Below are 47,063 nucleotides of genomic sequence, written 5' to 3' on the forward strand. Positions count from 1 at the left end.
CTCTGGGGTGTGGGGCCGAGATTCGGGCCATAACCCGGCCCTGTCCCAATATGGGTTTTCGGCGCTCTGGGGGGGGGGGGGGGGGGCGGGGGGCCCCCCCACCCCCCCCCCGCGCTGCCCATCACGTCCAGCGGCGACATCATCGTGGACGGCGTTCACCAGCGGGTCTTCATCAGTGACCCGTCGGGAGGCAAGGTCGTCGCCACCGACTACAACGGCACCGTCATCGGGACGATCACCTCGCTGCCGCAGGCTGACGGCCTGGAGCTTTCCGCCGACTCGGCAACGGTCTACGTCGCCGTGCCGGGAGCCGATGAGATCGTGGCCATCGACACGGCGACGCTCACCGAGGCCGGGCGGTACGCGACGGGTGACGGCACAGGTCCGCAGCACCTGGCGCTCGCGGGCGGCAAACTCTGGTTCGGCTATGGCAGCGTCGGCCACGGCAACATCGGTTCTCTGGACCTGTCCGGCGGGCAGCCGCAGGTTTCCCTCGCCCAGGAGGCCGACGGGACGTGGAAGGACGCTCCCCTGCTGGACTCGGCACCCGGCGCTCCCGACACCCTGGCGGCCGGCTCGCGCCAGTACTACTTCACCCTCGGCGTCTACGACGTGTCGTCCGGCACGGCCGGCCGGACCGCGTTCCTCGGCGGGCAGGACGCCGCCATCGGAAACACCGCGGAGGACCTGGCGCTCACCCCGGACGGCACGGAACTCGTGGTGGCCACCTCGGCAGGCGACTTCCAGCAGGTCTTCCGGACCTCGGACCTGTCGCAGACCATCAGGTATCCGAGCGGCTACTCGGCACAACGGTCGGTGGATGTCGCGCCGGACGGCCTCGTCGCGGTGGGCACGGACACCTACGCCAACTTCACCCCCCAGGTGTCCGTCTACGAGCCGGGCGGCACGGCCCCGAGGCGGACCGCCGATTTCACCGACGAACAGGGTGGAGTCTCCCAGGAGACCCTGCTCGATCACGGCGACCTCGCCTTCGCACCCGACAGCAGCCGGCTCTTCGCGGTCACACACGGTCTCTCCAACAGGTACAGCCTGCGCGTCGTCACCGACCCCGGCAAGGCCGTCACCACCGTCACGGTAAACGCCCCGGCGACCGCCGCCCGTGCCAAGTCACTGACCGTCTCCGGCAAGGTCACGAACACGCTCGGGCTGCCCGCGGGGAGCACCGTCGCGGTGACTCGGACGGACCTGGAGTCCCCGAACGGCAAGGCGCTCTTCGCCACGACGGTGAAGGCGGACGGGACCTTCTCCTTCACCGACATCCCGCCCGCGGGCGGCAAGGTCACGTACAAGGTCTCCTATGCCGGCGGCGCCGATCGCACCGCTGCCTCCGCCTCGGACACGGTCGAGGTCTCCCGGTCCTCCGCGACCCTGACCGTGAACAGGAACGGCACGGTCTACGACTACGCCAGCAACGTGACGTTCACCGCCCATCTCGGCACGACGTACAAGAACCGGACGCTCTCGCTCTACGCGGACACAGCGGGCGACGGCAAGGGCAAGTACCTGGTCAAGACCGGCACGGTCAACAGCGCGGGCAATCTGTCGGTCACCTTGCCCCTGAAGCGCGACACCACGGTGAGCGCGTCCTTCTCCGGTGACGCGCGGACCGCCCCGAAGACGGCCACGAGCCGGGTGGGCGCGAAGGTCAAGGTGTCGCTGAGCCTGAGCCGCTACTACAAGACGGCCAAGGTCAGCGGGCAGACCAAGTACTACTTCCGGAAGAAGACCAATCCGCTTCTCACGACCACGATGACGGCCTACCCCGGCCGCTCGCAGAAGCTGGAGTTCCAGATCTACTCCGCCGGCGCCTGGCGGTCGGCGGGGTACGACTACTTCAAGCTCGGCTCCACGGGCAAGTCGGTGGTGGAACTGCGTGGCACGCACCAGACCGGCTACTCGATGCGCGTGCGGTCGTCCTACATCAACAACTCCTCGAACGACACCGTGAACTCGACCACGCACGGCTCCTGGAGATACTTCACCTTCACCAGCTGAGGCCGCCCCCCAGGCCCGGCGCATCCGATGACGCGCCGGGCCTGGGAATACGTCTTCCTCAGGAGGCGCGATCGAGCCGAGTGTCACGCTCAAGGACACGATGGCGCGCGCCGGCTACTCCTCGGAGCGGGCCGCGCTGAATCCTCGGTTCAAGGTCGGCTCGTCTCCTCAGCCCCGATGGGCAGCGGTGCCAACACGCTTTCCAACTGTGGTGGTGTTCCTGGAGGCCTCGGACGGGGCCCTTCACCTGCGTTCATGAGGGGTCAGCTGGTGGGGCAAGCCCGGTGAGCGGTCCCCACTGAACGGCCGTGAACGCGGCTGAATGAGACGGAAACTGAGACGGCACAGCCGACCGCCGATACGGCTCCGTACCTCGTTCTGGTGCTGCCGCCACATGGGAGTATGTGAGCGTGGAGACCGCGGCGGACCTGCGAGTGAGTTCTCGGGGACCGACTCGCCCCTCTGACATCGCCGATGCCCTGACGGCCATCGACAAGGAAGAGGCGGGAACCGTCATGACCTACCTGTCTGCGGATGACCTGGTCTTCCCCTGCCGGCTGCGTCGGCGCGGGAGATCGTCGGCATGCCCGAGGGCTTCCGGTTCTACGATCTCCGACACACGGGACACACGCTGTCCACGCGCTCCGGCGCCACGCTCAAGGACACCATGGTCCGGGCCGGACAGTCCTCCGAGAAGGCGGCGCTGATCTATCAGCACTCCGACGACGAGCGGCAAGAGGAGGTCGCCGCCGGGCCGGACGCCACGGTCCGTAAGGCACGGGCCGCTGCCGCAAAGAGAGCGCCCGACAAGCCATCTGGCACGAATCCGGCACGCGACAACTGATCATCATGAACAGCAAAAAGGCCCGGGTCTTCGACCTGGGCCTTCTCCATGGAGCGGGTGACGAGAATCGAACTCGCGCTCTCAGCTTGGGAAGCTGATGTTCTACCATTAAACTACACCCGCGTAAGACGCCGACCGGAGTTGGTGGCCGAACGCTCGCTCACTGTACCTCATCGTGAACCCCCGGCGCTCAGGCCTTGGGGTTCGCGTGCGTTTCAGGGGTGGGTCGGCGGTGGGATCCGGGTGCGGGCGGCCGGAGTTGGGGCGTACGGTGGGGGCTTGGGAGAGGGGCCGGGTGTGCCGGAGTGCCGCCTGGAGAGCCGTCCCTTAGATCCCGTAATGTGGCTTTCCGTCGTCACGGCAGTAAGCCCGACGCGGCTCCTGGGGAAGGGATTCAAGGGACTTGATGGAACACACCGTCGTCCGCTGTGCCGAAGGGCACGTGTTCAGCACCACTTCGTTCCCGATGCAGCAGGCCGAGCGGCTCGGCCCCGGTCGGCTCGTCCGGTGTCCCAAGTGCGCCCGGCTGCGCAGCGTCGTGCCGGTCGCCCTTGAGAAGCAGCAGCAGTAGTAGTCGGCAGTAGCACGGGCGCGCGGACTGTCACGATTGTCGTGGGTCCGCGCGCCTTGCGTATCCTCGGGGCGTGCTTCTCTCAGACAAGGACATCCGGGCCGAGATCGACGCCGGGCGGGTACGGATCGATCCCTACGACGAATCCATGGTGCAGCCGTCGAGCATCGACGTGCGGCTGGACCGCCTGTTCCGGGTGTTCGAGAACCACCGGTACCCGCACATCGACCCCTCCGTCGAGCAGCCGGACCTGACCCGGCTGGTGGAGCCGGAGGGCGACGAGCCCTTCATCCTCCACCCCGGGGAGTTCGTCCTCGCGTCGACGTACGAGGTCATCTCGCTCCCCGATGATCTTGCGTCGCGGCTGGAGGGGAAGTCCTCGCTGGGGCGGCTCGGGCTGGTCACGCACTCCACCGCCGGGTTCATCGACCCGGGGTTCAGCGGGCACGTGACCCTTGAGCTGTCCAATCTCGCGACCCTCCCCATCAAGCTGTGGCCGGGCATGAAGATCGGGCAGCTGTGCATGTTCCGGCTCTCCTCCCCCACCGAGCACCCCTACGGCAGTGAGCGCTACGGCTCCCGTTACCAGGGGCAGCGCGGGCCCACCGCCTCCCGCTCCTACCTCAATTTCCACCGGACGCAGGTGTGAGGGGCCGGCCATGAGCAGTGACGTACGGGAGAACCTCTCCTACGAACGGTTCGGCGTCGCCGTGCGCGAGCTCGCGCAGACCATCGCCGACGACGGGTTCGAGCCCGACATAGTGCTGAGCATCGCCCGCGGTGGCGTGTTCGTCGCCGGCGGCCTCGCCTACGCCCTCGACTGCAAGAACCTGCATCTGGTCAACGTGGAGTTCTACACGGGGGTGGGGACGACTCTCGAGATGCCGGTCATGCTCGCGCCCGTCCCCAACGTCATCGACTTCAGCGAGAAGAAGGTGCTGATCACCGACGACGTCGCCGACACCGGCAAGACGCTGAAGCTGGTCCGCGACTTCTGCCTGGACACCGTCGCCGAGGTCCGGTCCGCGGTGATCTACGAGAAGTCCCACTCCCTCGTGAAGTGCGAGTACGTGTGGAAGCGCACCGACGACTGGATCAACTTCCCGTGGAGTGTTTTGCCTCCGGTACACAGGTCGGGTGAGGCAGCCAAGCCGAACAGGGAATCGCTCTAGGGAGTCCTGTGCGCGCGGCCATGGTCGCGTGTTAGCGGATATCGGTCGTCTGGGTAGCACACCTCAGTGGACTGGATATCTCCGGTGAGCACCCTGGCCGGCGCCGTGGTCGGTGTGGGTTCCGCACTGATCGCCGAGCGCATCCGTTGGCGCCGCGACCAGGAGCGGGAAGGGGCGCAGACACGCAGGGCTGTCTACTCCGCCTTCCTCATGGCGCTCAGCCAAGGTCACTCGGACATGAGGTCGGTCATCCTCAGCCAGGATCGCCCGATCGGCGACCGTCTCTACGGTGACCTTCATCAGGCTCTGGACGGTTCGGGTGTCTGGAGGCTGCGGCAGAGCCTGTCGCTCACTGCCTCCGCCGAGATCATCCGGCTGGCGGTTGATGCGTGTGACGCGCTCACGCGGATGCGGGACGGGCTGATCGAGAATCCCGATGTCAGGAGTGACGCGTACTTTCGGGTGAGGGCCGATCTCTGGCGGGACAACGCTCATCTGCGGGAGGCCATGCGTCGAGACCTGGGCATGGACGGTGCGCCGGATCCTGAGGTCGGCCAGTACCGCTATCCGGCTCCGCCGTGAACAACTGGAGGGGCACCTCCTGAAGTGTCGAGCCGCCCGTGGTGAGGCCGGACGGGCAGGTTCTCGACACCCGACAGGGGCCGACAGAGGCATCGGAGACACCCGAAGCACCATCACAAGGGCCCCCGGCCGAGTCGCCGGGGGCCCTTGTCGTACGCGGGTGGAAGGCTAGAACGTGCCCAGCTTCACGATCGACAGCAGGGCGATCAGCTGGATCGCCGACGCGCCCAGGGCCTTCGGCCAGGGCAGGTCGTGGGACTTGCCGACCATGAGGGTGAGAAGCGCGCCCGCCGCGATCCAGGTGGCCCAGCCGAGGATCTGCACGAAGCCCGCGTCGCCGCCGAAGAACATGGCGAAGAGCAGACGGGGGGCGTCGGTGATCGACATGATCAGCATCGACAGGCCGACCGTCGGCTGCCAGGCCCCGTCGCCGCCCAGCTGGCGGGCCAGGGTGTGGGTCACCACGCCCAGGACGAAGGAGGAGAGCACCATCGCGATCGCCGTCGTCAGCACGATCGGTACCGCGTTGGTGAGGGTGGCGCTTATCGCGTCCGCGCGGGCGCCGTCGAAGCCGAAGACCGCGAGCAGGCCGTAGAGGAAGGTCACGATGAGGGCGGGCCCCCACATCGCGTAGTCCCGCATCTGGAGGAACGTCTGGTTCGGGGCGAGCACGATCCCCTTCAGCAGGTCCTTCCAGTGCAGGCGCGGGCCGATCGGGCCGGACGGCGCCGCCGAACCGGCGTGGTAGGTCTCGCCCCGCGTGTAGCCGTCGGCCTCGTCGACCGAGAACGCCTGGGTGTGGCCCGGCTGGTTCGCCGCGTACGGGTCCGGAGTGCCGGCGCCCTGGCCGCCGTAGCCGTGGTCGTCGCCGAAGTACTCCGGGCCGTCGCCGCCGGGCTGCCCCTGCCCCGGGTAGCCACCGCGCCCCTGCGGCCAGCCGCCGCCCCCGCCGTTCTGCGGGTACGGCTGCGAGGCCGGCGGGTACCCGTACGACGGTCCCGCCGGCTGCCCGCCGAAGCTCTGGGGCGGCGCCTGCTGCCCGTACGCGGGTTGTTGCGGTCGCGTGTGCGGGGCACGGTCGTCCCGGCCGCCGCGTCCGATCCTGAATCCAGCCACGTCATCGAACGTACCTGGTCCGGGAGATCCGTGTGGCGGGCTCGGGCGCCCGAGCCCGCCTTTGCCGCAGAGCTGTGACATCCCCTAAGGGATCCCCATGGGATGTCCAAGGCATGTCCAAGGGACTCCCCTTGGGGGCCCGGGCGTCACTGGCCGATGGTGAACCCCAGCTGGGGCGCCCCCGCCGTCGAGACACCCACCGACGTCGGTCCGAAGCTCACCGCGCCCGTCGCCGTCAGGCCCGAGGCGGAGCCGCGCAGGGTCCACACCGCGCCGTCCGAGCCGTTCTCGCCGCGCGCGCCGACCGCCAGGTCGGCCTTGCGGTCACCGTTGAGGTCGGCCAGGTGGACGGCGGAGCCGAAGAAGTCGTTGTCCTCGTCGGCGCCGGGGACACCGGGTGTGTTCTCGGTGTACCGGGTGGCGCCCGCGCCGGTCAGACCGGCCGCGGAGCCGCGCAGCAGCGTGACCGTGCCGGTCTGCCAGGCCGCGCCGACCCCCTCGAACTCGGCGCCCACCGCCACGTCGGCGTATCCGTCGCCGTTGACGTCGCCGACGGAGAGCGAGTCGCCGAACGAGCTGGTGCCCGGGGCGCGGGTGGCGCCGGGGACGCCCGGGCTGTCCTGGGTGAGCGCCGCCTGGGGTGTGGGGCTGATGCCGTGCGCGCCGCCCAGGTAGGCGGCGACCGTGCCGGGCCCGACCTTGTCGCCGTAGACGGTGTTGTAGGACGTGACGACGTCGTCGTAGCCGTCCCCGTTGAGGTCGCCGACGACCGCACGCTGCCAGCCGCCGCTCTCCAGCGTCCGCTGGGCCTTCGGCCGGGACTCCGCGCCCAGGTACACCAGGTTGCCGTCTATGTACTCGCCGCTCCCTGAGCGGATCGAGCCGCTGATCACCAGGTCGTCGACGCCGTCGCCGTTGATGTCGCCGGCGGCCAGCGACTGGGAACCGTAGAGGTTGCCGGTGGCCAGGGACGGCACCACCCAGGTACGGGACGCGGCCCCGGTGGTCTTGGTGAAGGTGCCCCGGAAGATCTGCACGTCGGCGCCCGTGCTGCCGACGGCCAGGTCCGCCCGGCCGTCCGCGGTGAAGTCGCCGACCGCCAGGGACATGCCGAAGCGGGTGTGGGAGGTGCGGGCCGGGTCGGCGACGATACGACCGCCGGTGAGGCCCTTCTTGCTCCCCCAGACGATCGTCACCGACCCGGCCTCGCCGTCCTCGCCCTCGGCACCCACGACCAGGTCGGCGTACCCGTCCCGGTTGAGGTCCCCGAAGGCGAGCGACGAGCCGAACGCGTCGTCCTTCTCGGCCGTGCCCGGGACACCCGCCGAGTTCTGGGTGACGACGGTACGGCTGGACGCCTTGACGCCGGACTTGGAGCCGTAGGTGACGACCACCGCGCCCGCCCGCGCCCTGCCGCCGACCGTGGCGCCCGGGGCGGCGGTGGCGAGGTCGCGGTAGCCGTCACCGTTGAAGTCGTCGGCGTACTTGGTCGGCGCGGCGGAGGCCGGGCCGGCCAGCGGGACGAGGCCCGCGGTCAGGAGTGCGGCGAGGGTCGCCGCCGTACGCATACGCATGATCAGCCCTCCAGTACGTCGCCGAAGTAGGCGGTCCCCGACGGGCCGCCCAGGGTGGTGCCGGTGAAGGTCCTGGAGCCGCCCGCAGTGATGCCGGCGGTAGTGGACTTGAAGAGCCAGACGGCGCCGGCGCTCTTGTCCTCGTTCGCGGCGGAGGCGACCAGTTCGGCCCGGCCGTCGCCGTTCGCGTCGGTGAGACGGACGGCCGCGCCGAAGTTGTCGAGGGTCTCGGCGGTGCCGGGGACACCCGCCGTGTTCTGGGAGAAGAGCTTGGCTCCGCCGCCGGTCAGTCCGGCGGCGGAGCCGCGCAGGACGGTGACCGTGCCCGCCTTGCGCGCCGAGCCGAGGGTCTCGTCCTCGGCGCCGACGGCGATGTCCGGGTACCCGTCGCCGTTCACGTCCCCGGCGGACAGGCTCCAGCCGAAGCCGTCGCCCTTCTCGCCCTTCTCCGGGACGCCCCCCGTGTCCTGGGTGATCCTGACGGGAGTACGGCTGCTGAGGCCGCCGGCCGCGCCGTAGGTCACCGTGACCGCCCCGCCGAGGCCGCCGTTCGGCTCGGTGGCCGACTTCTCCAGGAAGTTGCCGGTGACGATGTCGCCGTAGCCGTCCTTGTTCACGTCGGCGATGACCGCTTCGTAGCCGCCCGCGAGCTTCTTGCCGACCTTGAGCGTGCCGGTCGCGGAACCGGTGTAGAGGACGCTGCGAGTGCGGTAGTCGCCGGAGGCGGTCTCCTCCTGGCCCATGACCAGCAGGTCGGTCTTCCCGTCGCCGTTGACGTCGCCCGCGATCAGCTTGTCGGAGTAGATCGTGGTCTGGGCGACCGTGTCGATGCCGACCAGGGCAGCCGCCTTGCCCTTACGGGTGAAGGGGCCGCGGAAGACGTCCAGGGACGGCGTGGAGTTGTTGCCGACGGCCAGGTCGGTGTGGCCGTCGCCGTCGAAGTCGCCGGCCGCCAGCGCCCAGCCGAGTTCGTTGCGGTACCTCGGCATCGGTGAGGAGAGGTTGCTGGCGCCCTTGAGGCCGCTCGCGCCGCCCCAGAGCACGGTCACGTTGCCGTAGGAGTCGGTGGTGCCGATCCGCTCGCTGTGGACGCCCACGACCAGGTCGGTGTAGCCGTCGCCGTCGAGGTCGCCGGTGGTGAGCCGGTCGCCGAAGTAGTCGCCGGAGGCCGGGTTGCCGGGGACGCCGGTGGTGGCCTGGCTGATGATCTGGCGCTTGGTGGTGTCGAGGCCGTTCCTGGTGCCGTAGACGACCGCGACGTAACCGGCGCCGGACTTGCCGGAGATCTTGGCGACGGGTGCGGCGATCGCGAGGTCGCGGTAGCCGTCGCCGTTGAAGTCGCCGGCCAGGCCGGAGGGGGCGGCGGAGGCGGTGGCGGCGGGCAGGGCGGTGAGCAGGCCCGTGGTGAGGGCGGTGGCGAGCAGCAGGGTGGTGCGCTTGGGCATGGACTTCCCCGTGAGGTGGTGAGGTGACGAGGTGACGAGGTGACGAGGTGACGAGGCATGGTCGGGTGGCGGCGCGTCACCTCGTGGTGGTCACGCCGAAGTTGCCGTCGCCGTTGCCGTCGCCGTTGCTTGCGGCAGAGCTGTGGGATCCCCCCGGAACCGGCCCCCTGAGGGCCGGTTCCGGGGCCGCCCGGGGGCGTCAGCCGGTGAGGCCCATGCCGAACGCGCCGTACGTACGGGAGAGCTCGAAGGTACCCGGGCCGAAGGACTTGGCACCCGTGGCAGTGATGCCGGAGGCGCTGCCGCGCAGGGCGGTGACCGCGCCGACACCGTCGTCCTCGAAGGAGGCCCCGACGGTCAGGTCCGCCTTGCCGTCCTTGGTGACGTCCGAGAGCACGAGGTCCGAGCCGAAGTAGTCCATGGACTCGGCGGTGCCGGGGACACCGACGGTGTTCTGGGAGATGGTCCGGGCACCGGTACGTGAGACGCCGCCTGCCGAGCCGTTCATCAGCACGACCAGGCCGGTGTCCTCGGCCGCGCCGATGTCCTTGAAGACGACGCCGATGGCCAGGTCGCCGTAGCCGTCGCCGTTGGTGTCACCGATGGAGACGGCGCCGCCGAAGCCGTCGTCCGCCTTGTCGGTGCCGGGGACGCCCGTGGCGGACTGGGTGAGCTCGGCCATGGGGGCGTCGCCGTTGACCGGGCCGCCCTTACTGCCGCGGATGACGACGACCTGGCCGCCGAGAGTGCCGGTGTGGTCGTCGTCCTTCGAGAAGACGTTGCCGATGGCGATCTCGTCGTAGCCGTCGCCGTTGATGTCGCCCAGGGCGAGGGAGGTGCCGCCGTTCAGCGGGCGCGGCTGGGTCGCGACCACGCCGTTGGACGCACCGAGGTAGGCGGCGCCCTTGGACCAGCTGCCCGACGGGTCCGAGGTGAGCGCGGTGCGGTAGGTGAGGACGAGGTCGGCCTTCTTGTCGCCGTTGGTGTCGCCCGCGGCGAGCGCGTCGATACCGTACTTCGCCTTGTCCGGCGTGGGGACCTTCTGGGTGCCGCCGGTGGTGCCGGACTTGGTGAAGCCGCCCTTGACGATGTAGGCGTACGACGCTGCCGTGCCGGACGCCAGGTCGGCCTTGCCGTCGCCGTTGAAGTCACCGGCGGCCAGCACCGAGCCCCAGGCCTCGTGCTTGGCCGCTGACGGGTCCTTGACCGTCGTACCGTTCTTCAGGCCGCTCGCCGAACCCCACAGGATCGTGACCGAACCGCCTTCGGTGTCCGAGCCGTTGGCCTCGCCGGGCGCGCCGACGGCGAGGTCGGTGTAGCCGTCCTTGTTGAAGTCGGCCACTGCGAGCGCTCGGCCGAAGAAGTCCTCGGTCTCGGCGGTGCCGGGGACACCGGCGGTGTTCTGGCTGACGATCGAGCGCTTGGCGGGGTTGAGTCCGGAGGCGCTGCCGTAGACCACGGCGACGTACCCGGCCATGTTCTTGCCGCCGACCTTGGCGTAGGGGGCGGCGAAGGCGACGTCGCCGTAGCCGTCGTGGTTGAAGTCGGCCTTGTAGGCGTGAGCCGTGGCGGCGGACGCGACGGGGGCCGAGAGGGTCAGCAGACCGCCGGTCAGCGCGGCGGCGGTGGCCGTCGCGAGGGCGAGGCGCGGGAACGTGTGCATGCGGGTCGTCTCCTGCGGCATGCGGGGGCCGCCCGCCTCCCGGCGGACGGCCGAAGTCAATGGTGTCCAGCGATCAGGAGACCCGCACCGAGGAGTAAGGGTTGTACATGGGTTCGGTGAATCTTTGAAACTGCTGTGACTTACGGGGACGTTGGTCCCGACTGATGCACGACGGGCCCAAGAGCGTAGTCAAGATCAATGAAGATGTCCAGCTAAGCACATAGCCTTGACCTGCGGCGATGAGTGCCACGCGACCCGCTTTGATCCAGACCCCCGGGTGTCTATTTCGCGGAAATGCGCGTAACCATGGGGGCCGGGTCCCTGAGGGCCCTTCGTTCAGGGATTGACCCACCCCCCCTGTGGGCCCAGACATGAGAAAGACCGTCCATCACGGTGGGCAGACGGTCTCTCAAGTTGGGTCGGGTCACTCCGCGTCGGCAAGCGCCCGATACAGCGTCGCGCGGGACACCTTGAGCGCCTTGGCAATGGCCGTCACACTCTCGCCCTTCACCTTCCGGGCACGAGCGGCAACCAGCTTGTCAGCGTCCATGACGGACGGCCGTCCACCCGTCCGACCCTGAGCCTTGGCAGCGTCCAGACCCGCCCGCGTGCGCTCAACGATCATGTCTCGCTCAAGCTCAGCAAAGGCAACCATCATCGTGAAGAAGAACTTGCCCTCACCCTTCGGCGAGTAGCTACCAGCCAGCGTGCCCGTCAGAATCCGCAGCGCGATCCCCCGGGCGTGCAGATCCTCGGCGATCGTGAGCACGTCTTTGGTGGAACGGCCCAAACGGTCCAGCTTCCACACAGTGAGGGTGTCGCCCTCCCGCATGTAGTCGAGAGCGGCGAGCAGTCCGGCACGGTCGACGTTCTTGCCGGACGCCTTGTCCTCGAAGATGCGGGCGCACCCTGCCTCAGCGAGAGCGTTCGCCTGAAGCTGTGCGTCCTGCGCGTTGGTGCTGACTCGCTGGTAGCCGATCAAGGTTCCGGTGTTCTTCGTCGTCGCCATACCGAGATCGTCTCATAACCCGTCTCAAAACATTAATCCTCTCGGGCATGTTCTGAGACGGGTTTTGAACACCGAAAGCACCCCTCGGGCCACCTCGCGGCGACCGTCTCAATAACCATCGATTGTGAGACTGTGTCCGGCGGTCGCTCTCCGCAGAGTGCCCTCAGGCCAATCCGCGATCACTCGGGCGCCACTGTCCCGTCCCGAATGATCTGGCCCCCATCTCAAGTGGCCTGGTCTGATTCGTCGTTGATCTCACTTGATCTGGTTCGCGATCCTGATCACTGCACTACTCTGTCGAGCCATGGACGCGGACCGCTGGTTGGCAGACACCCGGACCTCCTATGACACGGTCGCGGTCAGCTATGCCGACCAACTACGCGAGGCTCTGACTGGGGCGCCGTACCTTCGGGCGGCTCTGGCGCTGTTCGCCGACTTGGTGCACGCCGCTGGCGGTGGGCCGGTGGCGGACGTGGGCTGCGGACCTGGACACGTCACCGCTCACCTGCACAAGCTGGGCGTGGACGCCTTCGGCATCGACCTTTCATCCGGGATGATCGACGTGGCTCGACGTGACCACCCCCGTCTGCGGTTCGAGGTGGGCTCGATGACCGACCTCGACCTCGCCGACGCTTCAGCCGTCGGCCTGCTCGCATTTTGGTCGTTGATTCACGTCCCCGACGAAGTAGTGCCCACGGTCTTCGGCCACTTTCGGCGCGTGTTGCGTCCCGGCGGACCACTGCTGCTCGGCTTTCACGTCGGCGACGGGTCGAGGCTGAAGACGCAGGGCTACGGCGGCCACCCGATGAACGTCCACGTTCACCGCCGCCAGCCCGACCAAGTGGCGGCCTGGCTACGCGATGCAGGGTTCACCGTCGAGGCCCACATGCTGATCGACCCCGACGAGAGCCTTCCAGGTGCGGTCCTCTTCGCACGCCGTCAGTCCTAGCCATGCCAGCGGTCCGCTTGCGGCCGACGACACCCGGGGTCGGTCGAGCTGTGACCAGCGGTTTTCCCACCAGTTCGGGCGAATCTGCGCGCATTCGCATTTCGGGGAAGGCGGGGGTGCCAAGGAGGGAGCCGGAAAAGTTCCAGACCCCCCATCCCGCCTGCCAGCGACCGTCAGTCGTTCAGCGCCACGCCCCGCCAACCCTCGTATCCGGCCAGCTTCCGGCGCGCGCCAAAGCGACCGTCCATCGCAGCGAACAGCGCCCGCTTACCCCCGGTGGTCCCCAGCGATCGGGCAAGCACCGGCTCGGCGGCACAGAACGCTTCCCAAACGGCAGACGTACGCACGTGGACGCTGTGTGGCGCCGAGCCGAGACGCTTGACCCACTCAGCCGGATCGCGCAGCGGAGCCCGGAAGGCGTCGAACTGTGAAGCCAGCGACAGGAGGTGGGTCGCGCGGCCGTCGGGTGCCGACAGCATCTCGGACGCCACGGTGTCGAGCGATTGCAGGGTTTCCAGCGCGAACGGAGCCGGGGGAGTGGTGATGGCGGCAGCAGCTTGGCGCAGAGACGCGGCTTTCTGGTGCAGGAGCGCCCGTGCTCCTGCTTCGGTGAGCAGCGCACTGGTGTCGACACTCTCTGCCTGACGCTCCAAATCTGCGCGCCGCTCTCCGGCCTCAATGGCAGGGGCGTAGTGCCAGCGCAGCCCGGCGACCACGTCCGCCAGCCAGTCCCCCACGCCCTTGCGGATCAGCGGAAGATCCCGCCACTCCCCGCCGGGCGTCGCCCAACTTGCCCCCGTCCACACGAACGGCAGTGGGTCACGAGCCTTGTCAGCATGCTGGGCGGCAGTCTCCAGCGCGCGACGGGCGGCCACGTCGTCTATGTACTTCCTCAAGATCCGACTCTCTGTAGTTGCGTCCGGGCCTTACTTTCCCGCTGTCCCCAAGATCGCGAAGCGACGGAGGACCCCAGCAGGTGGCCCGAGGTGAACCAAAGGTCAACCGTTAGGTGACTCCATGGATCCACAAAACTCCAGGTCAATGACGAAATAGGTGAATGGAGAGACCAATATAAACATCTACCGCTGTAGGGCAAACCGGGAACGGTGCCACCATCGTCATTCGTCACCGGCCGACACCATCCGCAGGGCCACAATGCCCGCAGGAACGCCCACGGCCCGCCGCCGGAGGGATTCCAGCAACGGGCCGTGAACGGCGCTCAGGCGTCTACTTGGCTGGCGCTTCTGCCCAGTACACGACCACCCGTTCCGCCGTGTTCGCGTTCCGGCCCCTGCCCACGCTGCGTGCCACGCTCACACGGTCAACGAACAGCGCAAGGAACTCCCGTCGTTCCGAAAGGGCCCAACCGGCCCACGTCGACTCCGGCCCCAGCGGGTCACCCTCCGGGTCCGTCCACTCCGAGGGGATCGCCACCGTGCCGGCCTCGGCGGTCCCCAGTTCTTCCACGCGTCCGGCCGTTCGCGCCTCATGCGCTGTCAACCGCTCCACGGACTCACGGAACATCTGGTCGCCCACGGCACCCGCGTACAAGCCTGCCTGCCGGTCGACATACAGCGTGCGGAGCGCTTCCCGTACGTGCTCCAACTCGGCGTGTGCAGCTGCTAGTTCGGCCTGTCGCTCGCCCGTGTCCGCTTGCGCTGCAAACCGGCGTGCGGCCTCGGCGAGCCATTCGAGATCTTCGGGGTCTTCGGGGTCCAGCGCTGTCAGGCGGGACCACACGGTACGGGCTACAACGTCGTCAGCGGCGTCCATGTTGATGGCCAGACCACCGTGTCCCGATACGGCGCCGGACTGGGCCCGGTTGCACCGATAGAGCTGCTTGCCGTTCCTCCGGTCGGTCACCATGGACGACCCGCAGACGCCACAGAAGAGCATCCCGGCGCCACCCAACAGCGACGGCACGGAGCGCCCACCCTGACGGACCACCTGGGGCGCACGGCCGTCGAGCACGTCTTGAAGGCGCCACCAGTCATCCGGCGGAATGATCGGCTCATGCGCAGCCAGCGGGGCCCCTGAGGCGTCGCGCAGGATGACGCGCTTGGTCCCCTGGCGTTCGGCGGCGTAGCCAGCAAGGCGCGGGTCACGGAGGATGCGGAGCACAGTGGACGACACCCACGTCGTACGCTCCAGCGGCAGGCTAATGCCTCGGGCCCGGCGGGCGGTCACACGCGCTGACATGTCCGCTGCTTTGGTCGGTACGCCCTCAGTGTTCAGCTTGCGAGCCATGGCCGATGCGGTCATGCCGCCCAGTGCCCATGACACCATGTCGCGCACGTACGGCGCCTCAGCGGGATCGGGGACCAGCTTGACCACCACCAGTTCCCCGCGCGGCTCACGCGTCGACTGGAAGCCGTACGGGGCCATGCCGGACACGTGGCTACCCGCTGCCCTCAGCGTCTCTTTCGTCGCCGTGATGTACGCCGACTTCATGTCGGACTCTTGCTGGGCCAGCGCAGCGATAAGGCCGAAGATCGCGACGCCCATGGGGGTGGACGTGTCCAGGTAGGGCTCTTCGACGCTGACGAGCAGCACGCCGTGTTTGGCCAACTCCTCATTGATCAGCATGGCCTCAAGGGCACCCTGTCGAGTGAGGCGGGACAGCGAGAACACGACCACTGCGTCTACGTGTCCGGCGCGAACGGCGGACATCATCTCCTCGAACTCCGGCCGGACGACCTTGGGGTCCCAGCCGGATTTACCGACGTCGGCGAAGTGGCCCGCGTTGTCCCAGCCCTTGGCTGTGATCAGCGCCTCGCACTTGGTCCGCTGTGCTTCGGGGGACGACGCGGAGTCGTCCTCACGCTTCCTTGACTGTCGGATGTAGGACACTGCGCGCACATGGTCCAGGTTAGGGGTCCAGTCGAGGCCCCGTTTGACGAGAGGTGTCATGTGCCTAGCGTAGTAAAAATCAACGTACTGACCGTGCCGGCAGAGCAGCGGGAGACGCTGGAGAAGCGGTTCGCCTCCCGGGCGCACGCCGTGGAGAACTCGGACGGGTTCGAGTGGTTCGAGCTGCTGCGACCGGTCGAGGGGACCGAGCAGTACCTGGTGTACACGCGGTGGCGGGACGAGGAGTCCTTCCAGGCGTGGATGGAGGGGCCGATGAAGACGGCGCATCAGGGGGGTGCCGAGGGCGAGCGTCCGAAGCCGGCGGCCTCCGGGTCGACGCTGTGGTCCTTCGATGTGGTGCAGTCGGCGGGGCCGAAGGGCGAGTAGCGTCCGGTCCGCGTGGGGGATCACGGACGACGGCACGGCCCACCGGAGTGGCGGGCCGTGCCGGTTCGGGTCAGTCGGGTCAGGCCGGGGTGGCTGTCCTCTCGGTTGCCGGGGCCGGCTTCGGCAGGGTGCGGCGGGTGCGGGTCGGGAGGGCGAGGGTCGGGTTGGCGACGGCCCAGGCCGCGCCCTTGCAGACCAGTTCCTTGTAGAGGGCGGCGGTACGACCCGTCAGGGCCGCCCGTACGGCGCGGTCGTCCGCGGTGACGTACTGGATCAGGCCCTGCCCGCGGCCCAGCGAGATGCACTGGTTGAAGTACCGCAGCGGCACCTTCGGGAGCTTTCCGCCGGTCAGGCGGGCCGCGAGGGCGTCGGCTGCCAGCCACGCCATCGGCGCGCCCGTCGCGCACGACATGCGCAGCGGCTTGTCGCCGGGGCCGGTCGCCAGCGCCGCGTCGCCGACGGCGTACACGTCCGGGTGCGAGAGCGACCGCATGGTCCCGTCGACCACAATCCGCCCGGAGCCGGTGACCTCCAGCGTGCTGGCCCGCGCGATGGGGTGGACGGCGAAGCCGGTGGTCCACACCGTGACCGCGGCGGGGACCGTCCCGCCTTCGGCGGTGGTGACCCGGTCGGCCGCCACGGCGGTGACGGCGGTGTGCTCGTGCACGGTGACACCGAGACCGTCGAGGACCTTCCGCAGGTGCCGGCGGCCCTTGGCGGAGAGCCAGTCGCCGAGCGCGCCGCGGGCGGCGAGGGCGACGGCGAGGTCCGGGCGGGCCTCGGCGATCTCGGTGACGGCCTCCAGGCCGGTGAGTCCGCCGCCGACCACGAGCACCGGCTCCCCGGCCGGCAGGGCGGCGAGGCGCTCGCGCAGCCGGAGCGCGCCGGGGCGGCTCGCGATCTGGTGGGCGTGCTCGGCGGTGCCGGGGACTCCTTGGTCGTTCCAGGCGCTGCCGAGCGCGTAGACGAGGGTGTCGTACTCCAGCACCTCCGTCTCCTTCCCGGCGTCGACGGTGGTGACCGTCCTGCGGTCGGCGTCCACGGCGGTGACCCTCGCGAGCCTCAGCTCCACGCCGGTGCCCGCGAACATCTCGGCGAACGGCCGGGCCTTGAGGTCCTGGCCGGTCGCGAGCTGATGCATGCGGACGCGTTCGACGAAGTCGGGTTCGGCGTTGACGAGGGTGATGGCGACGTCTTCGCGGTGCAGTCGCCTGGCGAGACGGCCGGCGGCGATGGCTCCGGAGTATCCGGCGCCGAGGACGACGATGCGGTGCTGCATGTCCGTGCTCCTGTCGGGAAACGGCGAGTCTGGAAACGGCGACCCGGGAAACGGCGGGTCGCCCCTTGAACCGGGCGGCCCGCCGTTTCCTGACAGGAACGTGGAGTGAGGCGACTCACACAGGGTCAGAAGAGCCGGAGCAGGGGTTCGCCGTGGCCGGTGGCCGCCCACTGCCTGGTCGCGCGTTCGAGCTTGTCGGGGTTGACCTGGTTGCGGAGCGCGGCGATGCCCTCGGCGGTGATCTCCAGGCACATGACGCCGAAGACCCGGCCGTCGACGACCGCCACCAGAGCGGGGCCGCCGTTGGCGGTCGCGGCATGGAGCTCGACCGAGCCGCCGGCCAGGGCCCGCTGTGCCGGGCCCGGCTTGAACAGGCCCCGCATGAACGTCGCGACCGCGAGGGCACCCTCGAACGCCTTGGCGCGGGCCGGCACCTTCCCGCCGCCGTCGCCGACCGCGACGGCGTCCTGGGTGAGCAGCCGGACCAGCGGCTCGGTCCGGCCGCTGGTGGCGGCCGTGAGGAACTCCTCGATGATCCGCCGGGCGGCGGCCTCGTCGACCTCGGCGCGCGCCTTGCCGGCCGCGACGTGCTTCTTGGCCCGGTGGAAGGTCTGCTGGCTGGCGGCCTCGGTGACGTCGAGGATCCGGGCGATCTCCCGGTGCGGGTAGTCGAAGGCCTCCCGCAGCACGTACACCGCGCGCTCGCCGGGCGTGAGCCGCTCCAGCAGGGTCAGGACGGCGTACGACACGGACTCGCGCCGTTCGGCGGTGTCGGCGGGGCCGAGCATGGGGTCCCCGGCGAGCAGCGGCTCGGGCAGCCACTGGCCGACGTAGGTCTCGCGCCGGGCGCGGGCCGAGGTGAGCTGGTTGAGGCACAGGTTGGTGAGCACCTTCGTCAGCCAGGCCTCGGGCACCTCGATACGGCCGGTGTCAGCGGCCTGCCAGCGCAGATACGTCTCCTGCACGGCGTCCTCGGCCTCGCTCGCGGAGCCGAGGAGGCGGTAGGCGATGGCCGCCAGCCGGGGCCTGGCCGCCTCGAACCGGTCCACCTCGCTCATGGTCTGGCCCATGGCCCGGATCCTAGCCCGCACAGCGCACGGCGACCGCGCCCCCGCCGGCCTCCGCCGGCCTCCGCCTCCGGTAGGCGACCCCGGCCACTGTTGTCGTACGAAGGTATACGCATATTGTCGTGAATGGGTGGTATGCGTCACACACCGTGCGGGCGGTAGGAGACGGTACGGTGCGTGCCGTCCACGGCTCACGACCGGATGGACGACGTCATGTGGCACCGTGCCCGGCCCAGGGGTGACCTGCCGGTCGACGATGCCCTGGGCGGGGCGCTGGCCGACATGGTGCGCCGGACGGGCGCGGCGATCGGCGGGGTGTACCTGATCGAGGAGCCGACCGCGCTGCTGCGCCTGGTGGCGCTGTGCGGACTGCCCGTCGACTTCACCGCGCCCTGGCAGCGGCTGGCGCTGACCGCCCCCGTCCCGGTGGCCGACGCGATCCGCGAGCACCGCCTGGTCTGGGTCGGCGGCCAGGACGAGATGGCGCGCCGCTATCCGCGTACCGCGGCCGTCCTGCCGTACCCCTTCGCGCTCGCCGCGGTGCCGTTGCGCGGGGTGCGCCGCTGCTGGGGCGGGGTCGTGCTGATGTGGCCCGCCGACCACCCGGCCCGGGCAACCGCCCGCGAACGGCGCCACATCACCGCGAGCGCCCGCCGGCTGGCCCGGCTCCTGGACGACTCGCCGGTGCCCCCGCTCCTCCCCGACCAGCCGCACGTCGTACCCGTGGGCTCCGTGCGCCACCCCGCCCAGACCGGGCTGGCCGCCGCCGACTACCTGGACCGCCTCCCGGAAGGCGCCCTCGCCCTCGACCTGGAGGGCCGGGTCACCTTCGTGTCCGCCGCGGCCGCCCGGATGCTCGGCCGGGAGCCGGACCTGCTGCTGGGCACCCAGCCCTGGCAGTCCCTGCCGTGGCTGGACGACCTGCGGTACGAGGAGCGGTACCGCATGGCGGTCGTCAGCCGCACGCCCGTGTCCTTCAGCGCGTGCTGCCCGCCGGACCGGTGGCTGACCTTCCACCTGCACCCGGACCACTGCGGTATCAGCGTGCGCATCGTCCCCGGCACGGAGACGCCGGCCGCGCCGCCCGTCGGCACGGCACCGGCAGCCGCTCCACCCCTCGGCACGGCACCGGCAGCCGCTCCGCCCCTCGGCACGGAGACGCCGGCCGCGCCGCCCCTCGGCACGGAACCCGCGGCCGCTCCGCCCCTCGGCACGGAGACGCCGGCCGCGCCGCCCGTCCGCACGGAACCGGCCCCGACCACGCCCGGCCGCCTCTACCAGCTGATCCACCAGGCGGTCGCGCTCACCGAGACGGTGACCACCCAGGACCTCGTCGAGCTGATCGCGGACCAGATCCTGCCGGCGTTCGGTGCCCAGGGGCTGCTGCTCAGCATCGCCGAGGCGGGCCGCCTGCGGATCGCCGGGCAGCACGGCTACCCCGCCGACATCGCCGAACGCCTCGACGCCCTCCCCCTCGACACCGACCTCGCCCCCACCGGCCGGGCCCTGGCCAGCGGCGTCCCGGCCTACTTCGGCAGTCCCGCCGAACTGGCCCTCAGCTACCCCCGCGCCCCGCTGGTCAGCGGAAAGCAGGCGTGGGCCGTCCTGCCCCTGGTCATCTCGGGCCGTCCGGTGGGCTGCTGCATCCTCTCCTACGACCGCCCGCACACCTTCACCGCCGACGAACGCGCCGTCCTCAACCCGCTGGCCGGCCTGCTGGCCCAGGCCCTGGACCGGGCCCGCGTGTACGACACCCAGCACCACCTCGTCCACCAGCTCCAGCAGGCGCTGCTGCCCCGCGGCCTGCCCACCCTGCCCGGTCTCGACGTCGCCGCCCGCTATCTGCCGGCCGGGCACGGCATCGACGTCGGCGGCGACTTCTACGACCTGCTGCGGCTCGACGCCACCCACGCGGCGGCCGTCATCGGTGACGTGGAGGGCCACAGCATGGCCGCGGCCGCCCTGATGGGGCAGGTCCGCACCGCCATCCACGCCCACGCCACCACCGGGGCCGCCCCGGACCAGGTCATCGCCCGCACCAACCGGCTGCTCGCCGATCTCTCCTCCGACCTCCTGGTGACCTGCCTCTACGTCCACCTGGACCTCGTCGGCCAGGAACTGACCATGGCCAGTGCCGGGCACGCACCTCCCCTGCTGCGCCCCGCGCCCGGCCGGGCCCACTCCCTCCACGTCGACCCCGGGCCGCCCCTGGGCGTCGACACGGGCGCCCGTTACCCCGTCACCCGCGCCGCGCTCCCGGCCGGCTCCGTCCTCGCCCTCTACACCGACGGCCTGATCGAACGCCCCGGCACCGACGTCCTGCACGCCACCGCCGACCTCGCCGCCCACCTCGCCCGCGCCGGCGTCCACGACCTGGAGCACCTCATCGACAGCCTCGTCCACCACACCTGGCCGGCCGGCGGCCACACCGACGACGTGGCGGTGCTCCTGCTGCGGACCGCCGCGGCGGGGCCGGACCGGAGTGCGGGGCTCAGTTGTGGTGGCCGTGGGCGGTAGTGATGGTCCCGGCGCGGGTGGCCGCTTCCGCGGCACGGTTCCCGGCGTGGGCGGCCTCCTCGGCACGGCCGGTGCCGTCCAGCACCCGGGCCAGGTTGTTCCAGGTCAGGCTCATGGCGTACCAGTTGTCGGAGTCCTGGCGGATCCGGATGGACTCCCGCGGGACGGCGACGGCCGGCTCGGGTCCGGCCCGCCGCGTGCAGGACGCAGCCGAGGCTGTTCGGGCAGTCGCCGTGCAGGAAGCGGTTGTCGGTCCGGTGGTGCAGGGCGAGGCCCGCCCGGAACACGCGGCCGCCGCCTCCTCGTACCGGCCATACCGGCCCACACCGTCCAGCGCCAGACCGAGGTTGTGCCGGCCCGGCCCTCGTGGGAGAGGTCACCGGTGTCACGGAAGCGCTGGCAGGCCCGCCGGTGGGTGACGAGGGACCCGTCGAGGCGGCCGGACCTGCGCTGCGCGAGGGGGCCTGCCGCCCGGGCGTGCCCGCCGTCGGTTGAAGGGCGCACCCTGCGGCGGGATGCTGGGAGCGGGTGCGGGCGACCCGGACACCCGGGCCGCCGGGCACCCGGAGGCACCATGGAGGGACGCGTACCGCAGGACCCGACGGTCGTACCGGACGACCTCGCGGTCGTCGTCGACGCCGACGGGTCGGTCCTGGTGTGGAGTGCCGGTGCCCGGCGGCTGCTCGGATACGAGCCCGCCGAGGTCGTCGGCCGCCCCGTCCGGAACCTGCTCGCCACCGACCTCCCCACGTCCGCGCGCCGCCACATCGCCGTCGCGCACCGCTGGTCCACCGAGGTGGCCCTGCGGCACCGCAGCGGCGACCGGATCGTCGTACGCCTGCAGGGCACCCCCCTCGCGGACGCGGGCGCCCGGCCGCTCTGGCTGGTGACCGGTGCCGCGCGGGCGGCCGTGTCCGGGAACGACCAGCCCGGGGCGGCGGCCCTGTGGGACCTCACGCTCGCCCAGCTGCCCATGCCGGTGGCGATCTACGACCGCGAGGCCCGGCTGGTCGCCGCCAACGAGGTCATGACCCGGATCATGGGCCTGCCCGTGGCGGAGATGCGCGGCCTGACCCTGCGGGAGATCGAGTCCGGCCCGCCCTTCGACGAGTACGACCGCCTCCAGCGGCAGGTGCTGCGCACCGGGCGGACCATCTTCCACGAGCAGCACGGCCAGGCGCCCGGGGAGACCCGGGAGCACGCCTGGTCGATGTACTTCTCCCCGCTGAAGGACGAGTCCGACACGGTGCAGGGCCTGTCCGCGGTCGTCTTCGACACCACCGAGCAGTACTGGGCCCGCCGCCACCTGGCCGTCCTCAACGACGCCAGCCTGCGCATCGGCAGCACCCTGGACGTGACCCGGACCGCCGAGGAGCTGGCCGAGGTGGCCGTGGGCGGGTTCGCGGACTACGTCACCGTCGACCTGCTGGAGTCCGTCGTCCTGGGCGACGAGCCGGCCCCGCTGCCGCCGGGCGAGGCGATCACCGTACGCCGTGCCGCGCAGCGCTCGGTCCTGGCCGGCTGCCCGGAGCGGGTGGCCGAACCGGGCGACCCGGTCCACTACCCGGTGGACACGCCCCCGATGTGGACCCTGCTCGCCGGTCACGGCACCCGCCACCGGCCGGGCGACCCCGGCATGCCGGAGTGGATCGGCGCCTCCCAGGCCCGCGCCGACGCCGTCGCCCGGCACATGATCCACTCGGTGCTGATGGTCCCGCTGCGCGCCCGAGGTGTCACCCTCGGCCTGGTGCACTTCCTCCGGCACCGCACACCCGAGTCGTTCACCGAGGACGACCAGCGACTGGCGGAGGAGATCGTCGCCCGGGCCGCGGTGTGCGTGGACAACGCCCGCCGCTACACCCGGGAGCGCCGCACCGCCCTCGCCCTTCAGCGCAGCCTGCTGCCCGGCCGGCCGCCGCCCGGCCTGGAGGCGACCGAGGTGGCCTACCGCTACCTCCCCACGGGGTCCGGCGCGGACGTCGGCGGCGACTGGTTCGACGTGATCCCGCTGTCCGGCGCCCGGGTCGCCCTGGTCGTCGGGGACGTCGTCGGCCACGGCATCCGCGCCTCGGCGACGATGGGCCGCCTGCGGACGGCGGTACGGACGCTGGCGGACGTCGACCTCGCCCCCGACGAACTCCTCACCCAGCTGGACGACCTCGTCATCAGGCTCGCCCGGGAGGAGGACCCGCGGACCATGTCGGGGGAGGTCGGCACCACCTGCCTGTACGCCGTGTACGACCCGGTGTCGCGCCGCTGCACCATGGCCCGGGCCGGCCATCCGCCGCCCGCCCTGGTCACCCCCGGCGGCGCGGTCCGCCTCCTGGACCTCCCGGCCGGCCCGCCGCTCGGCCTCGGCGGCCTCCCCTTCGAGTCCACCGAGGTGGAACTGGCGGAGGGCAGCCTGCTCGCCCTCTACACCGACGGCCTGGTGCAGACGACCGACCGCGACATCGAGGTGGGCCTGGGCCTCCTCCGCCGCGCCCTCGCCGCCCCGGCCGCGCCCCTGGAGGAGACCTGCGACCGCGTCCTGCACACGGTGCTGACGGACCGCCCGGCCGACGACATCGTGCTCCTGCTGGCCCGCACCCGCGCCCTGGGCGCCGGGAAGGTCCGCACCTGGCAGCTCCCCCAGCACCCGGCGGCGGTCGCCGGGGCCCGCAAGATGGCCGGCCAGCAGCTGGAGGCCTGGGGTCTGACGGACGCGGCCTTCGCCACCGAGCTGATCGTCAGCGAGCTGGTCACCAACGCGGTCCGCTACGGCGACGGCCCGATCGCCCTCCGCCTGATCCGCGACGCGTCCCTGATCTGCGAGGTCTCCGACGGCAGCAGCACGGCCCCGCATCTGCGCCGGGCACGGGTCTACGACGAGGGCGGCCGGGGTCTGCTCCTGGTCGCCCAGCTCTCGGAACGCTGGGGCAGCCGCCAGACGCCGACCGGCAAGACGATCTGGGCGGAACAGCCACTGCCCGCCCCGGCGCTCGTCTAGTGGGTGACCGGAACGTCCCGGCGCAGGAGGTCGATCACGGCGGAGAGGACCGCGGAGGCGACGAAGGTCCCGACCATGACCAGCCCCACCCCCACCATGAACAGTCCGCTGGCGTCGCCCGACCAGTCGACGTAGGCGGCGAGCGTCAGCCCCGCGGTCGTACCGCCCACTGCGGCGGCGCTGTGCCCCCGGGCGGCCGCCCAACCGACGGCCACGAGCAGGGTGAGCACGAGCCCGCCGACCTGCCAGACCTCGTACGGCCCGCTCGTCGTCCCGTCGGCCCGCACGTCGTACTGCTGGTCCCAGCCCAGCCAGGCGGCCCAGGCCGCCGCCGACACCCCGGCCAGCGTGAGCGCCGGCAGCACCACCCGAAGAACTGGCTTGTGAAGTCCCATGCCCTCAGCTTCGTGGCCGGGTCGGTCACCGGACAGAGTGCGGATACTCAGACCGAACCGAGTACGTGCCCGTACCGGCCGGGGCGCGGCCTGCCGAGCTGTTCGCGTGGGTGCGGGGTGCCGCCGGGGTCACGGCCGTTCGGCGGCCGGGGGATGCGCACGGGGCGGTGTTCGCGCCACGCGGGCGGCCAGTTCCAGGAGTTCGTCGACCGACCACTGGTCGTAGGCGTGCTCGCCGTGCTTGGCGGCGAGGATCTGGCCGCCGGGGGCGACGAGGAAGTCGGCGGGAAGGCCGAGCCGGCCGCCGTGCGGGCTGTTGGAGGGCAGGTGTTCGCGTCCGCGGACGACGTACCACGCGCCGCTCACCACCGCTCGGACGATCGGTCCCCAGGCGCGCGGGTGGAGCAGGGCGCGGGGCGACTGTTCCACGCCGAACTCCCGGTACAGGCGCTTGTCCGGGTCGGCGACGACGGCGAACGGGAGGTCGGCGGTGTGGGGGCGCAGTTCCTCGGCGGGCGAGTGGAAGACCACGACCTCGCGTACGCCGGCCGCCGCAATCTCGTGGTGCCGTCGTACCACCGAGCGCAGATGCAGATTGCAGACCGGGCATCCGGCGAAGCGCCGGAACTGGAGGTGGATCAGGCGGTCGGGGTCGGGGACGGTGACGGGGTCGCCGGAGACCGTGGTGAGACCGCGCTCAGGCACGGTGGAACCGGGGGCCATCGGACTACGGGGTGTACGCATGACTGTTCCCCTCCGTAAGCGTACGGCATACGCCTACCAGCGTAAGCGTATGCCGTACGCTGTCAACCGTCATGCCACGACCGCGTTCTCTCACCCCCGACCAGCTCGCCTCGGCCGCTCTCGACGTCATCGACCGCGAGGGGCTCGCCGGGCTGTCGATGCGTGCCGTCGCCAAGGAACTCGGCACGAGCACCATGGGGCTTTACCGGTATGTGCGTGACCGCGAGGAACTGGAGAGGCTCGTCGTGGAGCTCGTCCTGGGCGCCGTGGACACGGAGCCGCCGGATCCCACCGCCGCATGGCGCGAACGGATCACGGTCCTGGTGGGACGCATGCGCGACACCGTGGGCGCCCATCCCGCCCTCGTCCCGCTGATCATCGCCCACCGGCACCACTCCCTCGGGGTGCTGCGCTGGTCGGAGACCGTGCTCGTCGTCCTCGGCGAGGCGGGAGTGGCGGGCGAGCGGCAGGTCGTCGCCCTGCGCGCCCTGCTCAGCTACCTCAACGGAGCGATCCAGCTGGAACACCTCGGCCCCCTGGCCGGCCCGGGGACGGTGGCCATCTCCGAGTTGTCGCCCGACGACTTCCCGCACATGGCCGAGACCGCCCGGACCGCCCGGAACGTCGATGCCGACCGGGAGTTCCTGGGAGGGCTCGGCATGCTGCTCGACGGTCTCGAAGGACCCGGCGGTCCCGACGGTGTGAGCCGTTGATCACGCGGCCCACGACGAGGTCGCTGAGGTGGAAGGCGTCGAAGTTCCCCATGGGCGGGCCGAAGAATCCCGGCCCACGCCCTGCGGGCCGTGGTGGACCCGGCCGCCGGCGGCCGTGAGGAGAAACGCCGGGCGACGGGTGCGTGTGACGCCGTCGCCAAGGGGGAGCGAACGTGAGTACGGTTGATCACGAGCCTTCCGCAGGAGCCCCCATGCCACCCGAGCCACCCGTAGCCCCCGTAGCCCCCGTGACCAAGCCCCGCTTCGCCGTTCTCGGTGCCGGCACCATCGGGTGTCATCTCGGCGGCCATCTGCGCGCCGCCGGGTACGACGTGACGCTCATCGGCCGGCCCGCGGCCATGGACGTGCTGCGCGAGCGGGGGCTCACCCTCAGTACCTCCGTCCGGCCGCCCGTCCGTCTCGCGCCGGAGCGGCTGACGTTGGCCACCGGCCCACAGGCCGCGGCCGGCGCCGACTATGTGCTGGTCACCGTGAAGAGCGCCGGTACCGCGGCCGCCGCCGAGGACCTCGCCGCGCATCTCGCCCCCGGCGCGGTCGTGGTGAGCTTCCAGAACGGGCTGCACAACCCCGCCACCCTGCGCGCCGCGCTCCCCGGTCACACCGTGCTGGCCGGGATGGTGCCGTACAACGTGGTGCAGTCCGAGCCGGGCACCGTGCACCAGGGCATGCCGGGCAGGCTCATGACCGAGCCGGATGACACGCTCGTCGCCGCCTTCCGCGAGGCGCACCTGGCCGTCGAGGCCCGTACCGACATGTCAGAGGTGCAGCACGCCAAGCTGCTGCTGAACCTCAACAACGCCATCAACGCCCTGTCCGGGCTGCCGCTCCGTGACCAGCTCGGCGGGCGGGCCTACCGCCGCTGCCTCGCCCTGTGCCAGCGGGAGGCCCTCGCCGTCTACCGCGCCGCCGGGGTCGCCCCGGCCCGCCTCGGCCCCACCGCGCCCGCCGTCACCCCGTACGTCCTGGGACTGCCCGACGGCCTCTTCCGCCGGCTGGCGGGGGCGACCCTGCGGATCGACGCCCACGCCCGTTCCTCGATGTGGGAGGACCTGCAACGCGGCCGGGCCACGGAGATCGACTCCCTCCAGGGCGAGATCGTCGCCCTCGCCACCGCCCACGGGCTGAGCGCGCCCGCGAACGCCCGTCTGGTCACCCTGGTGCGCGCGGCGGAGGCCGCGCCGCGTACCTGGCAGGGCCAGGAGCTCTACGCCGAACTGCGCGCCGCACACTGAACGGGCGCGGACTGCAGCGGACTGCAAGGGCCGTGGCCGGGCTCCTCGGGGAGCGACCCGGCCACGGCCCGTCTGCCCACGGCGGTGTCAGACCTCCGTCGACTCGGGTGATGCCCAGCAGCGGGCTTGCCGCGACCAGCAGCACCGCGAGGACCGGCAGTGCGGTGAGCGCGGGCCGCCGCATGACGGTGCCGGCCAGGCGCCCCCACATCGACGCCCGGTTCGGGCGGGTCTTCTTCGTCCACGGCAGCCGCCCGCTGTTGACCCGGTGCCCCAGCACCACGAACAGCGCGGGCATCACGAACAGGGTGCTGACGGCCGCAATGGCGACAACCCCGACACCGGCGTAGCCGAAGGAGCGCAGGAAGTACTGCGGGAACACCAGCAGGGCGGCCAGTGCGACGGCCACGGTGGCGGCGGAGAAGGCGACGGTACGGCCGGCGGTGCGCACTGTGTGCCGTACGGCGTCCGCCACGCTCGCCCCCGTCCCGAGCTGCTCCCGGAACCGGCTGATCATCAGCAGGGCGTAGTCGATGCCCAGGCCGAGCCCGAGGGCGGTGGTCAGGTCGGTGGCGTTGACCGAGACGTCGGTGGCGCTGCCGAGCAGGGCGAGTTCGGCGAACGTACCCGCGATGGCGACGGTCGCGACGGCCAGCGGCAGCAGGGCCGCGACCACGCTGCCGAACACGAACAGCACCTCGGGGCCCACCAGGCCGAGATCTTCCGTACGGCGATGCGGAACATGCTGGACGACATCCGCGACCGGATCCCCACCGGCTGAGTCCGACCGGGCCGGTCACTGGTGTTGTCGCCGCTACCCGCCGGCCTGTGGCGTGCCCTGCCGGTCGATGAGGGCGCGGAGTTGGTGACGGCCCGCGATGCCCAGCTTGGGGTAGGAGCGGTACAGGTGTGAGGCGACCGTGCGCGGGGACAGGAAGAGCCGGTCGGCGATCTCGCCGTTGGTCAGGCCGTGTCCGGCGAGGACGACGATCTCGCGCTGCTGGGCGGTGAGTCCGTCCAGCGCGCCCGGGGCGGCCGGCGGGGCCTGGACGGGGACACCGCAGGCCCGCAGTTCGGACTCCGCGCGCCGGGTCCAGGGCGCGGCGCCCAGGCGGCGGAACGTCTCCAGGGCGGTGGCCAGGACGGGCTTGGCGTCGTTGATGCGGCGACGCCGGCGCAGCCACTCCCCGTGGTCCAGCTGGAGCTGGGCCCGTTCGAACGGCCAGGCGTCTCCGGCGGGATCGGCCAGCGGCGCGGCGAAGTGGGCCTCGGCCTCGTCGGGCTCGGCGAGCAACCCCCGGGCCCGGGCGGTGAGTTGTTCCAGGCGCGGTCCGGGTGCGGGCTTCAGCAGGGCCAGCGCGCGCTCCAGCACCGTCCGTGCTTCGAGGTGCCGTTCGCAGCGCGCCGCGGCGGCGGCGAGATCGGCAACGGCGAGATACGAGAAGTGGTGGTGCAGGGGTGTGCCGTCGGCCGCGAAGAGCCGGCTGAGCTGGGCGTAGGCGGTGACATGGTCGCCCTGGGCCAGTGCGGAGAGCCCGGCCGCCTGCCGGATCCGGGCGGCGAACCCGCGGTACTCGGAGGTGTCCACGGCGGCGCGCACCCGGGCCAGCAGCGGTGCCACCTGCTCGTGTTCACCGCGCAGGGCCGCCACGACGGCCGTGGTGAGGTCGGCCGAGCCCGCGACGGTCTCCATCTTGTAGGCCGCGGCGATGTCCCTCGCCTCACGGGCGGCGGCGAGCGCGTCGTCCCAGCGCCCGCTGTCGACACACGCCCACTCCAGGGCCGACAGGACCCCGCCGCTCGCACCGCGCACACCGGGGGCGCGCAGTCGGCTCAGCGCCTCGCGCAGCACCCTGACCGCGAGTTCGGTCTCGTCCAGGACCCAGGCCGCGGCGCCGACCGTGCCCGGGTCGAAGAGGGGGCCCCGGGATCCCTCGGACCCCCGGGATCCGTCCGTCAGCCGCCGCAGCCGGGGCACGATGTCGGCTCTTTCGCCGAACGGGTCCGTGCAGGCCCGGATCCAGAGGCGGTACTCGTCGGCACGGGCGGCGGGCCAGTCCTCCGACCCGTCCCCGAAGTCGAGGACGTCAAGAGCGTCAAGGGCCGCGCGTGCCTTGGCACGGACCTCCGGGAGTCCGGTCTGGTGGACGACCGTGGCCGCCATCCAGGCGGCCTGCCAGGCGATGGCCGGCAGCTTCGGGGCGGCCTCGGCGGCGACGGACAGGAGCGTGTCGATCGCGTCGGCGTTGCGGTTGGACCACAGCAGCGACCAGCCGATGTCCAGCCGGGCGGCGATCCGCAGGTCCGGATCGGAGGTCACGGTGAGTACCCGGCCCGCCAGCTCCCTCACCCAGTCGGCCTGTCCGGCAGGCAGCGCGAGGTCGGCGGCGGCCAGCAGCCGGCGGGCCCTGTCGGGGTCGCCGGGGCTCAGCTCGGCGGCGCGTTCCAGGGCGCGGGCGGCAGCGGCGGCACCGCCACGGCGTTGCGCCTGGGCCGCGCTGTCCTCGAGGAGTGCGGCCAGCTTCTCGTCGGGTTCCAGGGCCGCGGCCGCCAGATGCCAGGCGTGCCGGTCGGGCTGGTCGCGGAGCGCGTCGGCGACCTGCCGGTGCGCGTCGGCCCGCTCGGCGAAGGTCGCGGCGTGGTAGACGGCCGACCGGGTCAGCGGATGGGCGAACTGCGGGCCCGGGCTGTCCAGACGGATCAGCCCCGCCGCCTCCGCCGGGGCGAGCGCGTCGGCGGACAGCCCCGGTATCGCCGTGGTGAGGTCCGGGCTGTCGGCGGCGGCCGCGAGCAGCAACGCGGCCCGGGCGGCCGCGGGCAGGGTGACGTACTGGGCGGCCATGATCGCGGTCAGCTGCCCGGTCAGCGGCAGCGGCTCGGCGGTCCAGCGGCGCCCCGCGTCGGGATCCGCGGCGATCATCCTGGCCAGCTCGATCAGCGCCAGCGGGTTGCCGGCCGCCTGCGCGAGGACCTGTTCACGCAGCCGGCCGTGCGGCGGGTGCGGCTGGGCGTCCAGGAGCAGGCCCGCGTCCGCCCGGGTCAGCGGCCGTAGCAGCAGCTGGGGCAGGTCCCGTTCGAAACCGGCGGGGGGTACGGGCCCGCGCGCACCGGCGAGCAGCACGAGCCGCTCCGACTCCAGCCGCCGGGCGGTGAAGGCGAGCGCGTCGAGCGAGGCACGGTCCAGCCACTGCGTGTCGTCGACGGCGACCAGCAGCGGCCGCTCGTCGGACAGCTCGGACAGCAGGGTGAGTACGGCGATCCCGGTGAGCAGCGGGTCCGGCGGCACGGGCTCCGCGGAGAGCCCGAACGCACCGCGCAGCGCCTCCGCCTGCCGGGGCGGCAGACCGGCCACCCGGTCCAGCAGCGGGCGCAGCAACTGGTGCAGCCCGGCGAACGCCAGGTCCCGCTCCGACTCCCGGCCGGTGGTCGCCAGCACCCTCATCCCGGCCGCCCCGGCAGCCCGCGCGGCCTCGGCCAGCAGGGCGGTCTTGCCCAGGCCCGGATCGCCCAGGAGCAGCAGAACCCGGCTCTCCTGGTGGGGCGGGGCGACCAGCTCCCGCAGCCGGGACAACTCCGCACGCCGCCCGACCACGGTCGGGTCCTTGCCGGTCATCGCGGAAACGCCACCCTCACCCGGCCCAATACAGGCCGCACACAACCGAGGTGATCCGGTGCACGGAAAGCCGGATGCGGGCCGTGGGCGAGGCCGTGAGCAGTCAGGGTGCGGTTACCGGACGGCCGCTGCGCGGCACAAGGGGGAGTGTATGGACGATCTCCGGCGCGTGCGGGGGAACTCGGACGCGTGAACGGTGCGCGAGCCCGCGGGAACCGCGGTACCGGCAGGCCGACCGCACCTTCCGGCGGGTCGGGCCCGGTGCAGTCAACATGCGGATTCCGCCGCTTCGCGACGGCTGATTCGCTCGGGTCATGACGCTCAGCTCGTACTCGGCCCTGCCGAACCGTCGGATCAAGGCCGCGAACGGCATCGACCACGCCTACCGCGACACCGGCCCCGCGGACGGCGCCGACGGCGCTGTGCCGCTGGTCCTGCTCCAGCACTTCCGCGGCAACCTCGACAACTGGGACCCCGCGCTGATCGACGCACTGGCCTCGGCCCGGCGTGTCATCGCCTTCGACAACACCGGAGTCGGCGGATCCTCGGGTATGACGCCGAACACCGTGGAGCAGATGGCCCACGACGCCATCGCCTTCGTCGAGGCCCTGGACCTCGGCGGCCAGGTCGACATCCTGGGCTTCTCCATCGGCAGCTTCGTCGCCCAGCAGATCGCCCTGGCCAGGCCGGCGCTCGTCAGAAGGCTGGTCCTCGCCTCGTCGGCACCGCAGGGCGCCGCCGGCATGCACGGCTGGGCGCCCGAGGTCATCGGCGCCATCGGCGAACCCGAGACCAGCCCGGAGGAATACCTGAGTGTCTTCTTCACCGGGTCCCCGGCCGGTCTGCAGGCCGGCCGGCAGGCCGCGCAGCGGATCTACGGCTCCCGCAGCGCCGACCGGGACCCGGCGACCAGCTGGGCGACCCGCCAGGCGCAGTACGACGCGGTGTGCACCTGGGGCGTCCCCGACCACGCGAAGCTCCAGCGGCTCGGCTGTCTGGCCATGCCCGTGTTCGTGGCGAACGGCGACAGCGATCCGATGATCCTGCCGCACTACTCCCACCTGCTCGCCGGTCTGATCCCGCAGGCCCGCGTGAAGATCTACCCCGACGCTGCGCACGGCTTCCTGTTCCAGCACCACGCCGAGTTCGCCGCGGACGTCGACGCCTTCCTCGGCGGCCCCCGATGACCCGCACGCACATGATCGTCCTGCCCGGCGGCGGATACGCCGGGCACGCCGCCCACGAGGCCGAGCCGGTCGTCGCATGGCTCGGCGGGATCGGCGTACGGGCGAGCGTGTTCCGCTATCCGCTGCACGCCCGCCATCCGCAGCCGCTGAACGCGCTGCGCGCCGAGATCCGCCGGGTCCGGGCCGACCTCGGCGCACAGCGCGTCGGGCTCATCGGGTTCTCCGCGGGCGGCCATCTGGGCGGGCTGGCCGCCCTCGCGCCGGGCGCCGCACCCGAGGAGACGGTGGACTTCGCGGTGCTCGGGTACGCCATCACCTCGATGGAGACGGAGACCTACCGTCCCGCCCGGCTGATCCTCCTCGGCGAGGACGCGAGCCCCGGACTGCGCCGGTCGACCTCGCTGGACGCGCTGGTCACGCCCGATGCGCCGCCGTTCTTCGTCTGGCACACCGCCGAGGACCCCTATGTCCCGGCCGACCACACCTACCGCCTCGGCACGGCGCTCGCGGCCGGCCGAGTCCCGCACACCGTCCATGTCTTCGCCCACGGCCCGCACAGCCTCGGCCTCGCCCGGGACGCCGGGGAGGCCGCGATCTGGACCACGCTGGCCGAGGCCTGGATCCACGAACAGGCGTGAGCGCCGGGTACTACCCCGTCACTGGTCGCCGGCCGCCGCCTGCAGCTCCGCGATCTGCTTGCGGGCCGCGGCGACGAGTTCGTCGTTGGTGTGGGCGTGTCCGGCCAGCCCCCAGCCGCCGGGCACGGCCTCGGTCAGCAGCACCCAGGTGCGGTCCGCGAGGGCCGGGTCGGCGGCGGCCTCCGCGACCATGCCGGTGAACCGGCGCACCACCGCGAGCTGCTTGTCACGGTCGAGAGCGCCCGCGTTGGTCAGCACCTGCACGCGGACGTGGTTCGAGGCGCCGTCGACGTTCGAGAGGTCACCGGCCGGCAGCTCGTGGACGAAGGCGGCGGTGTTCTGGCGGAACATCGGGATGTCCGGGACCTCCTCGATGGCCATCAGGGCCGCGGCGAGGTCCCGGGCGAGCTGGTGCTTGTCCGGGAACGTGCCCGTCGTGGCATACACGTCGATCATCGGCATGGCGTACTCCTTCTGCTCCTTCGTATGACGGGCCGCCCGACCGGGCCGGCGGCCGGCGCTGCCACCACGTGGATCCCGTGCGCGGTCGGTGCCGCCGGTCCGGTGGAGCGCGTCGAGTTCGGCCATGTCCTGGTCGGAGAGGGCGAAGTCGAAGATCCGTGTGTTCTCGTGGATCCGCTCGCGGTGCGTCGACTCGCGACGACGACGCCCAGCCAGAGGACCCGGACCACCAGCATCCGACCGCGCCCCGCCGGGTGGTATCAGCAACATGACTGCACCGGGGCCTGGCCGACGGATCATGCCGCAGACGCGGGGCGGTTCGCCGACCAGGCCCCGGCCGGCGGGCGACGCGCCGGACGCGGCAGGTGAGCACATCGGGGTCGGAGCCGGGCCGCCCCCGGTCGGAGCGGGCGCCGGCGGGTGGTGCAGTCATCATGCGGATACGCCCCGGCCGCTCCAGGCGCGATCATGTGGCGATGAGCCTTGACTTCGACGTGTTCGTGGTGGGTCCCAAGCCGATCCCGAGTGCGGTGCCGGGATTCGAGGAGGCGGTGGGGCCGGCGACCTGGCCGCCGAGCACCTCGACCCTGATCAGCGACGACGAGGGCGCCCTGCTGGTCGACTGCCTGATCACCGTGCGGGAGGGGCGGGAGCTGGCCGAGTGGGTGAGGTCCCACGACCGCGAGCCCGACCACGTCTACATCACCCATCCGCACGCCGACCACTTCCTCGGGCTGTCGGAGATCCTCACGGCGTTCCCGCGGGCCAGGCCGGTGGCCCTGGCGGACTCCGTCCCCGCGATGCGGGAGCAGATCTCGCCGGGCTATCTGAAGGTCTGGGGCGGCTTCTTCCCCGGTGGGCTGACCGGCGAGCCCGTCGCGCCCGGACCGCTGGCGGGCACCACCATCCCGATCGGAGCCGCGACGGCCACGGTGATCCCGGTCGGGACCACCGACACCGGGCACTCCAGCGTCGTCCACGTCCCCGAGCTGAGCCTGGTCGTCTCCGGTGACGTCGTCTACAACCGGACCCACATGTGGCTGGCGGGCTCCACCCCCGACTCCCGGGCCGACTGGGCGCGGGCCCTGGACACCGTGGCGGCGCTGGCGGCCGACACCCTGATCGCCGGCCACCGCGACCCGTCGGCCCCCGACGACGACGCCCGCCGCCAGATCGACGAGAGCCGCCGCTACCTGGCCGACTTCGAGACGGCCCTGGCCCGCAGCTCCGCACCGGCCGAGCTGATCGACCGGCTGACGGCCGCCTACCCCGACCTCGCCAACCCCTACACCCTGTGGGTCGCCGCCCACGACCTGCTGGGCGCCGGAGCCTGACACCACCGGCCGGGACGGACCGCCCCGCCGTGCCCGATGAGACCGGTGCAGCGGCCGGCCCGGACCCGGCCGCGCGTGAACCCACCGCTGCACGGGACCACCCGCCGAGGCCTGGGCGGTGCGCCGAACCGCTGCGGGGGACCCGCCGTCGCGGCCTGGGCGGTACACCGAACGGACTGATCACGCGCCGGACGCGGGCCGACCAGCCACGCTGCGCACGGGCTCGGCGGTTAACGGAAATCTGTCACGGCGAAGCCACATCTCCAGGGCTGCCGGAGTTAGGGTTGGCATGCGACGCGGATGGTGCCGAATCCTTCGGAGACCGGTGCCAGGCCCGCCCGGGTCCCCCGCCGCGTCCCCGAAACGAAGGTGTCATGCCCGCTGAGAACGCCCCGGTCGCCGGCAACCTCGACGATGACGACTACCCCGCCTACACCATGGGACGGGCCGCCGCCGTTCTCGGCACAACCCCCGCCTTCCTCCGCTCCGTCGGCGACGCCGGGCTGATCGCCCCGCTGCGTTCACAAGGAGGTCACCGCAGGTACTCCCGCCGTCAGCTGCGCGTCGTCGCCCGCGCCCGGGAGCTGGTCGACCAGGGCACCCCCGTCGAGGCCGCGTGCCGGATCATCTCCCTGGAGAACCAGCTGGAGGACGCCCTCCGGCTGAACCGGGAGGTAGGCCGGAAGCTCGACGGGTGCCGCACGGATATCTAGTGCCGCCAGCACAGAAATATCCCCAACGGCGGCACTAGAATTCCCGTGCGGCCCCGAAAACACATGGCCGCTTACAGCCCACCTGTGTTAGCGTGATAGCAGTTGCAGTTTTGGTTGCCAGAGAAATTTTTTCTTTGTAAAGCTTTCCGGATCATTCCGGAGGGGTGATCATCGCGGCGACTCGGCTTCGTAAAGTGCGGAGTCCGGCACTGCCCCTCAAGGGAGATTCAATATGGCATCTGGCACCGTGAAGTGGTTCAACGCGGAAAAGGGCTTCGGCTTCATCGAGCAGGAGGGTGGCGGCCCCGACGTCTTCGCCCACTACTCGAACATCGCCACCCAGGGTTTCCGCGAGCTTCAGGAAGGCCAGAAGGTGACCTTCGACGTCACGCAGGGCCAGAAGGGCCCGCAGGCCGAGAACATCGTTCCCGCCTGAAGCTGACGCGAACCGTGGCGAGCCACTAGCTCGCGCGATTTGAGGCTGGGGCCCGCGCTCTTGGGGTGCGGGCCCCAGCTTTTCTCTTTTTTTCTCCGGCTCATTCTTGTGATTCCTCGCGCGGTCACCCCGCCCGCCGGCCGGAATTCCTCGATACGCCGCATCGAGGAAGGTTCCTTCTTGAACCGCACCCGCCGCACCGGCGGCAGTTCCGGCCGCCACCGCACGGACCGCAGCACCGCACGCTCGGCAGGCTCCAGTTCCACCCCCGGCAACCGCTTCCGCGGCCAGGGATCCGGCCACCAGGGCCCCCGTCAGGGCGCCGGCACCGGCCGCAAGAACAGCCAGGCCCAACGCTCCGCCCCGCGCCGCCAGGAGTTCGCCCTGCCGGTCACCCTCACCGAGCCGCTGCCCGCCGTCGAGACGTTCGACGAACTGGACATGCCCGAACGGCTGCTGGCCGCCCTCCGCACCGAAGGCGTGACCGTCCCCTTCCCGATCCAGGCAGCCACCCTGCCGAACGCGCTGGCCGGCCGGGACGTCCTGGGCCGGGGCCGCACCGGCTCGGGCAAGACGCTCGCCTTCGGCCTGCCGCTGCTGGCCCGCCTGGACGGGCAGCGTGCCCAGCCCAAGCAGCCGCTCGCCCTGATCCTCGTCCCCACCCGCGAGCTGGCCCAGCAGGTCACCGACGCGCTCACCCCCTACGCCCGCGCCCTGCGGCTGCGGCTCGCCACCGTGGTCGGCGGCATGTCGATCGGCCGTCAGGTCAGCGACCTGCGCGCCGGCGCCGAGGTCGTCGTCGCGACGCCCGGCCGCCTCCGCGACCTCATCGAGCGGGGCGCCTGCCGGGTGGACCAGGTCAACATCGCCGTCCTCGACGAGGCCGACCAGATGGCCGACATGGGCTTCATGCCGCAGGTGACCGCACTGCTCGACCAGGTCCCGGCCGGCGGCCAGCGGTTGCTGTTCTCGGCCACCCTGGACCGGAACATCGACCTCCTGGTCCGCCGCTACCTCCACGACCCCGTCGTGCACTCGGTCGACCCGTCCGCGGGCGCGGTCACCACCATGGAGCACCACCTGCTGCATGTGCGCGACGCCGACAAGGAGACCGCCGCCACCGAGATCGCCGCCCGCGACGGACGCGTGCTGATGTTCCTGGACACCAAGCACGCGGTGGACCGGCTCGCCAAGCGGCTGCTCGCCGTCGGTGTGCGGGCCTCGGCGCTGCACGGCGGCAAGTCCCAGTCGCAGCGCACCCGGACACTCGCCCAGTTCAAGGACGGCCATGTCTCGGTCCTGGTCGCCACCAACGTCGCCGCCCGCGGCATCCACGTCGACGGCCTCGACCTCGTCGTCAACGTCGACCCGCCCGCCGACCACAAGGACTACCTGCACCGCGGCGGCCGTACCGCGCGCGCCGGCGAGACCGGAACCGTCGTGACCCTCGTCCTGCCGCACCAGCGGCGGGCCGTGGACCGCCTGATGACGGACGCCGGGATCACCGCGAGTGCCGTCCAGGTCCGTCCCGGTGAGGCCGAACTGCATCGCATCACCGGCGCCCGCACCCCCTCGGGTGTGCCCGTCACCCTGGCCGCACCGACCGCCGACACACCGCGCGAGGGCACACGGTCCGCCGGCCGCGGCCGGGGCCGTGGTCGCGGGGGCCGGTCGTCCGCCGCCCGAACGCGCCGTACCACCTCAAGGGCCGATTCGTAGCCGAAGGAGGACCAGCTCACTGCCGGAGCACGGGGATGCGCTCCCGGCGGACTGGCCGAGCCGACGCCCGTCCCGCCCGCCCCGACGCTGGACCGCACCCCGGACGTGTCCCCCGTGGTCGACGAACACGGATACACCCCGGGCGTTCTCGCCCTCACCCCCTGACAGCCGTCCGAAACCCCGTCCCGCCGCGTCTCGCGGTCGCCCCCTGAGGAGGCATCCATGCGTGTTGTCATCGCCCGTTTCCCCTTCGACCTGACCAAGAGCGAGGTCGAACAGTCGATGAGCAGCCACACGCCCGAACCTGTCACCGGCGTCGGCGTGACCATCGACGGCCGCGTCTACCCCGTGATGCAGGTCGGTGAAGTGATCACCCGGCAGAACCGCCGCGACTTCACGACGCTCGAGATGCGCCGCGCACTGACCCGCCTCGGCTTCACCTGCCACGACGCGCGCCCGGTGACTCCGCCCCGGGAGGCGCGCGCCGACGAGGACGTCCTCGGCTGGTGACACCCTCCAGGCGACCGCGAGTACTGCGCGGTTCGCGGGTTGGAAAGCCTGAGATGTGGCACCCGGATCCTGAGCGGGCCGTACTTCGGTAGGAGCGGCCGACGGTTCAGCAACGAGCCGCACACCGCACAGACCCGGCGCGCCCCGCTCAGCCGGTTGTCGCCGTGGGGCTGCCCGGCGGCAACCGGTACAGCACGCGCCCGGGACGGCGTCTCTTCCCCCAGGGAGGTCAGGCCTCCTTGTTGATCAGTTCGTCTGTCACCCAGCTCGCGACTCCCTCCGGATACGGGGCGGACAGGCCGAGGACAATGTGCCGGAAGCCGGCGTTCAGTGCCTCCGCGATCGCGGTGCGGGTCGTTTCCGGGTGGTCGTAGGAGACGGGGAGATGGATGGAGCGGGTGATCTCGGCGGGATCCCGGCCGATCTCCGAGCAGTAGCGGTCCAGGAGGGCACTGCGGCGGACGCAGTCCTCGATGTCGCCGCCCGGGATGTTCCAGAGGTCGGCGTGTTCGGCGGTCACCCGGAGGGTCGTCGCCGAGCGGCCCCCGATCAGGATCGGGGGGTGCGGGCGCTGGACGGGTTTGGGGTTGGCGAAAGCGCCGGTGAGCTCGTGATGGGCGCCGTGGAAGTCGAAGGGTTCGGCGGCCGTCCACAGGCGGCGGATCAGGGCGCAGGCCTCGGCGAGGCTCTCGACGGCATGTGCCGGAGGGGTGAAGGGCAGGCCGTGCGCCGGGTACTCGCGGCGGGCCTCGGGCGGATGCGGCCGTGAGCCGACACCGATGCCGAAGTCGAGCCGGCCGCCGGAGACGACGTCGACGGTCGTGGCGATCTTCGCCAGTACCGCGGGCGGCCGGAAACGGTTGCTGGTCACCAGGAGACCGAGGCGCAGCCGTCGCGTCTGGGCGGCCAGGGCGGACAGCAGCGTCCAGCCTTCGAATATGGGCCCGTCGGGATCGCCGCCGATCGGCATGAGGTGGTCGAACAGCCAGGCGTGCTCGATCTGGGGGATCGCGTCCGCCTCCCGCCAGACCCGGAGGATGTCGTCGTACGACACCTGCATGGGAGCGGTCATGATCCCGAAGCGCGGTGGGGTCGTGGTCGTGGATGCCATGGGGCGGCCTCTCTGCCGTCGGTCAGCGGCGGCGCAGTACCGGGTCGAGCAGGGCGGGCGGGGTGTCGTGCTTCTCGTGGGCGGCCAGGTCGGTGCCGGGGGCGACGATCGCGTCGATCGCGTCGAGGACATCGGCGGAGAGCACCGTGTCGGCGGCGGCGAGCTGGGAGTTCAGGTGGTCCTGGGTGCGGGGGCCGATGAGGGCGCTGGTGACGGCGGGGTGCGCGGTGACGAAGCCGAGCGCGAGCTGGATCAGGGTCAGTCCGGCCTCCTCGGCCACGGCGGAGAGCCGCTCCACGGCGTCGAGCCGGGCCTGGTTGGCGGGCAGGGTGAGGTCGAAGCGGTCGGGACGGAGCTGGGAGCGGCTGGTGGTGATGGGCCGGCCCATGCGGACGGCCCCCGACAGCCAGCCCGAGGCCAGCGGGCTCCACGCCAGCACGCCCATCCCGTACTCCTCGGTCACCGGCAGCACATGGGTCTCCACGCCACGCTGGAGGAGGGAGTAGCTGGGCTGTTCGGTGACGTAGCGGCTCAGGTGGTGCTCGCGCGCCGCCCATTGACCCTGCACGATCCGGTACGCCGGGAAGGTCGAGGAGCCGAAGTAGCGGATCTTCCCCGCGCGTTGCAGATCGGTCAGCGCCGACAGGGTCTCCTCGTCGCTCGTGGCCGGGTCCCAGCGGTGTATCTGATAGAGGTCCACGTGGTCGACGCCGAGCCGGCCCAGGCTGTTCTCCAGCTCAGTGACCAGCCACCGCCGTGAACCGCCGCGGTGATTGGGCTCGTCTCCCATCGGCATGCCCGCCTTCGTGGCCAGCACGATGTCGTCACGGCGGCCGGCGATCGCCTTGCCGACCATCTCCTCCGACTCGCCCTGGCCGTACATGTCGGCGGTGTCGATCAGGTTGATGCCGGCGTCCAGCGCGGCGTCGACGATCGCCGTCGCTTCCGCCTGCGTGGTGCGGCCGACCGCGCCGAAGTTCATCGCCCCCAGCGCGAGCGCGCTGACCTGCACACCGGTACGGCCCAAGGTGCGGTACTGCATGACCGAGTCTCCTCACATGACGCAACATGACATTCAGGCAAACAGGACGAACTGGAAAGCGGGACGAGGTCCCGTTTCATGTCTTCGACGATACGGAACGCTGTCCCGTTTAGCAACGCCCCGATAGGGTGACACCGGAGGGAGCACCCGACGAAGGACGGACGATGAAGGACGAGGAGCAGGCGGTCCGGCCCCGCCGGGCGGACGCCCGGCGCAACGAGATGACCCTGCTGGAGGCGGCCGCGGCGGCGTTCGTCGCGTCGGGTGTGGAGGCGCCGGTACGCGACATCGCGGCCCGGGCGGGCGTCGGCACGGCGACGATCTACCGGCACTTCCCGACCCGCGCGGACCTGATCATCGCCGTCTACCGGCACCAGGTGGAGGCCTGCGCAGAGGCCGGCCCGGCCCTGCTGGCCGAGGCGCCCAGCCCGTACGACGCGCTGCGCCGCTGGATCGACCTCTTCGTGGACTTCCTGGTCACCAAGCACGGCCTCGCCGCGGCCCTGCGCTCCGACCAGGCGGGCTTCGACACCCTGCACGCCTACTTCCTGGACCGTCTGGTCCCGGTCTGCACCCGGCTCCTCGACGCGGCGACCGAGTCCGGCGAGATCCACACCGACATCGCCGCCATCGAGCTGATGCGCGGCGTCGGCAACCTCTGCATCGGCGCGGAGAACGACCCCGGCTACGACGCCCGTCGACTCGTCGCCCTTCTCGTCACCGGGCTGGGCCGGACATGACACGCCAGGCATAAGGTGCCGGGCATGAGAGGCAGTTGCGAGGTCTGCGGCAACCCGATCGAGAGCGGCGGCGGCCCCGGCCGTACCGCGTCGTACTGCTCCCAGGCCTGCCGCCAGCGGGCCTACCGGGAACGGCGACGGGCGGCCGGCATGCCCCCGGCCAGGGAGCTGCTCTCGGACCTCGGGAACCGGCTGGGGCGGGTGCGGCTGGCACCGGGGACCGCGTTCCACGCGGACGTGGAGGGCCTCACCACCCGCTTCGCCCAGCTACGACGCCTCGCCCGGGAGGCGGGACAGGGACCGGGGCAGGGACCGGGACCGGGGCAGGGGCCGGGAGAGGAACCAGGGCAGGGGCCGGGACAAGAACCGCGGCAGGGGCCCGGACGGAAACCGGGCCGGGGCGCCGCCGGAGGCACCGACACGGGAAGCGCCACGACAACCGCCGACGCGGAACGCCTCGCGACCGCCGGCGCGAATAACGTCACGACCGACGTCACGACCGACGTCACGGAAAACGTCCCGCACTCCCGCCAGGAAATCGTCGCGGCCCCCGCCCCGGGAAACGTCACCTACGCCGCCGTGACGAAATCGGACGACACCGCCTTCACCGTCCTCGTCGAGGGCCACCGCCGCGAACTGCGCGTGCACTGCTACCGGTTGCTCGGGTCCTACGACGAGGCCGAGGACCTCACCCAGGAGGCGTTCCTGCGGGCCTGGCGGGTCAAGGAGACCCTGGACGGGGTCGACAACACCCGCGCCTGGCTGTACCGGATCGCCACCAACCTGTGCCTGGACTTCCTGCGCAGACAGAACCGGCGCCCGGCCCCCTACGAACCCGTGCCGGGCATGGACTCGGGCGACGGTCCGCCGCCACCCCGTATGCCCTGGCTGCAGCCGTTCCCCGACGACCAGTTGCCCGAGCCGGCCGCACCGCAGCAGGAGCCCGACGAGCAGGCCGTGGCCGGCGAGACCCTGGAACTGGCCTTCCTCACCGCCATCCAGCAGCTCCCGCCCCGCCAGCGGGCCGCGGTGATCCTGCGCGATGTCGCCGGCTGGTCGGCGCGGGAGACCGCCGACCTGCTGGGCGCGAGCGTGGCCTCGGCCAACAGCGCGGTGCAGCGCGGCCGTTCGGCCCTGCGGGAGGCGCTGCCCGGGCGCCGGGAGGACTGGTCGGCCCCGGCCGCCGCCCCCAGCGCCACGGACCTGGCCCTGCTCCAGCGCTACATGGAAGCCGCCGCCCGCGCCGACATCGACGCCATGGTCGACCTCGTCCGCGAGGACGCGGTGCTCACTATGCCGCCGAACCCGTTCTGGTTCACCTCCCGCGACGCGCTCTTCGGCTTCGTCCGTCCCAACCTCGACCCGGCGTCCCCGATGTTCGCCGGCCACTGGCGCCACCTGCCCGTACGCGCCAACGGCCAGCCCGCCGTGGCCGGTTACCTGCAACGCCCCGGGACCAGCGTCTTCCGCGCCCAGCTCATCGACGTGCTGCGGATCGAGGGCGGCCGGATCGCCGAGATCACCACCTTCGAGCCCCACCTCTTCCCGGCCTTCGGACTGCCGATGACCCTCTGAACCGATCCGAATCGATGGGTCCGATGAGTTCACGGCTGCCGCGCGTCCTATGGAGCGACGGACATTCACGAAGCCGAACGGAGCTCACCAGTCATGTTGCTGAAGGACAAGGTCGCGGTCGTGTACGGCGGAGCCGGTGCGCTCGGGGCCGGGGTGGCGCGGGAGTACGCGCAGGCCGGGGCACGGGTGTTCCTGGCCGGGCGTACGGAGGCGACGCTGCGGGAGGTCGCGGCGGCCACCGGCGCCGAGTTCGACGTGGTCGACGCCGAGGACGAGGCCGCCGTCGAGGCGCACGCGGCCGCCGTGGTCGAGCGGGCGGGCCGGATCGACGTCTCCCTCAACCTCGTACCGCGCGGGGACCTCCAGGGCGTCCCGCTGACCGAGATGTCGGTCGAGGACTACACCCGGCCGGTGGCGCGGGGCATCGCCTGCCAGTTCATCACCGCCAGGGCGGCCGCCCGCCGGATGGCCGCGCAGGGTTCGGGTGTGATCCTCGCCCTGAACAGCGGTTCCCACAACGGCACCCCGATGCTCGGCGGCACGGGCGCCGCCGACGGCGCGATCGACGCGCTCATCCGGCAGCTCGCCCAGGAGGTCGGCCCGTCCGGCGTCCGGGTCTGCGGGATCTGGACCGCCGGAGTGACCGACACGCTCACCCCGGAGAAGCTGAGCGCGGCGGGCGCCCCGGCGATGGACGAGGCGGCGGTGGCCGGTATCCGCGCCCACCTGGACTCGCTGCGGATGACGAAGCGCTCCCCGCGGATCGCGGACATCGCGGCGCTGGCCACGTTCCTCGCCTCGGACGCCGGGGTCGCCCTCACCGGCACCTGGGTCAACGCGACCGCCGGAATGTTCCCCAGCTGACGTCACCGTCCGGGACGCGAAGTGTGGCCCCGGGTCGCCGCTCCGGCGCCGGGTGTGGACCCGGGTCACCGGTCCGGGCGCCAGGTGCGGACCCGGCTCACCGGTCCGGGCGCCAGGTGTGGACGTGGTCCAGGTCAGGGTCGTCCGACCCGGCCGCGCGCCGCGTGGTGCTGCCCACCTGTCCGCCTGCCCCCGCGAGCCTGCCCGCCTGCTCGCCTTCCCGCCTGTCCACCTGTCCGCCCGCCCCCGCCCCCCTGTCCGCCGATGCCGTTCGGGCCGCGGATATTGCCTGGCATCGGTGGCCGACCCTGGCGGAGACTCGTGCCATGGCCGACATGAGGGCGTTCCGGGACGCGGTTGCCGACTGGGCGGGGAGTGCGGGCGGGGGCCCCGCCCCGGAGTCGGCCGGGCGGCTGGGCGAACGGCTGGGGGTGCGGGTCGCCGTGCTGCTCGAGGGGCCGAGTGATGTCGCCGCCGTCGACGCGCTGGCCGCGCGGCACGGGCGGGACCCGGCGGCCGAGGGAGTGTGCGTGCTGTCGATGGGCGGTGCGATGAACGTCGGGCGCTACGCCCGCCTGCTCGGACCACCCGGCCTGGGGCTGCGGCTGACCGGACTGTGCGACGAGCGGGAGTGGCCCTACTACGCCCGTGGCCTGGAGCGGGCCGGTGCCACGCGGCACGGGTTCTTCGTCTGCGCCGCCGACCTGGAGGACGAACTGATCCGCGCCCTCGGTCCGGACCGGGTCACGGAACTCGTCCGGGCCGAGGGCGACGGGCGAGCCCTGCGCACCTTCCTGAACCAGCCCGCCCAGCAGGGCCGTACCTCACAGCAGCAACTCCGCCGCTTCCTCGGCACGAAGAAGGGGCGGAAGATCCATTACGGCCGGGTCCTGGTCGAGGCACTGGAGCCCGACCGGGTGCCCGCGCCGCTCGCCGGGCTGCTCGACGCGTTGCTCGACGGCCTGCCCGACAGCCTGCCCGACGGTCTTCCGGCGGAGGTGCGCGGCACCCCCTGAGGACGGTTGCGAAAGTGCGCCCTTGCAGCCCGCGCGCTGGTCCGGCGTGAGTGTCAGACCCGTCTGCCAGGCTCCGGTCATGGAGACGACGCTGCAACTGACGATCGACTGCGCCGACCCGCAGAGGCTGGTGGCGTTCTGGAGCGAGGCGCTGGGATACGTGCCCGAACCGCCACCGGGCGGCCATGCCACGTGGCGGGAGTACTGGGCGGCCATGGGGGTGCCCGAGGAGGAGTTGCCCGTCGGTGCGGGCGACGCCCCGGAGTCGATCGTCGATCCCGCCGGGCAGCGGCCACGGGTGTGGTTCCAGCAGGTTCCCGAACCCAAGGCCACCAAGAACCGGATACACCTCGACCTGAAGGTCGGCGGCGGGCGCGAGGTCCCCTTGGCGGTCCGCACGCGGCGGGTCACCGCCACCGTGGAAAGACTGGTCGAAGCCGGTGCCGGCGTCCTCCGGACCACGGACGAGCCGGACATGGGCTACTACGCCGTCGTGCTGCAGGATCCGGAGGGCAACGAGTTCTGCGTCGTCTAGTCGTCCAGGAGCTTTGGTTCGTCCAGGAGCTCTAGCCCCCTAGAAGCTCTGGCCGTCCAGGACCTCCGGCCGTCTACGAGCCGTCACCGGCCCAGCCCCAGCGCCTCCGCCAGCGCCCGGTATCCCGGCAGCGGGTCGGTGTCCGCGGGGTGCAGTAGCTGGAGCGCCACATGGTCGGCGCCCGCCTTCTGGTGGGCGCGGACACCCTCCGCCACCCGGGCCGCCTCGCCGTGCAGGATCAGCGCGTCGAAGAGGCGGTCGCTGCCGCCGTCCGCGAAGTCGGTGTCGTCGAAGCCGAGACGGCGTAGGTTGCCGAGGTAGTTGGTCAGGTTCAGGTAGCGGCCCAGGGTGGCGTCGCCGATGGCGCGGGCCCGGGCGGGGTCCGTCTCCAGGACCACCTTCTGCTCGGGGGCCAGGATCGGTCCGGTGCCGAGGATCTCGCGTGCCTGGCGGGTGTGGTCCGGAGTGACGAGGTACGGGTGCGCCGCCGCCGTGCGGTCGCCGGCCAGGCGCAGCACCCGGGGCCCGAGGGCCGCCAGGGCGCGACGCGCCACCGGGACACCGCCCTCGTCGAGGACGTCCAGGTAGTCGTTCAGGGCCTGGTAAGGCCGTACGAACTCCTTGGTCGCCTCCCGGTGGCCGGCGCCGATGCCCAGCAGGAAGCGGTCCGGGTGGCGCTCGGCGATCCGGCGGTACGAACGGGCCACCCGGTCGGCCGGGTTGGACCAGATATTCACGATGCCGGTGGCGAGGACCAGGGTCTCGGTGGCGTCCAGCAGCCGCTCGACCACGGTCAGGTCCGGGTCGGTCACGTTGCCGAGCCACAGCGTGCCGTAGCCCAGGCGCTCCAGTTCGACGGCGAGCTCCGGCTCGGTGTCGGTGTGGCGCCATGCGCCGACGGCGCCCAGGTCGATCTTGTCCGTCTCATCCACGATCTCGTCCATGTCAGCCACAACTGGGTTCTGACGACAGCTATTCCGATCACCATCGAAATAACGGTCATCAACCTTCAGCGATCACAAGCCTGAACTCTCTTTGCATACATGACCCTTGACGCATCCACGACACCCTCCCTAGCTTCGCAGAGAAAGCGCTTTCCGTCGCTACCTGTCCCGCACGTCCGGTCACACCTCTGAACCCGAACGGAGACGAACGATGCTTGTGAGACCAGTCATCGCGTCCGTCGGCCTGCTCGCGGCCAGCCTCGTCGCACTGTCCGGCACCTCCGCGCAGGCAGCGTCCACCGTGCTGTACGTGTCGCCGAGCGGCACCGACAGCGCGGCCGGCACCCAGTCGGCGCCGACCACGCTCACCTCGGCGATCGGCCGTATCGCCTCCGGCGGCACGATCTACCTGCGCGGCGGGACGTACAACTACTCCTCCACCGTGACCATTCCGGCCGGTTCCAACGGCAGTTCCGGCGCCCTCACCACCCTCTCCGCCTACCCGGGCGAGACGCCGGTGCTCAACTTCTCCGCGCAGAGCGAGAGTTCCTCGAACCGGGGCATCCAGCTCTACGCCAACTACTGGCACCTGTACGGGCTCACCGTCCAGCACGCCGGGGACAACGGCATCTACGTCGGCGGCAGCAACAACGTCATCGAGCGTGCCGTGACCGCGTACAACCGCGACACCGGGCTGCAGCTCGGCCGGATCTCCTCGAGCACGCCCAGCAGCCAGTGGCCCGCCGACAACCTCGTCGTCAGCTCCGAGTCGCACGACAACGCCGACAGCGACGGGGAGGACGCGGACGGGTTCGCCAGCAAGCTGACCACCGGGACCGGAAACGTCTTCCGGTACGACGTCTCGCACCACAACATCGACGACGGCTGGGACCTCTACACCAAGACCGACACCGGGGCGATCGGGCCGGTCACCATCGAGTACTCGCTCTCCTACGGCAACGGCACGCTCAGCGACGGCAGCCAGAGCGGGGACGGCGACCGCAACGGCTACAAGCTCGGCGGCGACGACATCGCCGTCAACCACGTGGTGCAGCACAACATCGCCTACGGCAACGGGCACCACGGGTTCACCTACAACAGCAACCCGGGCACGATGACCGTCTCGAACAACGTCGGCATCGACAACGCAGAGCGCAACTTCTCCTTCGACAAGGGCACTTCGGTGTTCCGGACCGACACCTCGTGCCGGTTCGCGGTCGACGGCTCCAACGACAAGACCGTCGGCGACGCCGACAGCTCCAACCAGTTCTGGACGGCCACCAACGGCTCCCGGTGCGCCACCTACGCGGGCGCCCTCGGCTGGTCCTTCGCGTCGAACGGCAAGCTGAACGTCACCTTCGGCGGGAAGGTCGTATCACCCTGAGAGCGATCGCCGTGGGGGGGGGGGCCCCCGCGTGGGGAACCGCCCGGCGGGGGGTGGCGCGCACGAGGTGAGAGACCGCCCCCCCCCGGGGGGGGCGGCCCCGGG

At 71.6% G+C, this 47,063-nt stretch carries 41 protein-coding genes, 1 tRNA gene and 2 pseudogenes; 25 read left to right on the forward strand and 19 right to left on the reverse strand.

Annotated elements, in window-relative coordinates:
• Positions 1-144 precede the first annotated feature (144 nt).
• Positions 145-2,016, forward strand: a complete 1,872-nt coding sequence (locus ACWGJB_RS23955; RefSeq protein WP_453382159.1) for a YncE family protein — start codon at positions 145-147, stop codon at positions 2,014-2,016.
• Between the two features lie 565 nt (positions 2,017-2,581).
• Positions 2,582-2,860: pseudogene (locus ACWGJB_RS23960) on the forward strand (tyrosine-type recombinase/integrase); the annotation flags it as partial.
• A gap of 49 nt (positions 2,861-2,909) precedes the next feature.
• On the opposite strand, the gene ACWGJB_RS23965 reads toward ACWGJB_RS23960, so the two are convergent.
• A tRNA-Gly gene (locus ACWGJB_RS23965) sits at positions 2,910-2,983 on the reverse strand.
• Between the two features lie 283 nt (positions 2,984-3,266).
• Here ACWGJB_RS23965 and ACWGJB_RS23970 point away from each other — a divergent pair.
• From ACWGJB_RS23970 to ACWGJB_RS23985, 4 genes are all read left to right on the forward strand, one after another.
• Positions 3,267-3,431 carry a hypothetical protein gene (locus ACWGJB_RS23970; protein ID WP_453382160.1) on the forward strand — a complete coding sequence of 55 codons (165 nt, stop codon included), beginning with the start codon at positions 3,267-3,269 and terminating at the stop codon, positions 3,429-3,431.
• A 73-nt stretch (positions 3,432-3,504) separates the two neighbouring features.
• The gene (gene dcd / locus ACWGJB_RS23975) at positions 3,505-4,080 is read left to right on the forward strand and encodes a dCTP deaminase (protein WP_351709320.1); all 576 of its coding nucleotides are present in this window, start codon (positions 3,505-3,507) and stop codon (positions 4,078-4,080) included.
• A 10-nt stretch (positions 4,081-4,090) separates the two neighbouring features.
• Positions 4,091-4,603 (forward strand): phosphoribosyltransferase, encoded by a 513-nt coding sequence (locus ACWGJB_RS23980; protein WP_453382161.1) that lies wholly within the window; start codon positions 4,091-4,093, stop codon positions 4,601-4,603.
• 84 nt (positions 4,604-4,687) lie between these two features.
• Positions 4,688-5,185, forward strand: a complete 498-nt coding sequence (locus ACWGJB_RS23985; protein WP_453382162.1) for a hypothetical protein — start codon at positions 4,688-4,690, stop codon at positions 5,183-5,185.
• A 168-nt stretch (positions 5,186-5,353) separates the two neighbouring features.
• Here ACWGJB_RS23985 and ACWGJB_RS23990 read toward each other — a convergent pair whose 3' ends face one another.
• From ACWGJB_RS23990 to ACWGJB_RS24010, 5 genes are all read right to left on the reverse strand, one after another.
• Positions 5,354-6,382: a Yip1 family protein gene (locus tag ACWGJB_RS23990; RefSeq protein ID WP_453382163.1), complete on the reverse strand. Its 1,029-nt coding sequence runs from the start codon at positions 6,380-6,382 to the stop codon at positions 5,354-5,356.
• 65 nt (positions 6,383-6,447) lie between these two features.
• Entirely contained in the window at positions 6,448-7,875 is a 1,428-nt protein-coding gene (locus ACWGJB_RS23995; RefSeq protein WP_453382164.1) for an FG-GAP-like repeat-containing protein, read from the reverse strand.
• Between the two features lie 2 nt (positions 7,876-7,877).
• A complete protein-coding gene (locus tag ACWGJB_RS24000) occupies positions 7,878-9,320 on the reverse strand; it encodes an FG-GAP-like repeat-containing protein (protein ID WP_453382165.1) in 1,443 nt (480 codons plus the stop codon).
• Between the two features lie 199 nt (positions 9,321-9,519).
• Complete coding sequence (locus tag ACWGJB_RS24005; protein ID WP_453382166.1) at positions 9,520-10,983, reverse strand: FG-GAP-like repeat-containing protein; 1,464 nt, start codon at positions 10,981-10,983, stop codon at positions 9,520-9,522.
• 424 nt (positions 10,984-11,407) lie between these two features.
• Positions 11,408-11,992 (reverse strand): recombinase family protein, encoded by a 585-nt coding sequence (locus ACWGJB_RS24010; protein WP_393657677.1) that lies wholly within the window; start codon positions 11,990-11,992, stop codon positions 11,408-11,410.
• 304 nt (positions 11,993-12,296) lie between these two features.
• Between ACWGJB_RS24010 and ACWGJB_RS24015 the strand changes: the two genes are divergently transcribed.
• Positions 12,297-12,941, forward strand: a complete 645-nt coding sequence (locus tag ACWGJB_RS24015; RefSeq protein WP_453382167.1) for a class I SAM-dependent DNA methyltransferase — start codon at positions 12,297-12,299, stop codon at positions 12,939-12,941.
• A gap of 173 nt (positions 12,942-13,114) precedes the next feature.
• Here ACWGJB_RS24015 and ACWGJB_RS24020 read toward each other — a convergent pair whose 3' ends face one another.
• A complete protein-coding gene (locus ACWGJB_RS24020; protein ID WP_453382168.1) occupies positions 13,115-13,837 on the reverse strand; it encodes a hypothetical protein in 723 nt (240 codons plus the stop codon).
• Between the two features lie 331 nt (positions 13,838-14,168).
• On the reverse strand, positions 14,169-15,851 hold the full coding sequence (locus ACWGJB_RS24025; RefSeq protein WP_453382169.1) for a recombinase family protein: 1,683 nt from the start codon (positions 15,849-15,851) through the stop codon (positions 14,169-14,171).
• Here ACWGJB_RS24025 and ACWGJB_RS24030 point away from each other — a divergent pair.
• The gene (locus tag ACWGJB_RS24030; RefSeq protein ID WP_453382170.1) at positions 15,801-16,178 is read left to right on the forward strand and encodes an antibiotic biosynthesis monooxygenase family protein; all 378 of its coding nucleotides are present in this window, start codon (positions 15,801-15,803) and stop codon (positions 16,176-16,178) included. The genes ACWGJB_RS24025 and ACWGJB_RS24030 overlap by 51 nt on opposite strands.
• A 79-nt stretch (positions 16,179-16,257) precedes the next feature.
• Here the strand turns inward: ACWGJB_RS24030 and ACWGJB_RS24035 are convergent, their stop codons facing one another.
• A complete protein-coding gene (locus tag ACWGJB_RS24035; protein WP_453382171.1) occupies positions 16,258-17,457 on the reverse strand; it encodes an NAD(P)/FAD-dependent oxidoreductase in 1,200 nt (399 codons plus the stop codon).
• Between the two features lie 125 nt (positions 17,458-17,582).
• Positions 17,583-18,527, reverse strand: coding sequence for an RNA polymerase sigma-70 factor (locus ACWGJB_RS24040; RefSeq protein WP_453382172.1), 945 nt, complete (start codon positions 18,525-18,527; stop codon positions 17,583-17,585).
• A gap of 210 nt (positions 18,528-18,737) precedes the next feature.
• Between ACWGJB_RS24040 and ACWGJB_RS24045 the strand changes: the two genes are divergently transcribed.
• Entirely contained in the window at positions 18,738-21,041 is a 2,304-nt protein-coding gene (locus ACWGJB_RS24045; protein WP_453382241.1) for a SpoIIE family protein phosphatase, read from the forward strand.
• Here ACWGJB_RS24045 and ACWGJB_RS24050 read toward each other — a convergent pair.
• Positions 21,016-21,366, reverse strand: coding sequence for a hypothetical protein (locus tag ACWGJB_RS24050; RefSeq protein ID WP_453382173.1), 351 nt, complete (start codon positions 21,364-21,366; stop codon positions 21,016-21,018). The genes ACWGJB_RS24045 and ACWGJB_RS24050 overlap by 26 nt on opposite strands.
• 249 nt (positions 21,367-21,615) lie before the next feature.
• Between ACWGJB_RS24050 and ACWGJB_RS24055 the strand changes: the two genes are divergently transcribed.
• Complete coding sequence (locus ACWGJB_RS24055) at positions 21,616-24,030, forward strand: SpoIIE family protein phosphatase (protein ID WP_453382174.1); 2,415 nt, start codon at positions 21,616-21,618, stop codon at positions 24,028-24,030.
• Here the strand turns inward: ACWGJB_RS24055 and ACWGJB_RS24060 are convergent.
• Together ACWGJB_RS24060 and ACWGJB_RS24065 are read right to left on the reverse strand one after the other, a co-directional pair.
• Entirely contained in the window at positions 24,027-24,425 is a 399-nt protein-coding gene (locus ACWGJB_RS24060) for a hypothetical protein (RefSeq protein ID WP_453382175.1), read from the reverse strand. The two genes, ACWGJB_RS24055 and ACWGJB_RS24060, sit on opposite strands and share 4 nt — an antisense overlap.
• A 129-nt stretch (positions 24,426-24,554) precedes the next feature.
• Positions 24,555-25,169: a peroxiredoxin-like family protein gene (locus ACWGJB_RS24065; RefSeq protein ID WP_453382176.1), complete on the reverse strand. Its 615-nt coding sequence runs from the start codon at positions 25,167-25,169 to the stop codon at positions 24,555-24,557.
• Between the two features lie 71 nt (positions 25,170-25,240).
• Here ACWGJB_RS24065 and ACWGJB_RS24070 point away from each other — a divergent pair, with 71 nt between their 5' ends.
• Complete coding sequence (locus ACWGJB_RS24070; protein ID WP_453382177.1) at positions 25,241-25,882, forward strand: TetR/AcrR family transcriptional regulator; 642 nt, start codon at positions 25,241-25,243, stop codon at positions 25,880-25,882.
• A gap of 248 nt (positions 25,883-26,130) precedes the next feature.
• Entirely contained in the window at positions 26,131-27,135 is a 1,005-nt protein-coding gene (locus ACWGJB_RS24075; RefSeq protein WP_453382178.1) for a 2-dehydropantoate 2-reductase, read from the forward strand.
• Between the two features lie 106 nt (positions 27,136-27,241).
• Here ACWGJB_RS24075 and ACWGJB_RS24080 read toward each other — a convergent pair.
• Both ACWGJB_RS24080 and ACWGJB_RS24085 read right to left on the reverse strand, forming a co-directional pair.
• Positions 27,242-27,832: pseudogene (locus tag ACWGJB_RS24080) on the reverse strand (MMPL family transporter); the annotation flags it as partial.
• Positions 27,833-27,949: 117 nt separating this feature from the next.
• Positions 27,950-30,748: an AAA family ATPase gene (locus tag ACWGJB_RS24085; RefSeq protein ID WP_453382179.1), complete on the reverse strand. Its 2,799-nt coding sequence runs from the start codon at positions 30,746-30,748 to the stop codon at positions 27,950-27,952.
• A 314-nt stretch (positions 30,749-31,062) separates the two neighbouring features.
• On the opposite strand from ACWGJB_RS24085, the gene ACWGJB_RS24090 reads away from it, so the two are divergent.
• Both ACWGJB_RS24090 and ACWGJB_RS24095 read left to right on the forward strand, forming a co-directional pair.
• Positions 31,063-31,935 carry an alpha/beta fold hydrolase gene (locus ACWGJB_RS24090; RefSeq protein WP_453382180.1) on the forward strand — a complete coding sequence of 291 codons (873 nt, stop codon included), beginning with the start codon at positions 31,063-31,065 and terminating at the stop codon, positions 31,933-31,935.
• Complete coding sequence (locus tag ACWGJB_RS24095; protein ID WP_453382181.1) at positions 31,932-32,573, forward strand: alpha/beta hydrolase; 642 nt, start codon at positions 31,932-31,934, stop codon at positions 32,571-32,573. The genes ACWGJB_RS24090 and ACWGJB_RS24095 overlap by 4 nt, the downstream gene beginning before the upstream one ends.
• Positions 32,574-32,591: 18 nt before the next feature.
• Here ACWGJB_RS24095 and ACWGJB_RS24100 read toward each other — a convergent pair whose 3' ends face one another.
• The gene (locus tag ACWGJB_RS24100; protein WP_453382182.1) at positions 32,592-33,305 is read right to left on the reverse strand and encodes a hypothetical protein; all 714 of its coding nucleotides are present in this window, start codon (positions 33,303-33,305) and stop codon (positions 32,592-32,594) included.
• Positions 33,306-33,511: 206 nt separating this feature from the next.
• Between ACWGJB_RS24100 and ACWGJB_RS24105 the strand changes: the two genes are divergently transcribed.
• The 5 genes from ACWGJB_RS24105 to ACWGJB_RS24125 all read left to right on the forward strand — a co-directional run bounded on the left by ACWGJB_RS24105 (position 33,512) and on the right by ACWGJB_RS24125 (position 37,747).
• The gene (locus ACWGJB_RS24105) at positions 33,512-34,369 is read left to right on the forward strand and encodes an MBL fold metallo-hydrolase (RefSeq protein ID WP_453382183.1); all 858 of its coding nucleotides are present in this window, start codon (positions 33,512-33,514) and stop codon (positions 34,367-34,369) included.
• Positions 34,370-34,743: 374 nt separating this feature from the next.
• The gene (locus ACWGJB_RS24110; protein WP_453382184.1) at positions 34,744-35,082 is read left to right on the forward strand and encodes a helix-turn-helix domain-containing protein; all 339 of its coding nucleotides are present in this window, start codon (positions 34,744-34,746) and stop codon (positions 35,080-35,082) included.
• A 232-nt stretch (positions 35,083-35,314) separates the two neighbouring features.
• Positions 35,315-35,518 carry a cold-shock protein gene (locus ACWGJB_RS24115; RefSeq protein WP_031482971.1) on the forward strand — a complete coding sequence of 68 codons (204 nt, stop codon included), beginning with the start codon at positions 35,315-35,317 and terminating at the stop codon, positions 35,516-35,518.
• A 180-nt stretch (positions 35,519-35,698) separates the two neighbouring features.
• The gene (locus ACWGJB_RS24120; RefSeq protein WP_453382185.1) at positions 35,699-37,237 is read left to right on the forward strand and encodes a DEAD/DEAH box helicase; all 1,539 of its coding nucleotides are present in this window, start codon (positions 35,699-35,701) and stop codon (positions 37,235-37,237) included.
• A 222-nt stretch (positions 37,238-37,459) separates the two neighbouring features.
• A complete protein-coding gene (locus ACWGJB_RS24125; protein ID WP_453382186.1) occupies positions 37,460-37,747 on the forward strand; it encodes an SCO5918 family protein in 288 nt (95 codons plus the stop codon).
• A gap of 229 nt (positions 37,748-37,976) precedes the next feature.
• Here ACWGJB_RS24125 and ACWGJB_RS24130 read toward each other — a convergent pair whose 3' ends face one another.
• Together ACWGJB_RS24130 and ACWGJB_RS24135 are read right to left on the reverse strand one after the other, a co-directional pair.
• Positions 37,977-38,858, reverse strand: a complete 882-nt coding sequence (locus tag ACWGJB_RS24130) for an LLM class flavin-dependent oxidoreductase (RefSeq protein ID WP_453382187.1) — start codon at positions 38,856-38,858, stop codon at positions 37,977-37,979.
• 22 nt (positions 38,859-38,880) lie between these two features.
• Positions 38,881-39,900, reverse strand: coding sequence for an aldo/keto reductase (locus ACWGJB_RS24135; RefSeq protein ID WP_453382188.1), 1,020 nt, complete (start codon positions 39,898-39,900; stop codon positions 38,881-38,883).
• Positions 39,901-40,064: 164 nt separating this feature from the next.
• Here ACWGJB_RS24135 and ACWGJB_RS24140 point away from each other — a divergent pair, with 164 nt between their 5' ends.
• The 5 genes from ACWGJB_RS24140 to ACWGJB_RS24160 all read left to right on the forward strand — a co-directional run bounded on the left by ACWGJB_RS24140 (position 40,065) and on the right by ACWGJB_RS24160 (position 44,630).
• Complete coding sequence (locus ACWGJB_RS24140; protein WP_453382189.1) at positions 40,065-40,640, forward strand: TetR/AcrR family transcriptional regulator; 576 nt, start codon at positions 40,065-40,067, stop codon at positions 40,638-40,640.
• A 24-nt stretch (positions 40,641-40,664) separates the two neighbouring features.
• Positions 40,665-42,215, forward strand: coding sequence for an RNA polymerase subunit sigma-70 (locus tag ACWGJB_RS24145; protein WP_453382190.1), 1,551 nt, complete (start codon positions 40,665-40,667; stop codon positions 42,213-42,215).
• Positions 42,216-42,308: 93 nt separating this feature from the next.
• Positions 42,309-43,079, forward strand: coding sequence for an SDR family oxidoreductase (locus tag ACWGJB_RS24150; protein WP_453382191.1), 771 nt, complete (start codon positions 42,309-42,311; stop codon positions 43,077-43,079).
• A 326-nt stretch (positions 43,080-43,405) separates the two neighbouring features.
• Positions 43,406-44,095 carry a TOPRIM nucleotidyl transferase/hydrolase domain-containing protein gene (locus tag ACWGJB_RS24155; RefSeq protein WP_453382192.1) on the forward strand — a complete coding sequence of 230 codons (690 nt, stop codon included), beginning with the start codon at positions 43,406-43,408 and terminating at the stop codon, positions 44,093-44,095.
• Between the two features lie 79 nt (positions 44,096-44,174).
• Positions 44,175-44,630 carry a VOC family protein gene (locus ACWGJB_RS24160; RefSeq protein WP_453382193.1) on the forward strand — a complete coding sequence of 152 codons (456 nt, stop codon included), beginning with the start codon at positions 44,175-44,177 and terminating at the stop codon, positions 44,628-44,630.
• Positions 44,631-44,713: 83 nt separating this feature from the next.
• Here the strand turns inward: ACWGJB_RS24160 and ACWGJB_RS24165 are convergent, their stop codons facing one another.
• Positions 44,714-45,574 carry an LLM class F420-dependent oxidoreductase gene (locus ACWGJB_RS24165; protein WP_453382242.1) on the reverse strand — a complete coding sequence of 287 codons (861 nt, stop codon included), beginning with the start codon at positions 45,572-45,574 and terminating at the stop codon, positions 44,714-44,716.
• A 211-nt stretch (positions 45,575-45,785) separates the two neighbouring features.
• On the opposite strand from ACWGJB_RS24165, the gene ACWGJB_RS24170 reads away from it, so the two are divergent.
• Positions 45,786-46,958 carry a right-handed parallel beta-helix repeat-containing protein gene (locus ACWGJB_RS24170; RefSeq protein WP_453382194.1) on the forward strand — a complete coding sequence of 391 codons (1,173 nt, stop codon included), beginning with the start codon at positions 45,786-45,788 and terminating at the stop codon, positions 46,956-46,958.
• The last annotated feature ends 105 nt before the right edge of the window (positions 46,959-47,063 follow it).

The organism is Streptomyces sp. NPDC054813, from assembly GCF_053611365.1.

What these genes read in the sequence shown, in the direction of transcription:
- ACWGJB_RS24055 (WP_453382174.1), top strand. Translation starts at nt 21,616, where the DNA reads ATGGAGGGACGCGTACCGCAGGACCCGACGGTCGTACCGGACGACCTC.
- ACWGJB_RS24030 (WP_453382170.1), top strand. Translation starts at nt 15,801, where the DNA reads ATGGTCCAGGTTAGGGGTCCAGTCGAGGCCCCGTTTGACGAGAGGTGT.
- ACWGJB_RS24170 (WP_453382194.1), top strand. Translation starts at nt 45,786, where the DNA reads ATGCTTGTGAGACCAGTCATCGCGTCCGTCGGCCTGCTCGCGGCCAGC.
- ACWGJB_RS24140 (WP_453382189.1), top strand. Translation starts at nt 40,065, where the DNA reads ATGAAGGACGAGGAGCAGGCGGTCCGGCCCCGCCGGGCGGACGCCCGG.
- ACWGJB_RS24130 (WP_453382187.1), bottom strand. Translation starts at nt 38,858, where the DNA reads ATGGCATCCACGACCACGACCCCACCGCGCTTCGGGATCATGACCGCT.
- ACWGJB_RS24160 (WP_453382193.1), top strand. Translation starts at nt 44,175, where the DNA reads ATGGAGACGACGCTGCAACTGACGATCGACTGCGCCGACCCGCAGAGG.
- ACWGJB_RS24100 (WP_453382182.1), bottom strand. Translation starts at nt 33,305, where the DNA reads ATGTTGCTGATACCACCCGGCGGGGCGCGGTCGGATGCTGGTGGTCCG.
- ACWGJB_RS24025 (WP_453382169.1), bottom strand. Translation starts at nt 15,851, where the DNA reads ATGACACCTCTCGTCAAACGGGGCCTCGACTGGACCCCTAACCTGGAC.
- ACWGJB_RS24085 (WP_453382179.1), bottom strand. Translation starts at nt 30,748, where the DNA reads ATGACCGGCAAGGACCCGACCGTGGTCGGGCGGCGTGCGGAGTTGTCC.
- ACWGJB_RS24090 (WP_453382180.1), top strand. Translation starts at nt 31,063, where the DNA reads ATGACGCTCAGCTCGTACTCGGCCCTGCCGAACCGTCGGATCAAGGCC.
- ACWGJB_RS24105 (WP_453382183.1), top strand. Translation starts at nt 33,512, where the DNA reads ATGAGCCTTGACTTCGACGTGTTCGTGGTGGGTCCCAAGCCGATCCCG.
- ACWGJB_RS23970 (WP_453382160.1), top strand. Translation starts at nt 3,267, where the DNA reads ATGGAACACACCGTCGTCCGCTGTGCCGAAGGGCACGTGTTCAGCACC.
- ACWGJB_RS24110 (WP_453382184.1), top strand. Translation starts at nt 34,744, where the DNA reads ATGCCCGCTGAGAACGCCCCGGTCGCCGGCAACCTCGACGATGACGAC.
- ACWGJB_RS24115 (WP_031482971.1), top strand. Translation starts at nt 35,315, where the DNA reads ATGGCATCTGGCACCGTGAAGTGGTTCAACGCGGAAAAGGGCTTCGGC.
- ACWGJB_RS24070 (WP_453382177.1), top strand. Translation starts at nt 25,241, where the DNA reads ATGCCACGACCGCGTTCTCTCACCCCCGACCAGCTCGCCTCGGCCGCT.
- ACWGJB_RS24060 (WP_453382175.1), bottom strand. Translation starts at nt 24,425, where the DNA reads ATGGGACTTCACAAGCCAGTTCTTCGGGTGGTGCTGCCGGCGCTCACG.
- ACWGJB_RS24165 (WP_453382242.1), bottom strand. Translation starts at nt 45,574, where the DNA reads ATGGACGAGATCGTGGATGAGACGGACAAGATCGACCTGGGCGCCGTC.
- ACWGJB_RS24145 (WP_453382190.1), top strand. Translation starts at nt 40,665, where the DNA reads ATGAGAGGCAGTTGCGAGGTCTGCGGCAACCCGATCGAGAGCGGCGGC.
- ACWGJB_RS24150 (WP_453382191.1), top strand. Translation starts at nt 42,309, where the DNA reads ATGTTGCTGAAGGACAAGGTCGCGGTCGTGTACGGCGGAGCCGGTGCG.
- ACWGJB_RS24155 (WP_453382192.1), top strand. Translation starts at nt 43,406, where the DNA reads ATGGCCGACATGAGGGCGTTCCGGGACGCGGTTGCCGACTGGGCGGGG.
- ACWGJB_RS24125 (WP_453382186.1), top strand. Translation starts at nt 37,460, where the DNA reads ATGCGTGTTGTCATCGCCCGTTTCCCCTTCGACCTGACCAAGAGCGAG.
- ACWGJB_RS24035 (WP_453382171.1), bottom strand. Translation starts at nt 17,457, where the DNA reads ATGCAGCACCGCATCGTCGTCCTCGGCGCCGGATACTCCGGAGCCATC.
- ACWGJB_RS24005 (WP_453382166.1), bottom strand. Translation starts at nt 10,983, where the DNA reads ATGCACACGTTCCCGCGCCTCGCCCTCGCGACGGCCACCGCCGCCGCG.
- ACWGJB_RS24135 (WP_453382188.1), bottom strand. Translation starts at nt 39,900, where the DNA reads ATGCAGTACCGCACCTTGGGCCGTACCGGTGTGCAGGTCAGCGCGCTC.
- ACWGJB_RS24015 (WP_453382167.1), top strand. Translation starts at nt 12,297, where the DNA reads ATGGACGCGGACCGCTGGTTGGCAGACACCCGGACCTCCTATGACACG.
- ACWGJB_RS24045 (WP_453382241.1), top strand. Translation starts at nt 18,738, where the DNA reads ATGTGGCACCGTGCCCGGCCCAGGGGTGACCTGCCGGTCGACGATGCC.
- ACWGJB_RS24040 (WP_453382172.1), bottom strand. Translation starts at nt 18,527, where the DNA reads ATGGGCCAGACCATGAGCGAGGTGGACCGGTTCGAGGCGGCCAGGCCC.
- ACWGJB_RS23990 (WP_453382163.1), bottom strand. Translation starts at nt 6,382, where the DNA reads ATGTCACAGCTCTGCGGCAAAGGCGGGCTCGGGCGCCCGAGCCCGCCA.
- ACWGJB_RS24095 (WP_453382181.1), top strand. Translation starts at nt 31,932, where the DNA reads ATGACCCGCACGCACATGATCGTCCTGCCCGGCGGCGGATACGCCGGG.
- ACWGJB_RS23980 (WP_453382161.1), top strand. Translation starts at nt 4,091, where the DNA reads ATGAGCAGTGACGTACGGGAGAACCTCTCCTACGAACGGTTCGGCGTC.
- ACWGJB_RS24065 (WP_453382176.1), bottom strand. Translation starts at nt 25,169, where the DNA reads ATGCGTACACCCCGTAGTCCGATGGCCCCCGGTTCCACCGTGCCTGAG.
- ACWGJB_RS24000 (WP_453382165.1), bottom strand. Translation starts at nt 9,320, where the DNA reads ATGCCCAAGCGCACCACCCTGCTGCTCGCCACCGCCCTCACCACGGGC.
- ACWGJB_RS23995 (WP_453382164.1), bottom strand. Translation starts at nt 7,875, where the DNA reads ATGCGTATGCGTACGGCGGCGACCCTCGCCGCACTCCTGACCGCGGGC.
- ACWGJB_RS24010 (WP_393657677.1), bottom strand. Translation starts at nt 11,992, where the DNA reads ATGGCGACGACGAAGAACACCGGAACCTTGATCGGCTACCAGCGAGTC.